The following is a 57464-nucleotide window of genomic DNA, read 5'->3' on the forward strand; positions in this document are numbered from 1 at the left end:
GAAAGGGTTCTCGTTCCTGCCTATGGAGTTCTCATTTATTCCAAAAGAGTTCTCGTTCCCGCCTATGGAGTTCTCATTTATTCCAAAAGAGTTCTCATTCTCACTCCGAATTTTCAGATTCATAGTCAATCACATAAAAAACCACACACCGTCAAGGTGCATGGTCGATTTCATCAATTATCTCAATCACGATTCTTCGGAACGAGCCAAGTTCCGGCGCCATCCTCTTCTTTCCTGACATTTCGCAGGTCAATGATGATCTGATCCTTCGATTCGTCAGTGTCTCCTAAATAAACTCCTTGCATCAAATTCTGTTTTTCAGTCTCCTCATCAAAACCTACCGTTTCCGCCATCGCATCTTGACGGTCCATTTGGCTTTCCATGAAGTTGCGCGGATCGGGGGTGACGTCCGGGCGTCTTTCATCTGCATTGTCTAACTCCCTCTTCCGACGGGCTGCTCGGTGCAAATGACTGCGTTCTTCGGACGGTGTTCCGCGGATTTGCGAAGGTGGGGGAGGGTTGGCCGAGTTCGGTTCATATTCGGAACGGTCGAATAGAGCTTCCGTACCCACTCTGCCAAATAAGAGGTCTTCACATGGGACCGTCCTGCCACCTTCATAGCTATCCGTCATCACGCTGTCCCGGTATTCATTCTTCGGCAAGCCGTCCTTTCCGATGCCGATGGGCGAATCATCTTGCTGATTCAACCGCTCCGCTTCAGATAGAGCATGATTGAATGGGTTCGATTCTTCACTATTCCGCTGCGCATTGATCTCATATGCGGATTTCTCGGGTTCGCCTTCAACATATAACAGCCACTTGCCTTGTTTGATCTCCGCTTCATATCGCCTTAAGTCCGCCTCGTCAAAACCGACTTCGACAAGCATACTGCGCACATGGTTTTCTCCGGAAATATAGCCGATGAAACGATCCAGCCAATTCGAAGGGGCCGATTGAATATCATCAGACGTATGACGTCGCAGCATCTCGACATCCTCTTCTTTTCTTGCAATGACATACATATCCTCCGGGTCAATCCCTTTTTCATCCAACTCCTCAATGGCGGCTAGCAACGCCTCTTCTGTATCGTACAACCCAACAAAGGTTTTTGGGGTCATATCCTCTCACTCCTTTTATCGATTACATACAATGACAATCTACCAATCTAATACCCGAATTTTCGAAATGGGAAACGATTGCAATAAATTCCACTTCCCGATTTTTAATGAATCCGAACCCGCTTTTGTTGTATGATAGAACGTATGGTTCATTTCGGAAAAGAATTAGAAAGGAGGTTGTCCTGATGAAAAATAGCGAAGTGATGAGCTGTCGCCTCGATATGACGCATCGAGCACGCAAGGAAATCGGGAACTGGGCGATTGACGAAAATGAACTTTTCTCCATGCAGGACCATTTTGACGTCTACATCGAAAAACTCCCCGCCAAACAGGACAACATGACATTCTCCTTCTACTTCGACCCACAAGCGAATGTCCGTCTCGCAACCCACCTGAAAGAACGGGTGGCGGTGATGGAATGCGTCTACAAAAACGAAGGGTTCCTGGCGACAAGCTTCCGGGTAAAAGGTCGGAAAGAGCCTGTTCGGACGAATCGCCGACTTGGCGTTCGCCTGGCATTCGCTGTCAACCGGCGTACGGGCAGTCCGATGCCGATCCAGCTATATACGAGCCTACGGGAGCTCCCTGTCGCAATCGAACGGTCGGCATACGTCGAAAAACGGATCGCGAGCTGGGAAGGATACTTGCGAATCGAGGAGAAAAATGCGGATGTCGCTGACATTACTGCCCATTTTTCGCAAGCGCATGTCAATGATTCATTCAGTCAGCTCACAATTACTTGCAGCGGCTTGGAGGCGAAAGATTGGAATGCCATTACCGGCTTCAGCGCCAAGCTGAAAGGTTCAGGCGATGATCTTGGAAATGTCGTCAATGTGAACCGCGGCAAGCGTACAGTGAAAATCGAATTGAGCCGGAAGTATCAAGCCGTTGCGCGGCGGGGTTCTTTATTGCCAAAAGACGCCCGTGAAATCGTCTTCAGCAATTTCGCTGAGTTAAGTCAAATCCGGCGATTGCGAAAAGGATTTAAGGACTTGCAGGACGGATTCGCGGCGAATGCCAATTTGGAGAAAATTTTATTCGAAGAACGGCCGGTCGTGCAAATTACGAACAAGCGGCTTGAGCTCGAATTCCACCATCCGCTTAACGAATTTCAACGGGAGGCGGTTACCGGCGCGATGTCCGCGAATGATCTGTATGTCATCCAAGGACCGCCGGGAACAGGGAAAACGACGGTTATCTCTGAACTTTGCCATCAGCTTATGAAAGCAGGGCAGCGGACACTAGTCGCTTCGCAATCGAATTTAGCGGTAGACAATGCGCTCGGACGGTTATTATCTGATCCGGGCATTCGGATTTTACGCTATGGACGGACGGAAAGCATCGAGGAGGAAGGCAAGCGGTTCATCGAAGAGAATGTCGCCCTTCACTGGCGTGATGAAACATTGGCGGCAGTGAATGAACAGCGGGAGAACCGCGCGGACCGGGAGCGTCAAATTAGTCTCGAGTTGGAGCAAATCCAAAGGGAAATGGATCGCTTAGAAGCAGAAATGGAAGCTGTTGAACAGCAAATCGTTGAGAAGAACGCGGCAGCAGTGGAAATACGGGAATTGACAGAGAAACTTGAGGTTTTGCAACAGCAGCAACAGGAAATTTCCGGGAAGCAGATTTCTTTAGAAGAACAACAAGCGACGTTAACAGAAATGGCGGAACAGCTTTCTTTCGCGATAAAAAAATCTGAGGAGCAGCTCGAAGCTCATTCATTTACTCCTGAATTACATGAAAAGCTGGCGGATGTTGAACAACGATTAGCAACTCACCAGAAAATGCTCCGGTATTTCCAGACGGTGGAAGCGATCGACTATGCAGAAATCGCCGTTCGGAGACTGGAAGAGGAGACTGGAGTTAAGCGAGCGAAACGAGGACCGCTGACACGATTCGTAGAAGAACTGACTCCTGTCCGGAAGCTGCAAGACGTAGAAGGGCTATTCGCCACGCATCAACTAAAGCCCTCACTTTCGACGAGCCTTGAAATGAATGCACTTCGCCGTTTGCGTGTTGAAATCGTGAACGGAACGTATCCGTATGCTCTCCTCGAATGGAATGAAGTGGCGGAGCGGCTGTCGAACGGGATCGGATATGCGGAGAAACTGCTGAAAAAGTATTTATATCCTGTTGAAAAAGTGCGCAGTAAACAGAATGACAAATACAATACGCCCGAAGAGATGCATGAAATGCTTGATAAAATTAGTCGATTCTTCGTTCTGCCGGCAACGAAAGAACTATTGGCGATGCCGGCAAATCCTAAGAAATCAGCGCTATTGCATCGTCTTGCTGAAAATCTCGCCTATTTATATGGGAAAGCGGAGGAAGTTCAAAAGCATGCATCGCATATAAAGACGTCTTCGGATCGTGAGGCGTCTGGCCGTTTTACTGCATTAAAAGATGAAATTATGGATGAAATGAGAGCAGAACTTCGTGAGCTCGAGAATGAAGAACAGCGAAGTGAGCAGGCGATTAATGAACATGTCGAACAGCTACGGAAGTTGAAAGAGGAGAGTTCAGCACTTGCGCAATTCGTCGATGAGCAAGTCAATTTGCCGGATGTCGAAAACGCGATTGAGGAACTTGAAAAAGAGCTTGCCGAGTTTGAAAAGCGGAAAGGTTTATTCCAACAGGCTGAAAACATTCTGGAGGAAAATACCCGGAAAGCTGACGACACAGCGAAACAGTTACTTGCTGTACAGGAAGAATTGGCATCGTTGCTGAACGAAAAGTCTGAGTTGGCGAGTGACATACAGACCGTCGAAAATCGTGTGCATGGCCTGCAGAAAATCGTCCAATTAGAACCGGAAAATCGCAGGAAAGAAATCGTTGCAGAAACGGGTGAGAAGGAAAAGAAAGCTGCAAGTTTACAAAAAGAGCTTGCACAGTTGCCGATCGCTCGGGCATTACAGGATGAATGGAGCGAGTTGCTGGCTAATGCTAGTGACTTTGACTTGGATGAAATCCGGAAATTATATGTGAAGCATGCGAATGTGATTGGGACGACTTGCGTTGCCTCTGCGCGGAAGGACTTCATGGAGGATTACCCAACTTTCGACGTTGTCATCATCGATGAAGTGTCGAAAGCAACGCCGCCTGAGTTGTTGCTTCCGATGTTGAAAGGGAAGAAAATTGTCCTCGTCGGGGATCATCATCAGTTGCCTCCGCTAGTCGGACGGGAGACGATGGAGGAATTCATCGAGGAAATCAAGGATGCCGACGAGAAGAAGGAACTGCGTGGAATGCTGAAAGAATCGTTGTTCGAACGGCTTTTCAGAAGCTTGCCGAAGCAGAACAAGACGATGCTCGGTATTCAGTATCGGATGCATGAGAAAATTATGGAGACGATCGCGCCGTTTTACGTGGATGGCAAGTATCGCCTGCAATGCGGATTGGATGATTCGGACGCGGCGCGAGACCATGGGCTGACGTCACGATATTTGAGACGCGATGACCATCTGCTTTGGTTTGACATGCCAAATGAGCCTGCCTATTTCGAGGCGCAAGTAAAAGGCGGCACGAGCTTATACAATGATGCTGAATTGCAGAAGGTTAAGGAGCTGCTTTTTGATATCGAGGAAGCGACGGGTCTTGCGAAGCGCGAAGGAAGAATGCCGGCGGATGCGAAAAAGAGTGTTGGCGTCATCAGTTTTTACGGCGAACAGGTGAAGCGGATTGACCGGCTCATTGAACAGGAGATTATGCCGAAACATTTGCATTGTCGGACAGGTTCTGTCGATAAATTCCAAGGGATGGAAATGGATATTATCATTTTAAGTTTCGTTCGGAATCATCAGCAACCGAGCGGGACGATTGGATTTGCGGAAGACTATCGCCGCTTGAACGTCGCATTGTCGCGCGCAAAGGAATTGTTGATTGTCGTCGGAAGCGCGGATATGTTCACAAACCGACCGAAAAAAGCGGAGACGAAAGCGATGTACGGCAGGTTGGTGGATCAAGTGAAACAACTGGGCGGATTTAAGGAATTGGTTTTGGAGAACTCGGAAAGGAATGGATAAATGGACGGTTTAGAAAAAAAACTGCACCATGAATTGCTGCGAGATCCGAATGTGAAATTGCTAGACTCGTCCAAATGGTCATTGCCTATCCAAACGTTTGATGTTGAGTTTGAAACGGTGAAGCGCAATCAGATGGATATTTTGATGAAAATGCTGCTTATCGCTTTTAAGACTTCGGGATTCGGATCTGCGGAAGAAGTGAGCAGCATGCTAGTTGTCGAACCGTTATTCATAGAAGACATGATCAATCGGATGAGCAGGGCAGGTATGATTGTGAAGAGTGACGGTGTTTACTCATTGACTGCGTCTGGCCATCAACAATTAGACACCGGTATTTACGTACAGCCACCTGAACAGGAAGAGGCGACTGTCTATTATAGCCCAACGCATGAGACCTTTTTAACAGGTGAAACGGCTGAGGGCGAAGGGGAGAGCTACCGGTATGCGAAGGATGTTCGCAAGACGGTTACATTTAGTGATGGCGAATGGCGGCAAGCGCTTGAACCGCTAGGAGTTGCAAATGCGGAAGGCAGTGTGCAGAAGGTCATCGAGAAAATTACAGCTGTCAATGAACTGGAAAAGGCTTCAGTCACCTGCTATGAGTACCGTCTTCATCAGCCTGCTGACGACCGGTTGTATGCGCGTGTATGGAATACGATGACGGGCGAGTGGGATGAAACGCTGGAAGCGCAAATTATAGAACGTGAAATTGCGGAGTGGCGAAAGAATTATTTGAAGAAATAAGCAAACACCCATGGAAATGATTCGTTCCATGGGTGTTTTCCGTTCCAGCTCTGGGCGCCCTGCGCTTTTGTTTAGTTATCTAGCCCAACTTCCGATTCATCCAAGGGAATTGGCTCGTAGCCGTCGTACCGTTTTTCTTCCGCTTGCAGATCAGCATTGCGGGTGTTTTCATACTTTCCGTTCACGTAAAGCAACAAGGCGCCTTCCTGAACGGCATGGAAATATGTTTTAGCTTCTACGTCTGTAAATCCTGAATCATGCAGCATGTGGCGTACATTTTCTTCACCTACTAAAAATTGCATGGGCCGATCGAATAGGAAAAAGGGAGAGTTGTCCCTGTCTTTTTCGGCTTTATCTCTCAACTCTGCAATTGCTTTATCATCCTTCATAACGATTATCATATCTTGTTCATCCACTCCATCGTTCTTCAGCTCTAGAATTTTAGAAACCAATCGCTCTTGAGTTGGGAAACTGCCGATAAACGTTTTTTTCATCGTACTACCTCCTCAAACGTCCTTGCAATGGAAAATACCCTTGTTGAGGAGAATGAAACCATATTTTAAAGGCGGCCATTTTTATTCGGCTTCAAAAAAAGCTCGCAAGCCTTTGTAAACACCGGTTTCAAATCAAGCCGATTAGCCAAGGCGCTGCATAGAGAATCATGAACATGACGCCGTAGTTGACGCCGTGGCGATGAAGGAAACCAGCAACTAATGCGACAAGCATAACACCAAAAATATTCGCCCATCCGGCATCCATGAACGCAAGCATGACGACGAGTCCGGCAAATAATCCGATTAGCGCTTCATGCGGTACCCATTTGAAAACGAATGCACAAATCTCATTTGAAAATTTGATTGTTACGTAGAATGTAAGAATGAGTGCGACAGTAGCGCCGATTAACGTAGCAACGACAATTTCCCCCATCGACATGATATGGTGGATGTTATGTTCCGGTGTGAAAACCGGCGGTGCATTGAACAAAGCGCTCGCGGGGCCGATTGCCATGGGCGACAGTGGTAATCCGATCGCGATTAACGGAATCAAGGTCCCTGAAATATAGGAGGCGTTTGTCAGTCCGTCCATCGTCGAGATGGCGCGTGATGCCCGTTGGACTGGGTCTTTAATATGTCTTGTCAGGAATTCACCGAGGAAAATCGTCATACCGACAGGCGTCAGGAAGAATGTCAATGTTCCAAGCGAGCTGCCGAGTGCGGATGTGGCGACTTCCTTCTTCGTCAGGATCGTGAATGGGTTCGGAAATCCTTTTATGCTTTTTTGGTTTTTGAATGAAATTTCTTTTTCCCCGATGATTTTTTCGCGTTCTCGGTAGTCTTTATTCATTAACTCAAAGAGCTTGTAGACGATTGGTCCAATCGTAATTCCGAGGAAGAAGGAGACGAAAACGGTTGTCCCTTCAGGCACGATACCGATGTCCCAATAGAGGTGCCGAAGTCCTTGGATGAGCAACGCGAATGGCACGATCATAAGTAGCGATAGTAATTTATTTGCAGATAAGAATGCTAAGAAAACCGCACCAAGGAAGAAGATAAGCCCGGCGTGTTTGCTGATTGATGATGCATAGGGCATGATCAGACTTGCGACGAGCAAACTTAACGGGATTGAGACGATTGTCCCGATGACCGAGCCAGATGCCATTTTGCGTATACTGACGTCAGGCATCCCGTGTTCTTTCAGCACCATCGCGTGTTCCACCATTGGGGCGGCCATGACTCCACCCGGGATTCCGGCGATTGCGACGGGAATCGAATCGGTCAGCTTTTTCGCGACAATGGCGGAAATGAAGAATGCTAAGACGACATACGGGGACACGTTCAGTAAGATGAGTGCCAATGTAATCGGTGCAAGAACGGCCGTCTCGTCTGTGCCAGGAGCGATTCCGATGATTGTGTAAAGGACGGAACCGCCGATGCTGGCAAGAACCATCAGTAAGATGATCGTTAAGTCCATTACTCAATCTCCTCTGTATCTGTAATGATTTTGCGTTTTGGCTTAATGATGATGCTTGAAATGATAAAGGCGAGCAATCCGCCGGACAGTCCTAATACTAATGGCCAAGGCTGTTCGCCTGGTGCAAGTAAATAGCCGCCGAGTGTAAGGGCGATGGAAAGCACGATTGAAATGAGCAAATCCCTCAAATTTACGTTATCCCCCCAAATATCATAAAACGTATTATTTCTCTTCTCCATAACCATCCTCCTTCCTCAAAAGTATAGATGTTTTCCCTGGTGCCTGCCACCGAAACAATTCGGAATTGAATGGGTGGCAGGCACCTTGAAGGTTTCATAGTATACGGAAAGGAAGTTTGCGTGGAGGAGTTTGGAAATTGGGGAAATCGAAGGTTCATTTAAATGGATGGATGGATGATTTTCTGACGAATCAAAACCGGTTCGTTTGGAATCCGTATATGGCTTTCATGAAAGAACAGCGGGAGACGAATGAGCATCTTGTCATAACGGTCAATCGGTTGGAACAGCTTTGTGGGAGGCTTCTGGAGATTGTGAGCCGCCAGCAAAGTGTCCAAAAGAACCGTTATTTACATTTAAGGGATAGGATTTGGGAAGTGCAGGAAAAGATACGATCCACTTCGGTACGGCAAGATTCCATACGAGAGGAGCTCGGAAAGCAAGGGGAGGCTGTGTTTCGTCTTCGAAAGAGCTTTCGGAATCATCGGATGTCCATGCACGAATTCACGGTGAATCAGTATGATGACTTGCATGAAATTCTGAGTCTTCTCGATCGAATCAGTGCGGATCATATAAAATTCGGGGAGATGCAGGAAAGAGTGATTGGGAAGTTGGACGCGCAAAACATAAGTCGGAAGCATGACGTAGAAACGGTGGAGACGTCGATTGAAAGGATTTTAGAAGCAAAAAAAAGCATCGGCAAGCTTCTTTCCACATTGCCTTCAACCTACCCAATCCAACAAATCATCGTAGAGGGCGCAATGATTCCTGTTATTAATCTATTGAATGTAGATGAAAAGAAAGGGATTGCCTATTTCACCTCTGCTTCAGGTGTAGTGACGGTCGCAATTGATAAATTGGACGCCATTCATTGGTGAAAGGTCATGCCATTCTTGAGAAAAGCGGGCTTGTGTAATGGCTTGCTTTTTTCTTTTGCATTAATGAATGGACAACCGAGTGTCCGTCCTAACTGCTCCGGAATCGCTGTAATACAGTATAAGGACCCCTCAAATTTAGAAGGGGTTTCTTTAAGGGAAGGGGGTGAACAAGCTATGAGTAACACAACTAGACCAGGAAGAAATGACGCTCCCATTTGCGAGTTGCTAATGAATTTGCCACCATTAACAGCACTCACTGAAGTTGTTGTCGATGGAATTCCATTTGCAGTAACTTCATTTATCAATATCAATTCGGACACCAATCTCGCATACTTCCTATCTACGGTAGGGACAACACTTATCGTAGACTGCGATAGCCTCTCGCAAGTGAGTTTCTAAGCCTGCCCATCCTTTGGACGAACCATGGACAGGCTACTCAGTTGCTTTCTAGCCACAGCTTCATCGGAAGGGAGGTGAATCGACATGGCAAATAACGCAATTTGTGATCTGTTGGAATCTTATCCGATCAGCTTCGCTTTAGCGAGTATTGTAGTGGATGGGTATCAGCAGCCAGTCACATCGTTTACAACTATCGACCACGACAGATCCCTAGCTTATTTTAACTTTGGTGGCACTACTGTTGTCGCAGATTGTAACAAGATTTCTCTCATCGAGATTTAACATCTGCCGGCAATGAAAATCGGGCAGAGGCAGCATCCTTACCATTCAACTCCTTCACTACCCAGCCGAAAAACTCACCCCAATTCGGTTAACTAAATAGAAGCATCCATCTCAACTCAAAAAGTGTCTCACCCCAAAATAGACACTAAAAATGCCCGCAAAGCGCATGCTTTGCGGGTACTCTCTGTTTCGTTTAGTTACAGGCGCTTTTGTTTTCTTTAATCAAAAAGATTCCTCATCCTTTTTATTTCGGAAAGTCGGTTCGTCAATGAATTCATCTTGGACATCGACTTCACCGGATTTTTCAAAGCGGGCTTCTTCATGTCGTACGGTTTCATTCACAGTTTCAGTGTCTGCCACTTTACGTTTTCCGACGACAATTTCTTCAGATACATATGGTTTCTTCGTCACTTCAAGACGTTCTTCGGTAATCGGAACGCGGATTGTTTCATCATCCTGCTGCATTTTGAATTCAGTTGTATCCGTTTCATATTCATTCACAGGTCGACGCTCCACATACACTTCTTCACGCATGACAGGGACATCAAGGGATTGTTCTTCCTCAACGACATCCTTGTGAAGCGTGACTTCACCACGTTCGACTTCTTCCTTGTCTACGCTGAGCCGCTCTTCACGTAGACGCATCTTTTCTTCAGTCAAGTTTTCGTCAAATCGATCGGTCTCATTGAAGCGGGCCGAGTTTTCATTTCGAAGCGCCTCGCCGCCTACTCTTCCGAAGCTTTCTTCATTCCCCTCATACATATGAGAATCCTGAAATGCGCCTGTTGAAGATGCCTTTTCATAATTCGGTTGAGATAATTCGTTCGCCTCAAAATCAGTGACTTGGTTCCCACCTAGGTTAGGATCCGTCCAAGCGCCACCGGCTTCAAGTGTGCTGAAGCTGCCATCCGTTTTCGTATGAAGCCTGTTCACTTCGCCTTCATCGACATACAGAAGCTTTCCACCGTTTTGTATTTGCGTATAATAGTTATCCATATCATTGTCCGCAACCCCGACATCGTGAAGCATGCTGCGCACGTGATTCTCGCCGGTTAGGAAATTCATAAAGCGGTCGAACCAAGATTCCGGCTTTGTTTGCACATCGCCATACTTCATGCCTTGGAACATAACTACATCTGATTCATCTTGCGCAATGACGTAAATATTTTCACCATCGATGCCTTGTGCTTTCAGATCATCTATCTTCGTCATCAATTCCGAGTCGTTATGATACATACCGATAAATTTTTTATCATTCATGTAAGATCTCTCCTTCTCTTTGATTGATGGTACTGTTTTATAGATACCCAATCTTGGAGGATAAAAACTTCTAGAAATGAAAGATTCGCTTTGCAATAAATTAGGAATATACTAAAATTGATAGAATAGGAGGGAGAACATACATGCAAAAGAAAATCGTACTTATAGTAATGATATTTTGCTTATTCATTCCGTTTAGTAATAAATCTGCAGTTTTGGCATCCGTCAAACCGCCAGCGAAAGCTGAAAAAGTTCACTATGCAATCAGTGTTCCCGTAACAAACGTATGGCGTGCGCCGAATAAGACACGCAAAATCGACGCGGTTTCTATCAGTGCGAACCCCGATATGGCGAAATGGACGAAAAGCTTAACGGTTGCCGAGAAGAATGGCCTAATCGGCAGGACTGATACCCAAGCATTGTACGGGGACCGAGTGGAAGTGTTGAAGACGAGCGGGAACTGGCTCTATATTGCTATCGCTGACCAGTTGAATAAAGGACAGGAAAAAGGATACGAGGGATGGGTGCCGAAATCGCATGTGAAAGCATATACGCCCGGCGCTGAAAGTACCGAAATTGCGGTCGTTACTGCGAAAATCGCTTCCTTATACAACGAACCGAAACTCCATGACAAATATAAGTTCATCGACATTAGCTATACTTCAATCCTCGAAGTTTTGAAAGAAGAGAAGGATTGGCTGCAAGTGCAGACGAAAACGGATGGCTTGAAATATGTCCGAAAGAAGGATGTTTCTGTCTATGCCGATTTCGAATCAATTCCAAAGCCGACACAAAAAGAACTTGTCGACAGCACTAAACAGTTTGTCGGCCTTCCTTATCTGTGGGCAGGTGCATCGGCGTATGGATTTGATTGCTCAGGATTAATGTATGCTGTCTATAAAAATCATGGCATCCTCATTCCACGTGACTCTTCTGTCCAAGCGACATATGGGACAGCGGTGAAACGGAAGGATTTACAGCCCGGGGACTTGATGTTTTTCGCGCATAATAAAGGAAAGGGAAACGTGTATCACGTGTCGATGTATATCGGTGACGGGAAAATGGTACATGCCCCCAATTCATCAAAGAAAATTGAAATCGTCAACATTGATAGAGGCACTTATAAAACCAACTACGCAGGTGCCAGGAGATATTTGAAATGAAATGAGAGTTCTACAATCCTTCCTAGAAGATTATAGTATAACAACGCCATGGGAGGGATGCTGTGTTCATTGATGGGGTGTTTGCAGGTGGCGGTTTGAAGGGGTTTGCATTGGTCGGTGCGTACCAAGTGTTGGAAGAGAAGGGATATCGGTTCAAACGGGTGGCAGGCACGAGTGCTGGAGCGATTCTTGCTTGTTTCATTGCCGCAGGGTATACGGGCAAGGAAATTGAGCAGATGATGGTGGAGGAGGATCTGCAGTCGCTGCTCGATACGAGGAAGACGATTGTTCCGATTCCTTTCCTGAAATGGCTGACATTGTATTGGCGCATGGGTCTTTATCAAGGGAAAGCTTTAGAGGACTGGTTTTTCGAAAAATTGTCTGTGAAGGGGCTTTATACGTTTTCAGATTTGCCGCCAGGGTCGCTTAAATTGGTGGCGTCCGATCTCACGCATGGGAAGATGATCGTTCTGCCAGATGATCTTGTCCATTATGGCATCGAGCCGGGAATGTTTCCGATTGCCCGCGCGCTTCGGATGAGCTGCAATATCCCATTCTTTTTTGAACCCGTCCGATTCAAAGCGCCGACTGGGGAAACGATCGTCGTAGATGGCGGAGTTTTAAGCAATTTCCCGATGTGGATTTTTGACGACGAAAACGGAAGACGGGAAAGGCCACTCATTGGTATGAAGTTAAGCCACCGGAAGGATGATATGGGCGGCAGGGAAATAACGAATGCGCTCAACTTATTCGAAGCATTATTTTCCACAATGAAAAACGCCCATGACGAACGGTATATCTCCCGGAAACACGAAAAGGACATCATATTCATTCCCGTCGAGCAATATAGCGCGACCCAGTTCAATATGGAAGATGAACAGAAAGATGAGCTCATTGAAATCGGTCGGTTGCGCGCGAGGCAGTTTCTACGGACTTGGCCGTATTCGAATGAAAGAACAAATCAGAACTACAGAATCATTGTATGAAAAAACGCCAGTACATTTTCACACGTACTGGCGTTTTTTATGTTTTATATCCTTTTAAAGCTATGGAATTTCGACTTCCAGTAGCTATTATTTAAGCTGACGACTTGAGATTGTTTTCCGCCCGCGTGGACGAATTTATTATTTCCGATATAAATGCCGACATGTGAGATCCCTTTGCGATATGTGTTTTTGAAAAATACGAGATCTCCTGGTTGTGGTTCAGAAACTTTTTTTGATTGCGCATACTGCCCTAGTGTATCACGAGCGACAGTTTTTCCGGATTTCTTGTAGACGTACTGTACAAATCCACTGCAGTCAAACCCATTTATCGTTGTCCCGCCAAAACGATAAGGAATTCCAGTCAACCCTTTTGCTTTTTTCGCGACACTATTGGCTAAGGCTACATTAGTAGAACTCTTCCCGACCGTCTTCTCAGTCAATAAAGTGCTGAGCGCCCAGCCTGTCTTGCCATTGACCTTAACTTTGTACCATATTTCTTTGCCGACTTTTTTCTCGTCGATCACTGAAACTTTTGTTCCTTTTTTCGCTAATAGAACTATTTTATGATTCGTTCCAGCTCCGGAACGGATATTTACATTATAGGCTGTTGAATATGTACCATTGTTTACTGATGCAGACTGTGATGTGTTAGCGCTCGCCTCGGCATTTCCTGTTGCGATTCCAAAGGCCAATGACCCGGCTACGAGTAATGATAAAGCGACTTTCTTCATTCATTTCCCCTATCTACCATTGATCTGATGGTTGTTTTATTTTTATATTAGGTATTGATCACTTTTCCTATTCTAAAGATTAAACATTACAAGAGAGGGTCAATTAAATTACAGAAAGATTACAGACACGTAATATTAGGTTTAAACGCGGTAAATAAAGGGAATTAAGGTAACTGTTTCATTTGAATAGTGAGTGATTTCTGAAGAATAATATATTTTCTCGATGTGTATCCTTTCTGTTTTCGTTACATACTATATAAAAGAAGAACGAAATGGAGGGATCAGTATGGTGCAACTCATCTATCTGATGGCAGCTGCTGAAAATCATAAAAGGATGACAGAAACAAAGCGTGTCACGAGCGGAACATTACGAACAAAAGCGTTACAGAAAGAAGATAAACGGCTGAAAGGGCAATAAGTCCATCCAGCCGTTTTTTTTGTCTGCCAGCCTAAGAATTGGAAAAGGGCTGCTCCCATGATGAGGAGCAACCCTTTGATTTGTATAGTAACTTTTATTGTTGAAGTTTATGTCCATCTAAAGATCCGTGATCCGGATTCTATTGAAAATGATCAATGCCGCGGTCATTTTCCACTGGGTGTCTTCTATCCTTAAGCAACGCAAGCCCTACCTACTCTCGCGTCCTTGCGACCCTTTAGCCGCGCCAGTGTGAATAAGTGTCCTCAAAAACAGTACGTAGAATGCCATGTCAAATTAAAAGTTACTATGGCGTTAACTAATTAAATATAACATAGATGGATGAGAAGGGCAAGTGTATTATGTTTGTTTCGTTGGCAAAAGGAGATTTTATTGCAAAATCTATACTGTTTTTATTTTTCACTTTGTAAAATCCTCCAAGTAAGCCAGTTAGCGCAACGTATTTGTCATTAATTCCCCATCTTTCTTCCTGTTCAATCGTCTGTGTATATTATATAATAATAGTATCTTTCATAAGGAGTTGGGGATGGCTTGAAGCCGAGTTCAAAGTTTGTAACTAAGATTGTCGTCCTGGTCGCATTAGTCGTAGGAATTGCAGCTGTAAGTGTCGGATGGTATGTCTCGGGTGCAAATAAAGGAATGGATATGTCGTTTTCAGAGTTTGAGAAGGCGATACAGGCTCAAGATGGCGAGCGGCTGTCTCTGAAAGAAAAGGCTGACGGCACGTTGTACTTGCAGACGAAAGATGCGCTCTATGTGACGCAAGTCCGTCCGCAAAGCCAGTTGGCAGAACAATTAGTAGAAAAATATAACCTTTCATATACATTTGCCGATAATGGCCAATTTAGTGGTTTGATTATCGGTGGCTTGATTATTGCGGCGTTCTTCACGCTGTTGATTCTTCATAAAAAAGGGAAGTTAGGGGCAGGCATATCTTCAATGAAGAATGGCGCCTCGAAAGCGACTCCGCTTCCAACGATTACGTTGGATGATATCGGCGGGCTGCCTGAAGAAATGAAGGATGAGATCCACCAGACGTTATCGATTATTAAAGATCCTGTCCGTGCCACTCAATTAGGGATCCAGGCGCCAAAAGGGCTTTTGTTATACGGACCTCCTGGGACTGGGAAAACGTTGCTTGCCCAAGCAATTGCTCATGAAATCGGAGCAACGTTTTACTCTTCAAGCGGTTCAGCATTTACGGAGTTGTTTGTAGGAGTCGGGGCTTCTCGTGTTCGGACATTATTCCAAAACGCGCGGAAGCAACGCCCGGCTGTCATTTTCATAGACGAGGTCGATGCACTTGCCGGCAAACGGAAAGAGCATGGCGGAGAAGAGTCTGAGAAAACATTGACGGAGCTGCTTGTCCAGTTGGATGGCGGCAATGATAATGAAGGGATTCTTTTCATCGCAGCGACAAACCGTAAAGATATGTTGGATGAGGCGTTTCTTCGTCCAGGACGTATCGATTATACATTCAATGTGCCGCTGCCGGATACGAGCGGTCGTCGGGAAATTATCGACATCCATACGAAAGGCCGCCTGCTTGCAGATGAGGTGTATGCATCGCTCGATGTGTTAGCGGAAAGTACATCCGGGTTCTCGGGTGCGGAGCTGAGTTCATTGTTTGAAACTGCAAGCAAACGCGCTGTCCGTGATGGCCGTCAGCAGATTGATAAAGGTGATCTTGACTTTGCGATTGATCGGACGATCCTTGGCAGTACGTCACGTGCTTTGAATGATATAGAAACGAAAAGAAGAGTCGCAATCCATGAATCTGGCCACGCACTCATAGCGGCATTAACGAAACCGGGTTCTGTCCGGAAAGCGACAATCATTCCACGTGGACAAGCGCTTGGCTATGTAGCGCCGATTCAAAAGGAACTTCATTTGCAGACTGCAAGCGAATTGATGGACCAAGTGAGCATGATTCTTGCGGGGGGAGTGGCCGAACGGCTTTACCTCGGAGAGCATAGCATCGGCGTCAGCGGTGATGTGCAGCAAGCGAAGGATATTATCGAGCGTATGGTCGATACGGGCTTATACCAAGATAGCTTTACGTTGACGTTCAATAAAGGCGAGAAAGAAATGAAAATGCAGGACATCTTCGGCGAGGCATTGCGAAAAACCGAACGGCTTATTCAGGAAAATTCCGCGCAGTTCGAAGAGTTGGTTGAAGTTTTATTCCACAAAGAAACGTTGGACGGCGCTGAAGTTCAGGAAATCGTCGACCGCAAAGCTGTTGTAGTCGAAGAATTAGTTGTTGTAGGATAATTTAAACTAAAGCTCTCTAGTCTACTTAAGACTAGGGAGTTTTTTTGTGCTACTATCCTCACCTAACTAATCAGAAAAAACATGTCAAAAGCAATATGTGAAAGTCGCGAAATATTACAAAAGGTCGCATGGTCAATTGAACCAATGCAATGTTAGGATGGAGATGCAATCTGTAATTCTATGAATCTAGTGGGAAAGGGAGCGGTTTTCATACTATCTGTGAAGCGCAGTACCATGTTTTCAATGATGAGAGGAGAATGGTTCGATGCGAAGTAAGAGATGGAGAAAGCGTTTGAATAGTTTTTTGGCAGTTGGGTTGGTCGCGAGTTTACTTGTGCCATCAGTTCCTGCAGTTGTGAAGGCGGAGACGACGGCAACGGATTTGTTCATTTCAGAATATGTGGAGGGCAGTAGTTTTAATAAGGCGATTGAGCTATATAACGGAACGGGGCAAGCTGTCGACTTAAGTAAGTATTCAGTGGAGCTATACGCAAATGGTGCGGCTGCGGCATCAGCAAAGTTAGCGTTATCGGGAATGTTAGGACATGATGAGACATTTGTTTTGTACCATCGCGACGCAGCTTCGGGAATTAAAGATCGTGGCGACCTCGAAAATATGAGTGTCATTAATTTCAATGGGGATGATGCGCTCGTTCTTAAAAATGGTGACACCGTGATTGATTCATTCGGACAAGTCGGTGAGCGCAGCAATTGGGGGACGGATGTGACACTCATACGAAAGCCTTCAATAAAAAGTGGGGATTCAATACCGGATGACACGTTTAATCGTGAGGATGAATGGATTGTGCACCCGAAGGATACATTCGATTTTTTAGGTGCACATGAAATGGAAGGCACGTCACCGGAAGAACCTGAAATCCCGGAAGAGCCTGGTGATGTTAGTCCAATCGCGGACGCGCGTTCCATGACGCTAGGGGAAACCGTAACCGTCAAAGGGATTGTCGCTGCCAATTTGAAAAATACGATTTCAGTCCAGGATGAAACGGGTGGAATCGCAGTCCGGCCGACGAGCTTGCCTGCGTCAATCGGCGATGAAGTAACGCTAACTGGTACGCTAGCGGATTATCGCGGCTTACTGCAGTTGGATGGGGCTACCTTAGTTGAAATTAATAAGAACGTTGGGGCTCCGCAGCCAATTACCGTTACTGGAGCAGAGGTCGGAGAAGCAACAGAATCAGAGCTCGTCACTGTGCATAATGTCATCTTGTCAGATGTACAAGCGGGCAGCGGCTGGGCAAATTACTTGGCGACTGATGGCAATGAATTCATCGTTCGTGATGAAACAGGTTCACTCGGGTTAACGGTAGGAACCGCGTATGATTCGATTACCGGAATTGTGCAGCAGTTCGACAATGATTATCAAATCATCCCGCGTTCGACGATGGATATTATCGTTGATAGTTCAATCATTCAGCCGGTCGTTGCAAGTCCAGGCAGCGGCACGTTCGTTGGCAGTGTGGATGTTTCATTAACGACGGGCACACCGAACGCCGAAATTTTGTACACATTAAACGGCATGGATCCTATTAAAAACGGAGCAACATATGCAGCGCCGATCGATATCAAGGAAGACACGACCATCAAAGCTGTCGTAAAAACAGAGGATGGCGGTTACAGCGATGTGTCTACGTTTACGTATACGATCACGGAAAGCTTACAAATCCATGACATCCAAGGAGAAGGCCATATATCTCCGTTCGACGGTCAAGTCGTGGAAGGCGTTGAAGGAATCGTCACATATAAATATGAACTGAACGGCTCGACGTATTATCATATCCAAGCACCGGACGAAAAACGCGATGGCAATTTGAATACGTCAGAAGCAATCGTCCTATACAGCGGAAGGGATGCATGGAATCTATCGATTGGTGATTATGTTTCCGTTACCGGCCAAGTGAGTGAATATGCGATTGATGGCTATGCAGAGCGTCAGGAAACGGATTTGAAAACGACACAGATCAATGTGCGGGACGATCGTGGCGGCGAAGTGAAAGTTTTGGAAAGGGATGTGCCACTCCCGGCCCCTTTCATTATCAATGAAGAGAATTTGCCGAAAGAGAAAATCGCAAGCACTAATTTTGCGGAATTCGATCCTGCGACATATGCAGCAGACTTCTGGGAAAGCCGTGAAGCAATGCTCGTTCAGGTCGGTGACGTAAAAGCGGTTGGTCCTCAGGAGCATGGCGATCTCGTTACAGTATTTGAAGATGTTGCAACAGATACGTTGAACGGCGGAATCTTATTGAAGGAAAATGATGAGAATGCAAATCGGGTGCAATTCCGATTGGAGCCGAACGGTCCTGCGCGCGAGTTCGAAGTTGCGACAGGCGACCGTTTTACTGGCCCGATTACAGGAGTTGTCGGTTATTCATTCCAAAACTATAAGATCTACACGTCTTTGAATGAAATGCAGCAGGCACATTCTAAAGGGAATGCGGTTCCTGAGAAGACGACAATTGTGAAACAGGATGACAAGCTGACGATTGCATCCTATAACTTGGAGAACTTCTCGAACAATAAGAAGACGACGACAGATGATAAAGCAAGGAAGCTGGCAAGGGCATTTGCAGTCGATATGCAAAGCCCCGATATTATCGGCGTGACGGAAGTGCAGGATAATAATGGCCCGGATGCAGGGGATTCCAAGGCGAATGAAAGCTACGAACGTCTTATCCAAGCCATTGTCGTGGCTGGTGGCGTTCAGTATGAATACGTCAATATCGACCCTGTGAATAATGAGGACGGCGGACAGCCGAACGCGAATATCCGTGTCGGATTCCTTTACAACCCAACTCGTGTTTCATTGACTGGAGGCATTCCGCATGGCGATGCAACGACAGCGGCAGGATATGAAAACGGCAAACTGACACACAATCCAGGACGAATCGTTCCCAATGATCCGGCATTCAACAGCAGCCGTAAACCGCTTGCAGCGCAATTCGATTTCCAAGGAGAATCGGTCATCGCCATCGTGAACCATTGGAATTCCAAAAATGGGGATACGCCGTTATTCGGTTCACAGCAGCCGCCTTTCTATGGCAGTGAAGTGCAGCGCAAGCAGATTGCAAAGCTCGTTTATGATTTCGTTACAGAAATCAAAACAGATAACCCGGAAGCGAATATTGTTTCGCTCGGTGATTTCAACGACTTCCAGTTTGCGGATGCATTAAAGATCCATGAAGGCGACTTAATGACGAATATGATCAATCATGTGGACCTGGCAGACCGTTATTCATACGTGTTCCAAGGGAATTCACAAGTGCTTGACCATATTTTAGTGTCGAATAACTTGGTTGAACAAACAGAAATCGACATTTTACACATTAACGCAGATTTCACGGATATGGCAGGACGCGCTAGCGACCACGATCCGGTCATGGTGCAAATCGGATTTGAAGCTCCAGTCATTTGGGAGCCAGTTCCGATTCAAAAAGAGTATAACTTAGTTAATTATCATAAAAAGCAAGTGATGATTGCAGAACCTAGCGTTGCGGTCTATATGGATGCACAATCGTCATTGAAGGAAGGTATGTACCTAAAAGGGGACTACGCTGAATTGACTGGCGAAGGGTTCAAATCGAATAGGGTCATTTTGCAGCCGAAGAAAAAGGGCTTAATTGTCGACATGAAAGGTACGGAAATGGGCCACGTCATCGTGGAAGGTGCACACCCGCTTGAAATTAGAGGCGCAGAAAATATTAAACGAATCGATTTCATCAAAGGGGCAGAAGCTTCGAAAGTCATTTTCTACAATTCGAAAGGCAAGCGGATCACTGTTCCTGTCATTAACAATGCGCCAGTTGTGAAAAAGACGATTCCAAGTAAAGAAGCAAAAGTCGGGGAGACGATTTCAATCGTCCTATCCGAGCATTTCAGTGATCCTGACGGGGACCAGCTGACGTTTTCAGCAACGAAAGGGACTGTTGATCTGACGAAGGGCATTCTCCTTTTAAAACTTGAAAAAGGCAGCCATATCGTCGGTGTCACCGCAACAGACGGGGATAAGTCCGTTACGACCAGCTTCACGGTGACCGTCACCGAGGCGGAAGTTGAAGTGCCTAACGACGGCTATTACAAAGATGCAATCGGCAAGGAAGGGCAGGCGTTAAAAGCCGCGCTTCACACGATCATTTCAGATCATCGCCAATTGTCGTATTCGGAAGTGTGGGATGCTTTAAAGGAAACTGATCAGGACCCGAATAATCCGAACAATGTCATCCTATTGTATTCCGGCGAATCCCGTTCAAAAGATCGTAACGGAGGCAATGTCGGCGACTGGAACAGGGAGCATGTCTGGGCAAAATCACATGGCAACTTTGGCACAAGCAAAGGTCCTGGAACCGATATCCATCATTTGCGTCCGACTGATGTCCAAGTGAACAGCGCACGCGGCAACTTGGATTTCGACTATGGCGGCAGCACAGTGAAAGGTTGTGACGGTTGTTTAAAAACGTCGAACTCCTGGGAGCCACCCAATCATGTGAAAGGCGACGTGGCGCGGATGCTCTTTTACATGGCGACCCGTTACGAAGCGGGGGATCGCGTAGATTTGGAGTTGAATGAACTGCTGAACAACGGCAGTAATCCATATCATGGAAAGCTTTCAGTTCTATTGGAATGGCATGCAATGGATCCAGTCGATGAGTTTGAGATGAATCGAAATAATGTGATTGAACAATGGCAAGGCAACCGCAATCCGTTCATCGACCATCCTGAATGGGTAGAATCGATTTGGAAAAATGCCGGATCAAGTGAGTTGAAAAAAGCTTCATAATGAAAAAGAGACTAGAGGAGCAACTATCCTCTAGTCTTTTTAATTGTTTGTAAGTACTTCGTATTCTATTCGTTCAAATACATCAATTCATAATACGACAATCTATACAAAAATAACAATTTTTATACACCTAACATATGAAAAGCAATCAAGCAGCATTACGATAGTCTTGATGTCAACCATCTTTTTCACTTTAAGTTAATGTGAATACTCCCTATTCAAGAAATTATTAGCACTGATTAAGAGTGATTCGGAACTACTAGTTTGAAAGTATTAAAAGGTTAGTAAATTATTTATATTCTAAAAACATATTGTGTTTCTATCTAACTTCATTTATTATTATTTATAATTATTCACTAAAGGTGAATTAATAGTTAATTAGGGGGGCATGTAATGAAAAAGAGAAATCTACTAGTCTTTGTAGGATTACTTGTGATGATGTTGTCACTAGCAGCATGTAGTGTCGGAAGTAAAAGTGAAACCGGTAGTGAAAATGAAAGTTCATCTTCTGGCAATAAAGATGATAATCGTACATTAACGATTGCAATGGGGTCAGATATTGTAAGCTTTGATATTCATAATCATAATAATACGTCGACTGAAGCGGTCCACGACAATATGTTCAACTATCTTTTCAAAAGGGATGACAATAACGTTATTCAACCGGAACTAGTCGATACATTTGAACAGTTGGATGATTTGACTGTGCAAATGAAATTGAAAGAGGGAGTTAAGTTCCATAATGGTGATCCGCTCACTTCTGAAGACGTCAAGTTCACTCTTGAGCGTGTTGCAACAGACGATACATTGAAGGAATATCCTAACTATAAACAAATCAAACAAGTCGATATTGTTGATGAATTGACGTTCAATGTTGTGACGCATGCTCCTGAGCCATCTTTGTTCCATAGATTATCAAGATTAGGCTCCGGAATGCTTCCGAAGAATTATATCGAGGAAAATGGCTGGGATCACTTCCTCTCTAATCCGGTTGGGACAGGTCCTTATAAATTCAAAGAGTGGATTAGGGATGACCGGATCGTAATGGTACCTTTTGAGGACTACTACGAAGGAAAAGAGGATGAGTGGGACGAAGTTGTCTTCCGCGTTATCCCGGAAAACTCCACAAGGGTTTCCGAGCTGTTAACAGGGGGAGTAGATATCGCTGTTAACGTTCCGCCGAGTGATTGGGACCGTGTAGATAAAAACGATGGTACTTCAATGAAGAAACAAACTTCGAACCGTACGATTATGTTGATCCTACGTGCGACAGAGGGCTATCCAACTGCCGATGTCCGAGTCCGTCAGGCGATTGACTACGCCATCGACGACGGTTCACTTGCTGAGCATGCATTGAAGGGCGGCGGAATTCCGACACGTACAAGGGTTGGTCCTGGTAACTTCGGACATAATCCTAGCCTCTATGACACGTATAATTATGATCTAGACAAAGCAAAATCACTTCTTGCAGAGGCTGGTTATCCGGAAGGCTTTGAAATGACTTTGCATTCCCCGCGTGGACGCTATTTGCAAGATGCTGAAGTAACGGAAATGATCGCAGGTATGCTGTCGCAAGCAGGTATTAAAGTAAATATCGAATTCATGGAATGGAGTAATTTCGTTGAAATGCGAACTGCTAAGAAGAATAAAGATGCATATCTTCTTGGTCTAGGTAATTCTATGTTCGACGGAGCTTATTCAGTTGACTGGTATCGTGCTGAACGTTTCGAAGGTGAAACAGATTATAAAAATGATGAAATTGAGGAATTGCTAAGCGCGTCTGCAACAAATATGAATTCAGATGAACGTGAAGCACAAATCCAAAAAATTGAAGAAATAGCAGCTGAGGATGTCCCGCATGTACAACTCTATCAAGAAACGATTAACACTGGAGTTAGCGATCGTATTGAATTCAATCCTCCTCAGGATGAGATGATTTACGTTCCAAAAATCAAACGGAAATAGAACCTGATTGCAGGGCCAGGGAGAAATTTCCTGGCCCGTGTATTTTTAATAAGGAGTCACTTCGTTAAATCAATTAAAAGGAGGAGGCCACTATGATTAAATTTCTTCTGAAGAGAGTCCTTGAATTCATACCCGTTCTGCTCATTATTTCATTCATTGTTTTTTCGCTTGTTTTCGTAGCAGGAAATCCCGTGGCCTTAATGCTGCCTGAGGATGCTAGCCAGGAGGATATTGAACGATTGACGGTAGCGTTGGGGCTTGACCAGCCATTTATCGTCCAATATGGAAAATACATGTTGGATCTTGTCCAAGGGGATTTTGGAAAATCATTCAGATACAATACGGATGCATTACCTTTAGTGCTTGAACGATTGCCGGCAACACTGGAACTGGCGGCGGCTTCCATGATCATTGCTATTATTATTGCGATACCACTTGGCGTATGGTCCGCAACTAGGAAGAATTCCTCATTGGATTTACTTGCAACAGGGGGAGCAGTAATTGGGAAAGCGATGCCGAACTTTTGGCTTGGAATTATGCTAATACTATTGTTCTCAGTCACTCTTGGATGGTTTCCTGTATCGGGCAGAGGAACAATCGCCCATTTAATATTGCCTGCGATAACGTTAGGCACGGGAGTTGCAGCAGAGATGACAAGACTTATCCGTTCTAGCATGGTGGAAATCTTAAGCCAGGATTATGTAAGAACAGCAAAAAGTAAAGGGCTTCGTAATTTCTTTGTTGTCTATAAACATGCCTTCCGGAACTCGCTCATTCCAGTTGTCACGATTACGGCTTTGCAAACGTCAACACTAGTTGGTGGAGCTTTAATAACTGAGACGGTCTTTTCTTGGCCGGGTCTTGGACAGCTTCTTATTCAAGCAGTGAATACGAGAGACATGGCAATCGTGCAGGCGAGCGTTTTCACAATCGCGATATTAGTTATCTTTATGAATCTTTTAGCAGATGTTGTCTATCGAATTTTGGATCCACGAATCAAGTACAGTTAAGGGGGTTATCAAATGTCTGCAAATCTACAATCACATGCTGCTGCGGAAAGCGATGCCGGTGTAATAAAAAGCAGAAAAAAGACAAACGCTCTATCTCGTTGGACGAAACTGCTATTAAAAAGTAAGACAGGTACAGTAGGTTTTATTATTGTCTTATTAGTATGTCTTGTGGCAGCTTTTGCTAATTTTTTGGCACCGCATGATCCCGCAGCCATCAATCCAGCCAAAATGTTGAAACCCCCTTCCTGGTTGGAGGGTGGAGAGAAGGCGTATCTTCTTGGTACGGATAATCTTGGTAGGGATATTTTAAGCAGGATCATTTATGGATCGAGGGTTTCCTTGCTTGTCGGTGTTGCTTCGGTCATTCTTGCGGGAATCATCGGCATTATCGTGGGCCTGGCTTCAGGCTATTATGGTGGCTGGTTAGACTCAATCCTAATGAGAATAGTAGATTCCTTCTTATCCATTCCTAATATTTTGTTTGCATTAGTTTTCTTGGCAGTATTCGGGCCAAGCGTACCGACACTCATCATCGTTCTTGGTGTGACGAACTGGGTCGCATACGCCAGGATTGTGAGGGGAGAAACGCTTTCCATTAAGGAAAGGGAATTTGTAAGAGCGGCACGTTCAATTGGAGTACGAAACGTCAAGATTATTAGTCGCCATGTCCTTCCTAACGTAATATCCTCGTTTATTGTCATATCGACATTGAGTATCGCAACCACAATTATTTTGGAAGCTTCTTTAAGTTTTCTGGGGCTGGGCGTTCAACCTCCGACCGTTTCCTGGGGAGGAATTTTGAGCGATGGACGTGATTATCTTGCAACGAGCTGGTGGTTGGCAACATTTCCTGGGGTTGCCATTACGATTACTGTGTTGGGAATTATTTTCTTAGGCGATTGGCTCCGGGATGTCTTGGATCCGCGTTCGCAAAGCAGAAGTTAAGGAGGTGCAGTGAAATGAAGACAGGAACAGCAATATTGGATGTGGATGATCTACATACTTATTTCAGGACGGAACACGGTGTCATCCCTTCGGTAAATGGGGTGTCCTTCGAAGTAAGGGAAGGTGAAACGCTTGCTATCGTAGGCGAATCCGGATCGGGCAAGAGTGTTACTTCGCTTTCCATTATGGGATTGATTGATTCTCCCGGAAAAGTGGAGAAAGGGAATATTCTTTTTGAAGGCAAGAATTTAACGACTCTTGGAAAAAAAGATTATCGGAAGTTGAGAGGCAACGAGATAGCGATGATATTCCAAGAGCCTTTATCTTCGTTGAATCCTTTATTCACAATAGGGAACCAATTATCCGAGTCTATTAAATTGCATCAGAAAGTAGATAAAAAAACAGCGAGAGTAAAAAGTATCGAAATGCTTCGTCATGTCGGCATACCACGTGCGGAAAAAGTCTTCAGTTCATTTCCACATGTATTAAGTGGGGGCATGAGGCAGCGTGTGATGATTGCAATGGCTCTATCGTGCAACCCGAAACTGCTCATTGCAGATGAACCGACAACAGCGCTGGATGTTACGATTCAAGCACAAATATTGGAGTTAATGAAGAAACTGGCGAAAGAAAACAGTACGGCTATCCTCTTGATCACCCATGATTTAGGTGTTGTTGCTGAAATGGCGGATAAAGTCGTTGTCATGTATGCCGGCCAAGTTGTCGAGCATACCGACGTGTATACGTTGTTCAGCAATCCAAAACACCCTTATACAAAAGGGTTGCTCAACAGTACACCGAAGTTTCATGAAACAGAAGAGGTACTTGCCTCCATCACCGGAACTGTCCCGACTCCTTCGAAAATGCCGAAAGGATGCAAGTTTAACCCGCGTTGTCCGTTTGCGACTGAGGTCTGTACGACGCAGGAGCCGGTATTGCGAGAAGTTGCCGATGGTCATAAAGTGAGATGCTGGTTGTATGAAGAGAAGGAGGATGCGATTTAATATGGTTACAAATCAAGAACATCCGCCTTTATTGACAGTAGAAGGGTTGAAAAAGCATTTTGAGCTAACTGAGGGCTTCGGCAAAAAGAAGCTGCTGAAAGCTGTCGATGGGATCGATTTTACCGTTCTGGCAGGAGAAACGTTAGGAATTGTTGGTGAGTCGGGTTGTGGAAAATCGACAACTGGAAACTTACTGATCAATTTGCTGGAAAAGACAGAGGGCAAGATTATCTTCAACGGCAAAGATATGGATTCTTTAACAAAAGAAGAGGTCAGAAAATCACGTGCTGACATTCAAATGATCTTCCAAGATCCTTTTTCCTCATTGAATCCGCGTATGAGGGTTGTGGATATTATCGCAGAACCGCTACGAACTCACACGAAGATGAAGAGAAACGAAATCCGTGAAGAGGTTTTCAAGCTGATGGATGCGGTTGGACTAGACAGGACGTATGGAAAGCGCTTCCCGCATGAATTCAGTGGCGGCCAACGGCAACGTATCGGTATTGCCCGAGCGATTGCACTGCGCCCGAAGCTGATCATTTGTGATGAGCCGGTTTCCGCTTTAGATGTCTCCATCCAGGCACAGATCTTAAATCTTTTGATCAAACTGCAAAAGGAATATAAGCTGACTTTCATCTTTATCGCACACGGATTGCCAGCCGTCAAATATATAAGTGATCGGATTGCCGTCATGTATTTAGGGAAGATTGTGGAAATAACGACGAAAGCACAGCTCTTTGATAAACCGATGCATCCTTACACGGTAAGCCTTGTTTCTGCAGTGCCGCTTCCTGACCCTTACATTAGAGATCGGGAAAGAGTAATTCTTGAAGGAGATATCCCAAGTAATGTGGATATCCCATCCGGTTGTAGATTCAGGACAAGATGCCCATATGCGGAAAAGAAATGTGAATTAGTTGAGCCTGAATTGGTGGAATTGGAAGCCGGACATTTTGCGGCTTGCCATTTCCCGTTGAACACTGATGCCTCTACTATGCTGTCAGGGGAAGAAGGGATGGAAAATCATGAAGGAATTTTTGCAAACGAAACAAACTGAAATGCTTTCCCTATTGGAGAAGCTTGTCAATATTGATTCCGGTTCCACTCATAAAAAAGGAATTGATGAAGTGGGAGGGATTTTAAAAGGGATTTATGAAGAAATCGGCTTCACTGTCGAAGTGATCGATGAGCCTGAAAACGGCAATAATATGGTGATCACCTATCCGGGAAGTGAAAATCCTACAATGATAGCTGTTGCGCATATGGATACGGTTTTCCGTGTTGGGACAGCAAGCGAAAGACCGTTTTCAATTGAAGGTAATCGAGCGTACGGTCCCGGAGTCATTGATATGAAAGCAAGTCAAGTGACACTTATATATGCACTTAAAGCATTGAAAGAAAACAGTCCGGGTGCACTTGAAAAAATACAAATCGTTTTAAATGGTGATGAAGAGATCGGCTCTCCAACATCCAGGCGTGTCATTGAAAAATACGCTGAAGGAAAAACGCATGCACTGATTATGGAACCAGCAAGAAAAGACGGTTCACTCGTCACTGCAAGGCGTGGCGGAGGCCGCTATTCCATTTATGTCACAGGGAAGGGCGCTCACTCAGGTATTGAACCGCAAAACGGCATCAGTGCAATCGAAGAGCTTGCCCATAAAATCATCAAGTTGCATGCACTGACCAATCACGCTGAAGGGATAAGCGTAAGTGTCGGACTCATCGACGGAGGGGAATCAGTCAATACGATCGCCCCATCTGCCGCAGCCCATGTGGATGTACGAATCACTTATGCCGAACAAGCTGAAGCAATTGATCGACAGGTGAAAGAAATATGTGCATCATCGGACGTCGCTGGTACAACAATCAAACTGGAAGGCGGCATTAATCGTCCCCCGATGGTGAAAAATGAGCAAACAATTCAGTTCTTGGAACTTATTAAGGAGACAGGAGACAAGTTAGGAATCAAAGTTACTGACGTTGCAACGGGTGGAGGATCAGATGCATCTTTCACTTCAGCGATGGGAGTTTCAACAATAGACGGATTAGGTCCTGTTGGTGGAAATGCACATAGTGTAGACGAGTATTTGGAACTCCCTACTTTAGTGGGAAGAACAAATTTACTGGCAGAAGTGATTCGTAAACTTGCAAATAAATAATGAAAAGTAAGAGGTTCCCGACATCATGGTCTGGGAATCTCTTCATCTTTCTAGTATATTCCTTCAACTACATAAATAATGTTTTCATTGGACGTGAGCAATTGCAATTCGGGATCGTCAACACTGTTTTCGGTCTCGTAAATGTGCAAGTGTCCATTTTTCAGTAAGAAGTGGAACTCAGTATCGCCACGAAATTTCACTTCCTTGGCTTTTCATTCGAACATGCTGAAACAAGTAGAATTCAGTTCGCTTATTAAACAATACTATAATAGTAACCAGACAACATCATCGAAACCGTAGCAAAGTTATTCCAATCCCAAATGCTTCCTCAGCTCTGTCTTCACTTCCTCAAGCTCCGCGGGATCTGTAATATAATACCAGATGCCATTCATCCGCGTTCCTTCACCTTTTTCAAATCTAATCTGTTCAACGGATTTAGCTGCATCGCGATAGTTTTTCTGCACTTCCACCATTTCATCAAACGTCATATTCGTCCGCACGTTTTTCCCGATTGCCTCGAAAATCCCTTTATAGTTCAACAGACTTGTAATGGAGGCACCTTCCCGCAAAATTGCATGAACGACTTGCTTTTGCCGATCTTGCCGCCCAAAATCGCCACGAGGGTCATCGTAGCGCATCCTGACAAAGGCGAGGGCCTCTTCGCCTTTCAATTTAATTTCCCCTTCAGGAAAGGAAAAGTTGTCAACGGTGAAATCGAGTGAATTATGTACGGCCACTCCTCCGACCGCATCAATAATATCCTTGAAACTTTCCATATTCACTTGCACGACATAATCAATCGGTATATCAAGAAAATGTTCAACCGTTGCGAGTGACATTTCTATCCCGCCGAAAGCATATGCATGATTCAATTTATCCTTTATTCCAAGGTCGATTATATCTACATACGTATCACGAGGGATGCTCATCATTTTAGTCGACTGCAGTGTTGGGTTTACTGCAAGCACAATCATCGTGTCAGATCTTCCTTTATCGCCTTCTCTTTCATCGACACCTAACACAAGAACGGAGAAGGGTTCTTTCTCTTGAAAAACAATCGGCTCTTCTCTTTTTTCTGAAACGATGCGCTCGATCGGCTCATGCATGACCTTCGCCGTTTCAGTCAGTTCCTTCACGAAAAAGAGACTATAAATAATAACAGCTATGACGAAGATGCCAACTAAAATGCCTAGCCAAATCAATATTCTTTTATATGAACCTTTTTCCGCTGCTTCCATAGTTCTCTCCACTCTTTGCGCAACTATTTTCAATGAATTGTTGGTAGCAGTTTACGCAAAAAGCTTATGGAATAGACGTATGACGTTCAAGAATCTTTCAGGCTACTAGTAACTGAAAATTAACTATTTAACTTGTAATCAGAAATATCAGTTGATAATATAAAGATAGATTGATTTATGACGAGGAGGAAAGTGTATGTTCATGACAGACGTGTTGGAAAAATACGCAACCGAGCAACCGGCTAAAGTTTTTACTTCTTTCAACGGAAGGGAATGGTCGTATAAGGAGTTTTTTGAGAAGGCGAAAAAAGTGGCAGCACACTTTCAGAAGGAAGGCTATAAAAAAGATGACATTATCGCTCTTTATTGCTTAAACTCAGATTCATTCCTCGTCTGTTATTTCGGCATTCAATTAGGCGGTTTCACTGTTATGCCCATCAACACGAAGCTAGCTCCTCCTGAAGTGGAATATATTTTCAATCATTCAGAAGCAAAAACGATTATTTTCGATAAACGATTGGAAGAGGTCGTTGCTCAATCGAAACATCCGTTTCAAGAGAAACTTTCTATCGGTGACGGAGGAGACCTCGATCAATTGTTGCAGGATGAAACGTTGGTATACAGTCCTGTTGAATTGCATGGAGAGGATACAGCTGTCGTTATGTATACATCTGGTACGACAGGCAAGCCGAAAGGAGTGATGTTGACGCATCAAAATATTGTGTCGACAGCGGATATTTGGTCGGAGGCAATGGATATGACCGATGCCGACCGGATGCTCATTTCGACGCCGCTATTCCATTGTGCAGCATGCCATGTTTTCATGATCCCGATTACGTACAAAGGCGGAACTGTCATTATTGAGGAAGCTTTCTCGCCAAAGGGAACAGTGGAATTGATAGAGCAAGCGAAGCCGACGATCTTTTTCGGGGTTCCTGCTATGTACACGATCCTACTTAATTTGCCGTATATAAAGGAAGTCGACTTGTCATCATTACGACTGTTCTGTTATGGAGCTGCACCGATGCCGTACGAAATGGTAAAGAAGCTGAAAGAAACCTTCCCGAATGTGAAAGTGCAAAATCTATACGGACAGACAGAAAATTCTCCTGCCGCTTCAACACTGAAAGACCATCTGGCACTAGAGAAAATCGGTTCTGTCGGTGAGGCCCTGCCACAGACGGAAGTTCAAGTCGTCGATGAATTCGGAGATCCACTTCCAACGGGGCAAGTCGGCGAAATCGTTATGCGCGGACCGCAAGTGATGAAAGGGTATTTGAAGAATGAAGAGGAAACGAGAAGGACCATCAAAAATGGATGGCTCTATTCAGGAGATTTAGGTACGATGGATGGAGACGGGCTGCTTTATATCGTCGACCGGAAAAAAGATATGATTATCCGCGGCGGCGAAAACGTCTACCCCGTGGAAGTCGAAGAAGTGCTCTATCAAATCCCTGAATTATTGGAGGCAGCAGTTGTCGGCATCCCTCACGAAGTGCTAGGGGAAGTTCCAAAGGCATATGCAGTGCTAAAGGAAGGGAAGTCATTGTCCGAAACGGAAATACTGAGCTACTGCGCAAGCAATCTAGCGAAGTACAAAGTGCCAATCGAAGTCGAATTCTTAGATGAACTCCCAAGGAATGCCTCCGGGAAAGTGTTAAAGCATACATTACGGTCGGGACTTCACTCTACAATATAATAAAAGCAGGCCCCCTACAGTGGAGGCCTGCTTTTAAACTCCTTCGTCTTCCATAAATTAAATGCTACATGCCATTCAATTTATCCGCAAAATCCTTCAAACTCATACTCGAGTGAACGCGTTGCCGATTCAATTCATAAATCGAATCGCCGCGATGCACATTGCCCTCTTCAATCGTGAAAGCAATCGTAATACCCGCGTCCTTGAGCGCCTGAATCGCTTGAGGGCTTCTTTTCCCATAAGGGTAGGCATGCGCAGTCACTCGGTACCCGTTGTCGAGAATTTCCTTAATTGACTCATTCGCTTCATTTAAGTCAGCGCCAATCGAATACCTTGATTCCGATTGCAAATAACTTAAACCGGTCATTGAATTGAACATATGAAAAGCATGTGTGTGGCTTTCATAGGAATAGACATCACTCGTCAATCGTATCGATTCAGCAGACACCATTCCAGGCTTGTCAATCCTGCTCGTAATCAAAAATGACGTCGCCTTGAACCCGTGGCGCTTCAAAATCGGATAGCCGAGTTCAACAGTGGAATCATACCCGTCATCGAACGTAATGAGCACAGATTTCTTTTGAAGCTCAATTTTTCCTTTCATCCAAAGTTCAAGCTGACGCGGTGTGATCGTTGTCCAGTTGTTCTTTTTTAAATAGTTCATCTGCTCCTCGAAATTTTTCAATTCAAGGACGGAGACATTGTCGCTCATCTTCACACGGACGAGATCATGATACATCAGCACAGGAATTCCTGGATCCACAACAATATCTTTTTTGTCGATATACGCAGTCTTCCCACCGAAGTTGATCGGGTAATAATCGCCCCTTGCACGCTGAAGCTGGATGGTCAAGTTCGGTTGAAGCTGTCCAATCGATTTCGCATTCTTCTTAGGTGCATTCAAAATGGGGACATGCTTTTTTGTCTGTGCACGAACAGGATACGCGCCCTTCAAAGAACCAAAGCTATCTTTCGCGACTTTCGCACGGGATTTCGAGAATTTCACTTCTTCGCCGCCAATAACTGTGTGATAGTAGCGGTCCGATTCCTTTGCGATTGAAGTGGAAGTGCCTTTTAAGAAAACAGCAACTTTCTGCGAATCTTTAAAAACTGGTGTCGTTTCTGTGATGTTGACGGTTTGAACACTTGCCGCTTCTGGCATAATTGGAAACGCCAAAGCAAAAATAAGCGCCAACCATAAAACTCTCTTCAATTTTTAATCACCTTTCATTTCCCCTCGAAAAGACGGCATAAGAAAACCTTTGTGGACAAGTTGTGAACTCCACAAAGGCTCACGTACAAATCATTTCGGTTTAAAATATGTATAGTTCCAACGCTTCGATTTGATAAGCGTGCACATATCTAGTATATCGGTCGCATCGGTCGTGATGTTAGAAAAAATGCTGCACCCAACTAGATGAATATTTAATAGACCAATATGGATGTTAATAGATATAATAGTAGAAACTCTAAAGAGAAACGGGGATTACAACTTGTTCAAAAAACAAATGCAGCCTTTCTTGGCGCTACTTGCCATTCTTTTTGTCATGATGCCGTTCACACCATCCGCTGCTGCAGAGCCGATAGACGAAATACGGCAATTGGTAACGGAGTACTATGTGGATGAAGTGCCAGAACATGTCCTGTCGAAAAAGACGGGCAAAGAAATCGCGGATAGCCTCGATGCGCATTCTGTCTATATGTCTAAAGGTGAATACGAGGATTTCATCAACGGTATCGAGCAACGGATTGTAGGAATTGGTGTCGTATTAGAGGAACATGAAAACGGGGTAAAGATCATTTCTGTCATTCCTGATGGACCTGCGTTCAAATCAGGCCTACTCCCAGGTGATGTCATTATAGAAGTGGAAGGCAAAGCGTTGAAAGGGAAATCTGTTCAAGCAGCGATTCCTTTAATTAGTGGGAAGGAAAACACGAAAGTCACGTTAACGATCGAAAGGGAAAAAGCGAGTGGTCCTTTGAAGAAGACGCTTCAACGGGCAGAAATCCATTTACCAACAGTCGAATCGGAAATGCTCGGAGGGAATATCGGCTACATCAGACTAAATAGTTTTGCCACCGATTCAGGAAAAGAGGTAGCGAACGCCATTAAAGCGCTTGACGGTGCGAATGGCTTTATCATGGATATTCGTAATAACGGAGGGGGCTATATTACAGCTGCGCAAGATATTGCCGGATTCTTCCCGGACGTCTCGCAAGCGTTCCAATTACGTGAAAAAAATAAAAAGCCCGAAGTCTATCCTTCTACGAGTCAAAAAAGAAAGATGGAAGGCCCTGTATCCTTACTTGTCAATGAATATAGCGCGAGCGCATCCGAAATGCTAGCCGTCAATTTGAAAGAGCGACAAGCCGCCACTTTATACGGGCGAAATACGTACGGTAAAGGTACGATGCAATCGATGTTTGCATTTCAAGATGGCAGTGTATTGAAATTGACGACAGCCCGTTTTTATTCACCGAACGGCATACCTGTGGATAAAGTCGGTGTGTCCCCGGACGTAAAGACACCGGAAAATGAAGAATTGACGACTGCGCATTATGATCAGTTGGCAGCACGATTAAAAGGGTACACGGCATTTCCTTCATTGAAAAATGTAAAGACGACAAAGACGTTTACGGTTAACATGACGAAGGAAATGGATTGGCGTCAACTTGGCAACGAATCGGTCCAATTAATTGAAATCGGTGGAAAAGAGAGCAGTGTCCGCATAGAAGTAAAGGATGGAAAAACAATTGAAGTGATACCTGCAGCGCCATTGGTTTCAGGGAAGAAATACATGTTGATCATCCACCCGGTTTGGAAAGACAAGGTGGGAAATGTAATAAAGAAAGGAATTTACCTGGAAGTAACAGTAAAATAAATGAGAGTGAGAGCTTGTCCGTCAATGAATGGATTGGCTCTCATTTTCATTATAAGAGGTCTGTGATCCGCAACTTTTGAGATGGATAGAACGTCGTTTGATCTCTTTCTCCAACAGATTGATGAATTGAGGGCAAAGGTTTAGCGCAATTGCTTTTTCATACGAATCTACTAATAAGTCATCCGGCATACTCAACAATTTGTTCTCCTCCTTGTCATAAAAACGTTTCCGGTTGCATAACGTGAAGTTGGACTATTTTTACCTTACCAAATTTTATTTGGTAGAACAACCGTTCCGATATCCACAGTGAACCGTGGATAAGTTGTGCCTAACTTGTTCGTAAGCCGTTCACACCCCGTAGAGCAACGTGGACAACGTGGACAAGGTTATCCACAGATGAGGATAGTGCGAAAAATGTCGAAAGATTTTTCTCAGGTGCCTGCCACTGAAACAATTTAGAATTGTTTCGGTGGCAGGCACTGTACGTTACACGGAATGAATTCAGTATGACGGCGTATGCGAACCCTTAATAGTTCATACGTTAAAGTATTAGCTAGTCAGGGGGTTGCATGTTGAAAAAGAGGATAATGAACATAGTGGCAATCGCTTTACTATTACTTATGACAGCGGCTTGCGGCGGAAAACCACCATCAAGTCAAGCCGCCCTTACACCGAAGGAAGCCGTCGAACTGGCAACCGCATGGACTGGAGCAGCAGCGATGATTCAGGCAGGCGGATTATACAAGGAAGGCGAATATAAAACATTCGCCCATAAAGGATTGGAATACCGCTATTTGGCAGCACACTTGGACTCCAAGAAGAAATTGAGGGCGGAACTGCAGAAGTACGTGACGAAGAAGAAAGCGAAACGGTTCATGAAAGACAATGGCATTTTGAAACATAAAGGGAAGTTAGCCTCGCCAGAAACAGAAGCACCACCGGACTCACTGCTGCAATGGGATACAGCAACCGCACGAACAATGAAAACGAAAAAGAACAAGATGACATTCGAACTCACCGTCCCGATCGGCGACACCCGAACCGCTGAGACAATCATAGTAAGCTACATTCACGTGAAAAAATCCGGCTGGCGAATTGATAAATTTAATGAATAACTGGCTAGGCTCATTAAACCTCGCAAGGGCTCATTAATTTGCAAAAGGGCTCATTAAATCTCGTAAGGGCTCATTAATTTGCAGAAGGGCTCATTAAATCTCGCAAGGGCTCATTAATTTGCAATTGGGCTAATAAACGCCCCCAATAAAAACTCCACCAGCGCTTTTGCGATTCTGCGAAAGCGTTTTCTAATTTACTCATTCCTATTTAAAATAAAAATATTTTTTTATTATCATATATTCCTCAATATGCAATATATCGCGGATGTAAGCGGATACAAAATAAAACGCAATTCATAATTGATGAATTATTTAAAAAAGATGGTTGACTCTAGTGAATATCCGATATATGATAGCAACAATCTATTTAGATATGTGATTCATTTCACATAATTCATTCAGTTCAAAAGCTCTTGGATGATTCGATTAGGAGAGATTGCAATGAGAAGTGACATGATTAAAAAAGGTATTGATCGCGCACCGCATAGAAGTTTGCTCTACGCGACTGGCATTAAAACAAAAGATTTGGAGAAACCTTTCATCGGCGTCTGTAATTCATATATTGATATTATTCCAGGCCATAAACATTTGAATAAATTTGCTGAAATTGTAAAAGAAGCAATCTGGGAAGCAGGCGGGGTTCCATTTGAATTCAACACGATTGGTGTAGATGATGGAATCGCGATGGGGCATATCGGAATGCGTTACTCGCTGCCAAGCCGCGAATTGATTGCGGATAGTGCCGAAACGGTTATCAATGCCCACTGGTTCGATGGCGTATTCTACATTCCAAACTGTGACAAGATCACGCCAGGCATGCTTATGGCAGCAGTCCGGACGAATGTCCCTTCTGTATTCGTTTCAGGCGGACCGATGGAAGCAGGTGTATCGTCATCTGGTGCTCCACTTTCCCTCACATCTGTTTTCGAAGGAGTCGGAGCATACAAATCGGGCAAAATGACGGCGGAAGAGCTTCTCGACATTGAAAACAACGCGTGCCCGACTTGCGGATCGTGCTCTGGGATGTTCACAGCCAACTCCATGAACTGTCTGATGGAAATGCTAGGATTGGCATTACCGGGCAATGGAACGATCGTCGCCACTTCCGATGAACGTCATAAACTGATCAAAGACGCGGCGAAGCATTTGGTCCGCATGGTGAAAGAGGGAGTGAAACCACGCGATATCGTTACGAAAGAAGCAATCGATGATGCGTTCGCTCTCGATATGGCGATGGGTGGCTCGACCAATACAGTGCTACATACATTGGCGATAGCCCATGAAGCGGAAATCGAATATAGCGTCCAAGATATTAACACGGTAGCTGAAAGAGTCCCGTATTTAGCGAAAATTATGCCGGCTTCCGATATTTCCATGGATGATATTTTTAAAGCAGGCGGCGTTAGTGCCATCATCAATGAACTGACAAAAATACCTGGAGCCATCCACCCGGATCGCATCACGATTACAGGAAAATCGATGAGGGAAGACGTCCAAGATTACAAGATTACGAACGATCAAGTAATCCGCACGAAAGATAATCCATACAGTCCGGTAGGCGGCTTGTCCGTCCTATTCGGAAACATTGCTCCAGACGGCGGAGTCATCAAAGTTGGAGCGGTAGATCCTTCCATTAAGCAGTTCACCGGTGAAGCAATCGTCTTTGATTCACAGGAAGCTGCTCAGGAGAACATCGACAACGGCACAGTCCGTGAAGGGCATGTCGTCGTCATCCGCTACGAAGGTCCAAAAGGCGGCCCGGGAATGCCGGAAATGCTCGCCCCTACGTCAGCCATTCAAGGCAGAGGCTTAGGAACGAAAGTGGCGCTCATTACAGACGGCCGTTTCTCCGGAGCATCCCGAGGTATTTCCATTGGTCATATTTCACCGGAAGCAGCTGAAGGCGGACCGATTGCCTTAGTCGAAGATGGAGATATGATTGACATCAATTTGACGAACCGAACAATAGAGCTGAAAGTTTCTGAAGAAATATTGGCGGAGCGCAGAGCAAAACTGCAACCATTCGAACCAAAGATTAAAAAAGGCTATTTAGCAAGATATTCAAAACTCGTTACGTCGGCAAGCACAGGCGGCGTCATGAAAATATAACAAATCGATGATGGGGCAAAAGGGGATAGATCCTTGCATTCACAGAGAGCCGGTCGTGCTGGAAGCCGGCAATGCAACTATCCGCGATATCACTCCGGAGTGGACTGCTGAAAGTATTACTGAGTAGGCAATCCCGGGCTCAATTGAATGGGCCCGTTAGCAGCGAATGGATAATGTTTTTATATCCATTCATGAGGCGGCGTTTGCCGTGAACAAGGGTGGTACCATGAAAAGCTTTTTCATCCCTTACATGAAGAATAAGATTTCTTTGTGTGGGGAGAAAAGGCTTTTTCTTTTTATATAAACTAACGAAATAGAACAGTAAGGAGGAGTTTGTAGATGAGTGCGGAAGTTCAAACGAAGCAAGCAGTAATGGAAATGGCGCAAGAGCCTATGGAACAACAAAAACAGATTCAACCGATGGATGGTTCTGCCGTCTTGATTCAAGGGTTGAAAGACCAAGGTGTCGAAGTCATTTTCGGATACCCTGGAGGTGCTGTCCTGCCGATTTACGACGCATTATACAAGGATCCGATTCCCCATGTGCTTGCCCGTCATGAACAGGGAGCCATCCATGCAGCGGAAGGCTATGCGCGAGTATCCGGCAAACCGGGCGTTGTCCTTGCGACATCTGGTCCGGGTGCGACAAATCTGGTGACAGGAATAACGGATGCAATGATGGATTCCTTGCCGCTAGTCGTTTTCACAGGGCAGGTGGCAAGTACAGTCATCGGGACAGATGCATTCCAAGAGGCCGATGTGATCGGCATTACACAGCCAATCACAAAGCATAATTACCAAGTGCGTGATGTTGCGGATCTTCCGAGGATCATCAAAGAGGCATTCCACATCGCTTCAACAGGAAGACGCGGTCCGGTTGTTGTAGACATCCCGAAAAACGTAGCTACGGAAATCTTCGTCACCGAAGAAGAACGCACTGCCGAGGTGAATTTGCCGGGTTACCAGCCGACTACTACTCCGAATTACTTGCAAATACAAAAGGCGGTCGAAGCGATCCGATTCGCACGGAAGCCGCTCATCTTGGCTGGTGCAGGCGTGTTGCACGGTCAGGCAATGGCAGAACTGAAAACCGTAGTGGAAACAAAACGGATTCCAGTTACGAATACGTTGCTTGGACTAGGAAGCATTGAAGGAACCCATGAATTATTCCTCGGCATGGCAGGCATGCATGGGACGTATACGGCAAATATGGCGATTAGCGAGTGCGATGTTTTGATTAATATCGGTGCTCGATTCGATGACAGGCTGACAGGCAATCTGGGAACATTCGCACCGCATGCAAGAGTTATCCATATCGATATTGATCCCGCGGAAATCGGAAAGAACGTCCCGACAGAAATCCCGATCGTATCGGATTCGAAGGAAGCATTGAAAGCATTGCTTAATCAGGAATTTGAAGCACCCGATACGGCAGACTGGCTCACTTACTTAAATGGTTTACAAGAAGAGTCGCCGCTATGGTACAACACCGACGAGCACGAAATCCTGCCGCAGGAAGCAATCCAAATGATCCACCGCATTACCGAGGGGGATGCAATTGTCACAACGGATGTCGGACAGCATCAAATGTGGGCTGCCCAATATTATTCATTGAACAATCCCGATCATTGGGTGACGTCAGGCGGTCTCGGAACGATGGGCTTCGGTTTCCCTGCCGCTATTGGCGCACAAATCGCCAAGCCGAATGAAAGGGTCGTCGCAATCGTCGGCGATGGCGGTTTCCAAATGACTTCACAAGAATTGTCTCTCTTGCAGGAAATGAGAATTCCGGTGAAAGTCGTCATCTTGAACAACGGAGCACTCGGAATGGTGCGCCAATGGCAGGAAACGTTTTACGATGAACGATATTCACAGTCGTTGATTCCAGTCCAGCCGGATTTCGTGAAATTGGCAGAAGCGTACGACCTGAAAGGGTACCGTATCACGAAAAAAGAGGATGCTGAACAGATATTCAGGGAGGCCCTTCTGTCAGATGAACCGGTGCTTATCGATTGCCGGGTGAAAATGCTGGAAAACGTCTATCCGATGGTCGCTCCAGGAAAAGGACTACAAGACATGATCGGGGTGAAAAGCAAATGAAAAGAGTCATTACGGTCACCGTCATCAATCAAAGCGGCGTATTGAACCGGGTCACGGGATTGCTCATGAAAAGGCAATTCAACATCGAAAGTATCACAGTCGGGCATTCCGAACAGACTGGCATGTCGAAAATGACATTTATCGTCCACGTGGAGGATGAACAGAAAATCGAACAGCTCGTCAAGCAGCTGCAAAAGCAGATCGACGTTATCAAAGTGAATGACATTACTGATAAAGCAATCGTCATGCGGGAGCTTGCATTGGTGAAAGTCGTTTCACCGCCACATGCGCGCAGTGAAATTAACAGCATCATCGAACCGTTCCGTGCAACGGTCATCGACTCCGGGAAAAACGTCGTCACGTACCAAGTGACAGGCGCCCCTGAAAAAATCGAGGCATTCATCGATCTCGTCAAGCCTTATGGCATCAAGGAATTATCAAGAACCGGAGCAACGGCATTCACCCGTGAGATTCAAAAGGTCAACACACCACAGTTATCCATTTTAAAATAAAAATAAAACCCAAATTCGAGGAGGAACTAATAATGGCTAAAATGTATTACAACCAGGATATCAATGAAGGACTACTACAAGGAAAAACGATCGCGGTCATCGGCTACGGCTCACAAGGCCATGCGCACGCACAAAACTTGAAAGAATCAGGACATAACGTAGTCGTCGGCGTACGCCCAGGAAAATCATTTGATCAAGCAAAAGAAGACGGCCTTGATGTAAAAACGGTTGCCGAAGCGGCTGAGCAAGCGGATATCATCATGATCCTCCTTCCGGATGAAAGACAGAAGAAAGTGTATGACGAAGAAATCCAACCGGCACTAAAAGCAGGCAAATCACTTGTATTCGCACACGGATTCAACGTCCACTTCGGACAAATCAAGCCGCCTGCAGACGTCGATGTATTCCTAGTAGCACCGAAAGGCCCTGGACACCTCGTACGCAGAACATATGAGGCAGGTGCTGGCGTACCGGCATTGTTCGCAGTATTCCAAGACGTTTCTGGCCAAGCGAAAGATGTAGCACTTGCATATGCGAAAGGAATCGGTGCAGCACGTGCCGGTGTACTTGAAACTTCATTCAAAGAGGAAACGGAGACGGATCTATTCGGGGAGCAAGCGGTACTTTGCGGCGGGTTAACTTCACTCGTCAAAGCAGGCTTTGAAACGTTGGTAGAAGCGGGATATCAGCCTGAACTTGCCTATTTCGAAACGATGCATGAATTGAAACTGATTGTCGATCTCATGTACGAAGGGGGCATGTCCGGAATGCGCTATTCGATTTCCGACACTGCTGAATGGGGCGATTACGTATCAGGACCGCGTGTCGTTGACGCAGACACGAAAGCACGCATGAAAGACATTTTGACTGAAATCCAAGAAGGTAAATTCGCGGAAGGTTGGATTGCGGAAAACGAAAACAACCGTCCTGACTACAATGCGTATAAGGAATCGGAAGCGAAGCACCAAATCGAAGTAGTGGGGGAAAAGCTTCGTGCCATGATGCCATTCGTGAATGAAGGCAAGAAAACAAAACAGGAGGAAGTGGTGGGCAGTGCGACAAATTGACATTTTTGATACGACGCTTCGCGATGGTGAACAATCAGCCGGCATCAATTTGAATACAGCTGAAAAGATGGAAATTGCCCGCCAACTAGAACGTTTTGGCGCAACGGTGATTGAAGCAGGATTCCCTGCTTCCTCACCTGGTGATTTTGAAGCGGTACAACGAATCGCGAATACAGTAAAGAACTCGACGGTGACCGGTCTTGCCCGCGCTATGAAAAGCGATATCGATACATCATGGGAAGCGTTAAAAGGCGGGCAGCAACCCCATCTTCACGTGTTTCTCGCAACTTCTTCAATCCATATGGAACATAAATTAATGAAATCACCTGACCAAGTCGTGGATATAGCAGTTGAAGCCGTGAAATATGCAAAAAAATTCTTTCCTCTCGTTCAATGGTCAGCTGAAGACGCATTCCGTTCGGATCCTGCATTCCTCGTCAGGATTATCAATCAAGTGATCAAGGCAGGGGCAACTACGATCAATATCCCTGACACAGTCGGTTATGCTACGCCACAGGAATACGGTGCTTTATTCAAATTCTTGAAGGAGAATGTGACAGGTATTGAGCGTGTGAAGCTATCCGCACATTGTCATAACGACTTAGGAATGGCTGTTGCAAACTCTATTGCAGCGATTGAAAATGGTGCCGATCAAGTCGAAGGTACGATTAACGGGATCGGTGAACGGGCTGGAAATGCAGCGCTCGAAGAAATCGCAGTTGCGCTCCATATCCGCAAAGACATTTATGGTTTGGAAACAGGCGTTAATTTACAGGAAATCAAGCGCACAAGCCAATTAGTGAGCCAGCTGACTGGCGTCGTCATTCAGCCGAATAAGGCGGTTGTCGGGAAGAATGCATTCGCTCATGAATCCGGCATCCATCAGGACGGCATGCTAAAAAATCGGGAGACGTATGAAATCATCACTCCGGAACTGATCGGGGAAACGACAGCTCCGCTAGCGCTTGGTAAGCATTCAGGCCGTCATGCATTTAAGGATCGAGCTGTATCGATGGGCTTCGAACTAAGCGACGCACAATTGAATGAAGCATTTGCTGAGTTCAAAAAGCTGGCAGATCGGAAAAAGGAAATTACAGAGGACGATCTTTTTGTTCTATTTACTGGAAAGCAAATTAAGCATTCAGAAGCTGACATATATGAATTAACGAATGTGCAAGTTCAATACGGCACTTCCAATGTCCCGACAGCAACAGTTGCGGCAAACGTGCCATCCGGGGAAAATATCGTCGTTGCAACAACGGGGGCGGGCTCAGTGGAGGCAATCTTCAATGCATTGGAATTGCTCGTCAAAGGGCAGGTTAACATATTGGATTATCGGGTAACTTCCATCGGCAAAGGTCGCGATGCATTAGGGGAAGCGGTCGTCAATTTACGTTTCAATGGCGAAACCTTTACAGGCCGCGACATTTCGCAAGACGTTCTTGAAGCATCGGCCAAAGCCTATTTGAACGCTATTAATCGCAAGTTAGTGAAGGATCAAGTGAAAGTGTTGGAAACGGTTAGTCAATGATGATTTATACATTCGTAGGTCGGAATATTTAGTAATCCGTAAGATGACAACAAGGAGGAGAAGGAAAATGGAAAAAAGAGTAGCTGTATTACAAGGCGATGGAATCGGACCAGAAGTGACGGCGGCGGCAGTAAAAGTTCTTGAAGTGGTTGCAAGACGGTTCAACCACATATTCCATTTCAACTACGGTTCAATCGGAGGGGAAGCAATCGATCAATTCAACAACCCGCTTCCAGAGGAAACAATTGCTCTCTGCGAATCAAGTGATGCAGTACTCTTAGGGGCGGTCGGCGGTCCGAAATGGGATCAGAACCCTTCTGAGCTGCGGCCGGAAAAAGGGCTGCTTGCCATTCGGAAGCATTTTGATTTATTTGCAAACCTAAGACCTGTAAAGGCTGTCCCATCCTTGCTCCAAGCTTCTCCTTTAAAAGAGGACATAGTTCAAGAAGTCGATATGATGATCGTCCGTGAATTGACGGGTGGCATTTATTTCGGGCAACCGAGCAGGAAAACCGAGGCATCCGCTGTCGACACACTCGTCTATACACGGGAAGAAATCGAACGGATCGTTGATAAGGCTTTTGAACTTGCCCGGTTGCGGAAAGGGAAAGTGACATCCGTCGACAAGGCAAATGTACTTGAATCCAGTAAACTTTGGCGTGAAGTTGTGGAAGAGAAGCGGAAAGGTTATCCGGATATCGAAGTGGAGCATCAGCTTGTCGATTCCGCGGCAATGAAATTGATCACGAACCCAGCTGCTTTCGATGTCATCGTCACTGAAAATATGTTCGGCGATATTTTAAGCGATGAGGCATCCGTCATTACAGGATCTCTCGGTCTACTGCCATCCGCTAGTGTCCGCTCTGACGGTTTCGGTCTGTACGAACCTGTGCATGGCTCTGCCCCCGACGTGGCTGGAAAAGGTCTTGCAAATCCAGCGGCGGCAATCTTATCAGCTGCGATGATGCTCCGCTATTCATTCGACATGGAAACGGAGGCTGCTGCAATCGAAGAAGCGGTCAATACAGTGTTTGAAGACGGATATTTCACAACAGATTTAGCAGGCAGAACGGATCGGGCCCATTCGACAAAAGAATGGACGGATAAAGTGATCGATGAGCTGGACCTACAGTTCGTTTCAAATAGCATCATGTTTTCATATGCCTGATGAATGAAAATTGAAAGGAGAAGCGCTAATGGCCAAAACGATCATTGAAAAGATTTGGGAGCAGCATATTGTGTACGAAGAACAGGGGAAGCCGGATTTATTGTACGTCGACCTTCATTTATTGCATGAAGTGACTTCTCCACAAGCATTCGAAGGTTTGCGGCTGGCGGGGCGGAAAGTAAGGCGCCCCGACCTCTGTTTCGCAACGATGGACCATAACGTGCCGACCCGTAATTTACCGACAATCAATGACCCGATCGCTAAAAAACAAATCACGACGTTGGAAAAGAATTGCGATGAATTCGGCATTCAGCTTGCAGATATGCAGCATCCAGACCAAGGGATCGTCCATATTATCGGCCCGGAGCTCGGATTGACGCAGCCCGGAAAGACGATTGTGTGCGGAGATAGCCATACTTCGACACATGGCGCATTTGGCGCAATTGCATTCGGCATTGGCACGAGTGAAGTCGAGCATGTCCTGTCGACGCAGACATTATGGCAATCAAAACCGAAAACGATGGAAATTCGCATTAACGGAAAAATTGGATTCGGCGTGACAGCGAAGGACATCATCCTTGCAATCATCGCAAAATTTGGCATTGATATCGGCACTGGCCATATCGTCGAATATACAGGTGACGCGATTCGCGCTTTGACAATGGAAGAGCGGATGACGATTTGCAATATGTCGATCGAGGCGGGTGCGAAAGCTGGTTTGATCAGCCCTGATGAGACGACTGTCGCCTATTTGAAAGGCCGTCGCTATGTGCCTGAAGGTGATTCTTTTGAGGAGGCAGCGGAAAAGTGGCTTGCATTGGCAACGGATGAAGGCGCCGTATACGATACTACACTCGAAATCGATGCAGACGAAATCGAGCCGTTCGTCACATGGGGCACGAATCCTTCGATGGGGTCGGGCATTAGCGCACTTGTCCCTTCTGCTAACGATTTCACGAATGAATCCGATAAAGAGGCTTTAAAAAACGCACTCGCTTATATGGATTTAGAAGAAGGGATGCCGCTAAGTTCAATTGCCATCCAACATGTATTCATCGGATCATGTACAAATGCACGGCTAAGTGATTTACGAAGTGCGGCGGAAGTGATTGCGGGCCAGAAAGTGCATCCGGAAGTGACGGCGATCGTTGTCCCAGGCTCTCGAACGGTGAAACGACAGGCGGAAGAGGAAGGCCTGGACAAAGTATTCCTAGACGCTGGCTTTGAATGGCGTGAATCGGGCTGCAGCATGTGCCTCGCGATGAACGATGACGTCGTTCCGGCAGGAGAAAGATGTGCCTCGACATCGAACCGAAACTTCGAAGGCAGGCAAGGAGCAGGATCACGCACACATTTGATGAGTCCAGCAATGGCAGCTGCCGCAGCAATTACTGGCCATTTCACAGACGTCAGAGAAATGAAAATGGCCCACGTATAGGGCGCCCGGAGCTAGAGGAATACAAAAGCGTAGGGCGCTTGCCCAGCTGCGACCGGCATAAGGAAAGGATGCGAAGTGGCGCTTTTTGCCACATAGCGTCATTGACTTATGACCCGAGCAGCTAGCGCCCGGAACTAGAGGAAGAAAGGATGATTCCATGAAACCGATCAATGAAGTGCAAAGCGTCATGACCCCTTTGAATCGTAAAAATGTAGACACCGACCAAATCATTTCAAAAGAATTTCTCAAGCGGATCGAACGGACCGGCTTCGGAAAATACCTATTCTACCATTGGAGATATCAGGCGGATGGAGTTGTGAATAAAGATTTCGTATTGAATGACGAGCGTTTTAAGGAATCTAAAATTCTCGTAGCCCACGAAAACTTCGGCTGCGGTTCCTCCAGGGAGCATGCACCGTGGGCGATTCTAGACTATGGCTTCCAAGTCGTCATCGCTCCATCGTTTGCAGATATCTTCCATAATAACTGTTTTAAAAACGGCATCTTGCCCATCCGTCTCAATGTGAATGAAATCGAAGAGCTTTTATCAAAAGGACAATCTTCACCATATTCATTGACAATCAACCTTGAACAGCAGACCGTGAAAGGCGACGAGGGTAAGACCTATTCATTCGACATTGACCCCTATTATAAGCAAATGCTATTGAACGGCTGGGACGAAATCTCGTTAACATTCCAGTACGAAGAGCATATTGCCAATTTCGAAAAACAGCATGCATGATGATTCTCCACCTCCCTTTCATATTGAGCGGGAAGTGGAGTTTTTTGATGGAGTTCTCAATCTTACGTAAAGAGTTCTCTTTTCCAGGCAGGGAGTTCTCGTTCTCAGTAATGTAGTTCTCATTCTCCTGCAAAGAGTTCTCGATCTCAGTAATGAAGTTCTCGTTCTCCTGCAAAGAGTTCTCGTTCACGATAATAAAGTTCCCATTCCCGCGCAAAGAGTTCTCATTTAAGAAATATCCCGCTGGAATCTATCAAATTCCGTGTCTACTACTGTCGAAATAGTGTACAATAGATAAAAACGTACAGAAACTTGTCTGTGACATAGATACTATTAAAACAAGGGGTGGGCACGTGTTTGTTTCCGTATTAAATGATCGACAATCCTTTTCCATGCAAGTCCAGGATCCGAAAAGCACATCCGGTGACGGCTGGCGGAAAGTATGGGGTAAGGAAGCAGCCGCTGTTAATCCGCTTGCAGCAGTGAACCAAGGTAGAAACTCTCTGATTCTCGAAGCGGTCCGGACGAATGATTGGTCGGACTACCACCAGTTCCAAGCAAAACAACATCCCGCATGGTACGACAAGGTCGACGGGGAAATGAAGCAAAACAAACTCTATTACGGCAATCTGATCGATGTGCAAAACCGTTCCTTAAAAGAAGCCATCCAATCGGGAGATCAAGCTGAAATCACGAATCGGAAAGCACGTTTAGATGAACTCATCACTGATTTCAAAAATGCGCCTGGAGAAGTCCCACATGTCATCGCTTTTGCAACCGACCCGGCATTGGCAGAATCGCATGGCATTCCGAAGCCATCGAGCGACTGGTTCAATTCACCATATAATAATGCGCTCGCCGCATCACAAGGTCGTTTTGAAGACCAATATTGGTATGAGAATCCTTACTTTGCAGATCATCCGAATGAAATGACATTTGCCATGGAAGCCGTGAAAGAATATAGACCCGACATTGCAAAAATTGCTGCCTCCATTAATAAAGGTGCCTATGAAAATAATGTCGCATCCTCTTCATTCAACTCAAAAGCAACACAAGAAATAGCAACACCGCATACTCCGGTCGAAAGCAATCATGTCGCCGATCAGGCAACGGCAGCAATTGCCGAAGCAACGACCATGAAGGTAGAACAATTCGCAAGGCAACTCAATACAGCAAATCTTGTCACGGACTTATTTGTAAAAAAACAAGAAGTCGAAACGAAAACATCGTATGATTATTTGCTGGAGCGCCTTACTCAAAAAGCTGAAGAACGAAAGTATAATATTGTCTAAACACCACGAACCTCCTAATATCTAGGGGGTTTTTGTGTCGAGTTTTGTGGTATGATAGGAAAAAGTTTAAATAAGGGCAACAGGAGGAAATCAAGAATGTCGAAAAAAAGAGTAACAACCGTCCTACTGGCGAGCCTGCTATCCATCATGTTAGTACTAGTCGGATGCAGTTCAACAGATGCAAACTCAATTGCGATCGATCAAAGCTTTGCTGATATACATAATCAGTTTTGGGCAAAAGACGAAGTGACGCAGCTTGTCGATATGGGCATCATCAACGGTTACCCGGACAAGCAATTCAGACCGACACTTGAAGTATCACGTGGACAAGCGGCGAATCTCCTTTCAAGTGCACTTCAATTACCGGATGCTCCGTATAAACCGATCTTCAAGGACGTCAGCAGCAAATCCTCCCATTTAAAAGGGGCGATGGCGACGTATGAAGCGGGAATTTTTTTAGGGAAAGAGGACGGAACTTTCGGCGTGGGCGATTCTTTGACGCGTGAACAAATGGCGACAGTTATCGTCCGCGCATTCGATTTACAAGATACAGGTGAAGAAATCCAATTTAAAGATGAAAACAGGATTAGTGAATCGCATCGCGTAGGTGTGAAAATCCTAGCGCAACATGGAATAACGACTGGTAAGGAAGACGGTACATTTGATCCGAAAACAGCGGTGAACCGTGCAACCTACGTCGTCTTCCTTCATCGGGCAATGGTTCAAACTGGTAAAATTGAAAAAGGACCTGAAATCGTATTCAATGAACCTGCCACTCTCGGTAAGTATGAGACAGTCCGCTATGAGCAGAATTTCGTGGAAGTGCCGATCTCCGGAACAGATAAAACATACTTGCGTTCCAACAATTACTTGCAGTATGCAGGTGAAAAAACAACGAGCCATGCGCATTCAAAAGACACGGTCTACACGTATAATGTCGGCGGGTTATCTCCTGCAGTTGTCAATGTAACAAAACGACTGCTGGAAAATGGCGATTACTTCATTTTCACAGAACTTAAAAACCCTCAACGGATGCCGATCAAAATCGATGTCATCCAAACGGAAAGCAATCTATCCAAAGGAATCTTACGGGAGTACAGCCGATACCCGATTAAAAAGGATAACGATGACACATTCGGTTTCGATTTAACGACGTATCCGACAGGCGTGTTTGAAAAGACAACAATCGATGGAAATAAAGCACAGAAAATGATCGGTAAAGCATATCGTTCAAAAGAACTTACACTAACGTATCCGAATGGGGAAAGCAGCCATACGCGTGAATTGGATGATGAAAGTGAAGCATTCAGCGGCATCTTTTTAGGGGACACGCAGCTATCGGTCTACTCATTAAGCTCAAGAGGATTCGATATCGTCGATCAATGGCTCCTCGTTTCTGACGAACTATTATTCTCAAGCCATCAGGTTATGGATAATTGGATGCTCGAATCAGCGACATATTACAAAAAACGAAATAAGTGGTACACAGCGAATGGTCCATACAATAAAATGGCGACAACAATCGAACCAATGCCTAAATCGGGCAGGGGGTATGGCCGGAATCTTCTTCTCGTAAAAGAGGATCGAACGATGGCGATGTACAATGAAACAAAGGAACGTTATTTCGAAAGCTTGCTTTATAATTCATTCGCAAATCTTGATATTTTCAGAGGGAATAAAACGTATTGGGAAACTGAAGTGACGAGCACTTATTTGAAAGGGCTATTCGGCATTACAGCTCCATTCGTCGATACGCGTTTCAATGAACAGATTGCCTTATTCCTTTACAATGGAGGAAAAGCATTCGGACATGATGATTATAATCTTGGTCTGAAAAACTATGCGGATCTTTTAGTTTCCCAAAAAGGTAAAGGAAATATTATTAAAGTGAATGCATCTGCTTATTATATTCAGGATTATTTCCCTAGCAAGCAAAATGTAAAAACGCACACTTCGATGAATCACCTGCTTGGAGGCATGAATATTCTGTTGCTCGCCTACAAGGAAATGGGTGATCCGGTTTACCTTGAAACAGCGGAAAGTTTGCTGGCAGCTATCGAAGTCGATGCGAATAAATGGATCCGACCGGACGGGGATATTTGGTACAAAGTCTCTCCAGACCACACGTTTGTCGGAAGGGACTACGTTCATCTGACATTAGAGGATTTGATCCATTCTTATGAAATGTGGTATGAAATTGACCCTTCAACAACTGCGGTATTTGAAAAGTTAATCCGTTCAAAAGCAGGATATATGGATAAGAATGGTTTAGGCTACACAACGAAAATCAAGGCCGGCCTTGACCGAATCGGTATGCCTGAATTATTACCAACAGGTCCGGAACATACGGACGCATTATAAAGCAGAGGGCGCCTGCCTAGAGCTGACAGGCATAAGGCGGAGATGCGGAGTGGCGTTTTTTGCCATAGAGCAGCTTCGACTTATGCCCCCAAGGCTTTGGCGCCCGCAGCTGGATTGACTATATTTATAAAAAAACCCGTACGAAGCAAAATGCCTCGTACGGGTTTTTTTAATTGATTTTATTCACAAGATCAGACCGGATCCAGCCATAATCGGATGGCGGGTTGATATCCGCAAGGACCTTATACCATACATAACCATCACTGCCTGTCGTCTCTTCGACAATTACAACCGGATAGCCGAAAGAGGCTTCATAACCCGGATTCTTCTGCTTATATGAGAAGAGTTTGTTGTCGTTTCGAACTTCAGGACTCGTTCTGACATTGACGCCTGAAGGGCCAGTGTAATTGATGATCCCCAATTGTGCTCGCTTCGTATCACGGTTGCCGAGAAATTTATCAATCCGCCACATATGCCCCGCGATTTTACTTCCCCAGTTCGGATCAGACGCGTATTTCACATTGATGCCGACCACTTTATTGCCGGGAACTGCGCCGTTTGTATGTGCGCCTAGCGGATTTGCATAGTTCAGATTCATATAGCGTTGAATGAACGCATTAATGCTATTTTCAGGGGTAACATACACTTCTCCTGTTTCAGGAGTCGAATCAAAGACTTTAATTCCGAAAAGATTATTTTTCGTCTGTGCATTGGCACTCATTCCATAATCACTTTCATGGATAGCAGTCGCAAGGATGAACATAGCGTTTACATGATACGTCTCTTCAACTGATTTCAAATATTCACCAAGGCCGATTAATTTAGATTTAGCCGATGCACCTTGGTAACGTGCAATCCCCGTACTTTCACGATCCTGTAAAGCCCATTGAACATACGAATCGAGTTCGGCCGCTGAATAGGTAGATGGCTGTCGGACGGATTGGAATTGGAAATACGGGTAGTATTTGATAACGTTTTTCGTGCCGACTTCTGTGAAGTAAACACCGTCTAAGCTTGTATATTTCTTGCCGGACTGCATTGCAGGTGATGCCTGTCCGATTGAATAAACGCCTTTTGTTCTAGTAAGATTATCATAGGTTGAATGTGTCAAAATTCCGTCATGCGTAACTTCATAAAAGTCGTAGCCGGTCACAAGCTCGGAAGGGACTAGGTCGACTTCATTATGTTTTGCATAATACGTTATCCCGCCAATTTCAGTTATTACATAATCCTTGCCACTTCCGACATATTTCATTTCGCGGCCTTTTGTTATGTAAGTCACTTCGTTTCGCAATGATGAATCACTGTAAAGGGACGTGTATTGTTTTGGATTTTGTGCACCGAATGCGCGGCCCGTTTTTATTTTAATAATGTCACTGCCTTTTTGAATGGCCTTAACGGATGAAGATGCATTGTAGACTGCCAATGCATCTTCATAATTTTTATAGATTGCCGGTGTTGGATTGACTTGTCCATTTGAAATCGAGCTGACTTTATAGATTTCAGGATCTACATCGGGTGTTTCAGGAGTTCCCGGTTCCTCTGGAGTCGTAGGCTCTTTCGGCTTCAACAGCTCGGCTGCAGCATCCATTCGGAATAAAAATGCGGCTGCATGGGCGATTGTTGCGCTATCTTGGGGTTTGAAATAAACCCCGTTTTTCTGATGATCTCCACGGATGATGCCGAGGTATACAGAAGCTGACACAGCATCTCTGAAATTCGGTGAAATCTTATGGGAATCTTTGAAAGTAAAATTTGTTTTCTCGATTGGAAGATCCATATAGCGGAACGCTTTGAAAATCATTCCTGCCATCTGTTGGCGTGTAATTTTCTCATTCGGTTTAAAGTTGCCATCTGGATAGCCTGAAAGAAGACCTGCTCCAGCGGCATTTTGAATTTCCTGCGTTGCGCTTGAATTTGCTTTCAAATCTTTGAACGTATACTTCGTGGAAGTTGGCAAATCCAATGCACGAGCAAGATAGGAAGCAAATTCGCCTCTCGTAACCGCTTTATTCGGATTGAACTTGCTATCTACTCGGATAACGTTCTTCTGAATCCAATAATTCAACTCTGTTTCCATTTGATGGCCCGAGACTGTACTAGCTTCCGCCTGATTCTGGAACAGAGGAGTAAACATAAGCAGCATGACTAAGGCAAAAGTTATTATTTTTTTCACCGATAAACCTCCTTTTGTATATCTTCTATCATAATATCAGATACTTTATAAAATAATAAGGTGCAATTTTATATTCTTTACAAGTTTAGTTGAAACTTTTTTTGCAAAAGAAACTAAACTATAAACCGCAACGTCCTATTAGATGCTATAATGACAAAAGGTCTTGTTCTTTTTGCACGTCTAGCTTCGGGTGGCAGCTGCTCGGGTCATAAGTCAGCTCTGCTGCACGGCAAAAAGCGCCGTTTCGCAGATCCGCCTTATGCCTGTCGCAGCTAAACGCCACCCTCCGCTTTTGTAACTTATAACGGAAAGGGATTTATTTTTAATGACTACACTTACAAACAAACTGAAGGAAAAAGATACAATATACTTTTTGGCCGCATTAGCGGTAATTGGTGTGGCGTTATTCCTGCCAACATCCATAACACTTGTCGCGACATCATTGTTTTTTGTCATCTATGCTTTTTTCAGACCACAACAAAGCTTGTTGTTTTTGGTCGTCTATGTCAGCATCCGTCCCTTGCTCGTAGAAGTGAACTCGGGATTAAAGTTGATCGGGGATCTGATTACACTTATTGCGTTTGCTAAAATCGTCATATCAAGTGGCCGTAATTGGAAGACATTGTTTTCATTCAAATGGTTTGAATGGGCGTTTTTCGTACTTCTCATTGCGGGGTCCATCAGTGGGTTGTACCACGGCGTATTGCCGGCAGCTATCATTTTCCAAGTGCGGACATTCGTCATCATGTACTTGCTTTATTACATCATTTCAAGGATGTTCCTGCCTGATGACTGGTTGAAAAGACTTGCGTGGGTAACTGTTGGGACAAGCTTTATCGCCTCAATCCACGGCCTGATCGAAAAGCTATCGATGAGACAGCTATTGCTTCCGGATGTCTGGAAATACAAAACACTTAGCGCAACGAATGCCGTGCGAATCTACGGCTTGCCTGGCAACCCGAACTCGCTTGCCTTGCTGCTCCTATTCGGAATTATGTCCTTGCTTTTCTTACAAAGTATCTATAAAGGCGAGAAGCATAAATGGTTCTTGAACATTAATCTTGTTCTGTTCATTGGCGTATTTGTTTTGACCTATTCACGCGGGACGTGGATATCTGCTTTCGTTTTAGGGGCCATCTTTGTTCTTCTTACAAAAAACTGGCATTTATTAAAAAGACTCGTCATTGCAGGTGTCGCTTCAATCATCCTCATTTACTATCCGGTGAACTGGGGAGTCGAACTCTTGGCTAAGTTCGGAGTTGAACCTCCTGAAGATCTTGCAATCGGCAGCATCGGAAACCGTTTCGGTGAGACGTTCGATGAGAAGAACTTGGCCCTTATGACGGAAAGTGGACGCTTCTTCTACATTAATAAAGGTTTTGAAATCTTTAAAGAGTATCCAATTACGGGTACTGGATTCGGCTCCTTCGGCGGTTCGGCAACATTATCCTACGGTTCGCCGTATTACGATCATTACGGAATCCGTTCGGATATTTACGGAGGCAAGTATTTCTATTCTGATAATCAATACATTCAAATCATCACGGAGACAGGGATTATCGGCGTTATCCTATTTGCAGCTTTCCTTCTCGGCATGCTTTATCTGTTCTGGAAGGAACGAAAAACAACAATGGGCAAATTCATGATTGCACTCTGGTTCGCTACAGGTTTCTCCGGCTTTTACTACAATATATGGGAATTGAAACTATATACGATGTTCTACTTCATCCTATTCGGCACATTCGCATCAATGGCGAACCAGTCAGTGAAATTTAAAGTAAAAGATCTTTAATCTTCAAACCATCCGGTATTTCGCACCGGATGGTTTTTCATTTCCATCTATGCCATCTATCTCTGGCAAATAACTACAATTCCCAACAAATGATGACAATGAATCTACTTGTGGCGGCACTTCACAATCTATTTCCTTCTTATGGATTATAGTATTTTGTCGAATCTTCTGGTAAGCTTTACATTGATTCATAGAAGGGAAGGTGTCGACTTATCATTAAGCAGGTAGATTCATTGAAAGTTTTTGGTAAAAAAGTTGCGATGACAGCAGCTGCTGTTTCACTTATATTAGCGGTTCCAGCAGGTGCTTCGGCAAATACTCAGACAGTGGACAGTTACCCGGTTTCTTCGGGTGTGACGTATTCACATTACACTCACGCGGGTACAAATCATATTAATCATGTAAGTGTCGATTTAAACGATCCGTATACGAAATTGGACGTCGGAATTCCGTCCCCGCTTGCGAAAAGGGATGCGACAACGACTCTTGCAAATCGTGATACACGTGACGGAAACCGCGTCGTCGGTGCAGTGAATGCCTCTTTCTTCGACATGAAGTCAGGGCTGCCGATGTATTTGATTTCCCAAGGCAATGAAATCGTCAATGGCGGCGTAATTTCCAGTTCACGGGAGTATTACGTCAGCAAGCCAATCGCTTTCGGTGTTATGAATGACGGCCGTGCGGAAATTGATGAATTCAATTTTGACGTACGTATAAACCATCAAGGGACAAACTATAAAATGACAGGTTTGAACCGTGAAAGACAGTCGGATGAAACAATCGTTTTTACGCCGCAACATATTTCATCCACGACCGGGTCGAATGAATTCGGCATCGAAATCGTTGTGGATACCGGAGAACCAATTACATCTACATACTATGGACAACAATTGACAGGGAAAGTTGTAAAAGTGCGGGATTATGGTTCAAAAGAGAAAGTGACAATCCCGAAAACCGGCTTTGTCATTTCCGCACATGGTGGGAAGCCGTTGGAACGATTGAAAGGGATCAAAGTCGGGGAAAGCGTGTCTCTTGATCTATCAATTGATTCGAAATGGATGGATTCTTCTTTCATGCTAGCGAGCGGACCGATGCTTTTGAAAGACGGAAAACCATATATTACGATGGATACGTCGAATTGGCGCGCGAAAGCGATGACTGCGCGTACGGCAATTGCGATTAGTAAAGATAAGAAGAAAGTAGATCTTGTAACAGTCGATAATAAAAGCGGGTACAGCAACGGTATGACACTCACTCAATTCGCGAATTATTTGGCGTCAAAAGGATACGACCGTGCGATTAACTTCGATGGCGGCGGTTCCACAGCAATGGGCGTCCGTAAACACGGCAGCAATACAGTCGTTTTGGCGAACCGGACGACTGATTCAAGCCAACGGAAAGTGTCTGCGATCATTGAGGCGATCAGTACCGCGCCACTAAGCGATCCTGCACATATTAGCGTCTCTCGTGGACAAGTTGGTGAAATGCTTGTCGGGTCAAGCGTTCCGTTAACGATTAACTATGTCTTGGACACGTACTACAATCCACTTAAAGTCGATGCTTCCCAATTGGAGATTTCGGCTGAAAATGGGAAAGCGTCTGTTTCAGGCACAACGTTCACAGCAACGGCGGCAGGAAGTGACCGTATTAATGTGCGTTATGGCACGGCGACACAATCATTCCCGATTACAGTTGTTGAAGCACCTGCCAAGTTGACGATTCAACCAAGTACGACGAATGTTAAACCGGGTGCAACTGTGACATACAAAGCTGTAGCAACAGATGCTCAAGGAAAACCAGTCATATATTCTCCTGAACAGGTGAAGTGGGGCGTTACAGGCAATGTTGGAGCCATCACGGAAACTGGTGTTTTCAAAGCATCGAAAGTTCCTGGCAAAGGGTCTGTCACGGTAACACTAGGTACGAAAACTGCTACTTTGCCAATTGAATTGGCAGACGGAACGCCAGCATTCACGGATATCCCGGCAGATTATGCTTATTACAATGAAATCCGTTTCTTGAAAGATCTCGGATACATTAAAGGGGATATCGATGGCAAATTCAATCCTGGACAAACATTATCGAGGGAGCATGCAGCTGTTATCCTCAGCCGCGTATTCAATTTAGATACATCTGTTGCAGGTACCGAGAAGTTCACGGATGTACCGACAACTCATCGTTACTTCAAGGAAATTAATGCAATTGCGGAAGCGAATCTTGTCGGTGGTAAGGGCGATGGTACATTCGACCCTGCCGGACAATTGACACGCGCGCAAATGGCTGCGATTCTCGTAAAAGCTTACGAGTTGCAAGGCGAATCGGCGAATAAATTCAAAGACGTCCCTGCGAATCACTGGGCTTATAAGCAAGTTCACATTCTTGCGAACCACAAAATTACGACTGGTAATGAAAAAGGGAATTTCGAACCGAATAAGCCGGTAAACCGTGCACAATTCAGCGCATTCCTTTACCGTGCCATTAATAAATAAGTGAAATGCCGCAGATTCGAGCGATCGATTTCTGCGGCATTTTTTTCATCATGCTATAATAGGAGTTACTATTTTATAAAAGGAAGTTGGATTATGAGAATAGGAATTGTAGGGAACTATGGAAACGATAATAACGGGGACGAGGCGATTTTGCTAAGTCTGGTGAAACAAGTGACATCGACATTCAATATTAGTACACAGCAACTAACCATCTTCAGTAATAACCCACAGCAAACTTCAGAACGTTATGGGGTGGACAGCTTCCCGCTTTATTACAAAAAAGGGAATGCAGCAAAGACGTTTTTTGAAACATTCCGTCAGAATAAACGAATCGTCAAACAAATGGACTTGCTCATTATTGGCGGCGGCGGAATTCTCATGGATCTGTATGGACGGGAAGCTCCGCTGTACGGGTCATATGCCATGATGGCGAAACAGTCGAAAACCCCCTATGTCATTTATGGATGCGGGGCGGGACCACTTACGTCCGGCCTTGGAAAGTGGTTTATCCGCTATATGTGCAAATATGCGGAAAGTGTATCCGTCCGTGACCCGGAATCCGCGGCTTTATTACAGTCGATTGGTGTGAATAAAAGAGTGAAAGTGATCGGGGATCCCGCATTCTCGTTGCATGAAGAGAACGCAGCTGTGAAATCAGCCGCACCTACAAAAATCGGTGTGACAGCAGTACCCTATTACAATGCTGATTATTGGCCGGAAGGGAACCCGGCCATTTACGAGAAATACGTAGAAGGCATGGCGAAAAATTTGGATGAGCTCGCTGCGGGACGTGATGTAGAAATCACATTTTTCGCAACGAAGTTCCCGCAAGACGCCAATGTGACGAAAGATATCCAAGCGTTGATGAATGAGAAGGCGAAGACATCTATCATAGACGACAACTTGCTCCCTAGCAAGATTCTTGAAGTAACGGAGCAACAGGACATCGTCATCGGCACCCGTTTGCATTCGCTGATCTTGGCGACTTGCACACAAACGCCGGTCATCGCAATCGCCTACCATCATAAAGTAAAAGACTTCATGAGCTTGGCAAATTTAGACCGTTTTTCATTCCCCATCGACGAACTCCACGACAACGATGGATGGTTCTTGCAGGCGTTCAATGAAATGAATGCCGATTGGGATGGCACGTTGAAACAGACCGAACAGCTTTCGAAGAGGTTGTATGAAGAAGCGATGAATGGAACAGTACAGTTTACCGATGCCTTGAAGAAATGAAGAGAACCGCCGGGCTGAGTTATAGGCCCGGCGGTTTTTCGCGCTCAAGAAATCCGTTTCCGCGCTCAAGAAATCCGTTTCCGCGCTCAAGGAATTGCGATTCGCGCTCAAGGAATTGCATTTCGCGCTC

The 57464-nt window shown here is 45.1% G+C and carries 42 protein-coding genes; 32 read left to right on the top strand and 10 right to left on the bottom strand.

What is annotated here, in order from left to right:
* Positions 1-182: 182 nt before the first annotated feature.
* A complete protein-coding gene (locus tag SLU01_RS03840; RefSeq protein ID WP_147055541.1) occupies positions 183-1118 on the bottom strand; it encodes a YflT domain-containing protein in 936 nt (311 codons plus the stop codon).
* Positions 1119-1303: 185 nt separating this feature from the next.
* Between SLU01_RS03840 and SLU01_RS03845 the strand changes: the two genes are divergently transcribed.
* On the top strand, positions 1304-5140 hold the full coding sequence (locus tag SLU01_RS03845) for an AAA domain-containing protein (RefSeq protein ID WP_170232578.1): 3837 nt from the start codon (positions 1304-1306) through the stop codon (positions 5138-5140).
* Positions 5141-5884: a hypothetical protein gene (locus SLU01_RS03850; protein ID WP_147055545.1), complete on the top strand. Its 744-nt coding sequence runs from the start codon at positions 5141-5143 to the stop codon at positions 5882-5884. It begins immediately after the preceding gene.
* A gap of 71 nt (positions 5885-5955) precedes the next feature.
* Here SLU01_RS03850 and SLU01_RS03855 read toward each other — a convergent pair whose 3' ends face one another.
* From SLU01_RS03855 to SLU01_RS03865, 3 genes are all read right to left on the bottom strand, one after another.
* The gene (locus SLU01_RS03855; protein WP_147055548.1) at positions 5956-6378 is read right to left on the bottom strand and encodes a general stress protein; all 423 of its coding nucleotides are present in this window, start codon (positions 6376-6378) and stop codon (positions 5956-5958) included.
* A gap of 127 nt (positions 6379-6505) precedes the next feature.
* Positions 6506-7855: a tripartite tricarboxylate transporter permease gene (locus tag SLU01_RS03860; protein ID WP_147055550.1), complete on the bottom strand. Its 1350-nt coding sequence runs from the start codon at positions 7853-7855 to the stop codon at positions 6506-6508.
* Positions 7855-8094 carry a hypothetical protein gene (locus SLU01_RS03865; RefSeq protein WP_147055552.1) on the bottom strand — a complete coding sequence of 80 codons (240 nt, stop codon included), beginning with the start codon at positions 8092-8094 and terminating at the stop codon, positions 7855-7857. Before SLU01_RS03865 ends, SLU01_RS03860 begins: the two co-directional genes overlap by 1 nt.
* Positions 8095-8231: 137 nt before the next feature.
* On the opposite strand from SLU01_RS03865, the gene SLU01_RS03870 reads away from it, so the two are divergent.
* The 3 genes from SLU01_RS03870 (at position 8232) to SLU01_RS03880 (ending at position 9650) form a co-directional block, all read left to right on the top strand.
* The gene (locus tag SLU01_RS03870) at positions 8232-8969 is read left to right on the top strand and encodes a hypothetical protein (RefSeq protein ID WP_147055554.1); all 738 of its coding nucleotides are present in this window, start codon (positions 8232-8234) and stop codon (positions 8967-8969) included.
* Positions 8970-9143: 174 nt separating this feature from the next.
* Entirely contained in the window at positions 9144-9368 is a 225-nt protein-coding gene (locus SLU01_RS03875; RefSeq protein WP_147055556.1) for a hypothetical protein, read from the top strand.
* Between the two features lie 84 nt (positions 9369-9452).
* Positions 9453-9650: a hypothetical protein gene (locus SLU01_RS03880; RefSeq protein WP_147055558.1), complete on the top strand. Its 198-nt coding sequence runs from the start codon at positions 9453-9455 to the stop codon at positions 9648-9650.
* A 222-nt stretch (positions 9651-9872) separates the two neighbouring features.
* Here the strand turns inward: SLU01_RS03880 and SLU01_RS03885 are convergent, their stop codons facing one another.
* On the bottom strand, positions 9873-10910 hold the full coding sequence (locus tag SLU01_RS03885; protein WP_147055560.1) for a YsnF/AvaK domain-containing protein: 1038 nt from the start codon (positions 10908-10910) through the stop codon (positions 9873-9875).
* A 143-nt stretch (positions 10911-11053) separates the two neighbouring features.
* On the opposite strand from SLU01_RS03885, the gene SLU01_RS03890 reads away from it, so the two are divergent.
* Together SLU01_RS03890 and SLU01_RS03895 are read left to right on the top strand one after the other, a co-directional pair.
* On the top strand, positions 11054-12073 hold the full coding sequence (locus tag SLU01_RS03890; protein ID WP_147055562.1) for a C40 family peptidase: 1020 nt from the start codon (positions 11054-11056) through the stop codon (positions 12071-12073).
* A 62-nt stretch (positions 12074-12135) separates the two neighbouring features.
* Entirely contained in the window at positions 12136-13059 is a 924-nt protein-coding gene (locus SLU01_RS03895; RefSeq protein WP_147055564.1) for a patatin-like phospholipase family protein, read from the top strand.
* A gap of 44 nt (positions 13060-13103) precedes the next feature.
* Here SLU01_RS03895 and SLU01_RS03900 read toward each other — a convergent pair whose 3' ends face one another.
* On the bottom strand, positions 13104-13790 hold the full coding sequence (locus SLU01_RS03900) for a C40 family peptidase (RefSeq protein ID WP_147055566.1): 687 nt from the start codon (positions 13788-13790) through the stop codon (positions 13104-13106).
* Positions 13791-14076: 286 nt separating this feature from the next.
* On the opposite strand from SLU01_RS03900, the gene SLU01_RS18320 reads away from it, so the two are divergent.
* The 9 genes from SLU01_RS18320 (at position 14077) to SLU01_RS03940 (ending at position 28384) form a co-directional block, all read left to right on the top strand.
* Positions 14077-14208, top strand: a complete 132-nt coding sequence (locus SLU01_RS18320; RefSeq protein ID WP_281288361.1) for a hypothetical protein — start codon at positions 14077-14079, stop codon at positions 14206-14208.
* Between the two features lie 549 nt (positions 14209-14757).
* Positions 14758-16500 (top strand): AAA family ATPase, encoded by a 1743-nt coding sequence (locus SLU01_RS03905; protein ID WP_147055567.1) that lies wholly within the window; start codon positions 14758-14760, stop codon positions 16498-16500.
* Between the two features lie 265 nt (positions 16501-16765).
* Positions 16766-21295, top strand: coding sequence for an endonuclease (locus SLU01_RS03910; protein WP_147055569.1), 4530 nt, complete (start codon positions 16766-16768; stop codon positions 21293-21295).
* 393 nt (positions 21296-21688) lie between these two features.
* The gene (locus SLU01_RS03915; protein ID WP_147055571.1) at positions 21689-23260 is read left to right on the top strand and encodes an ABC transporter substrate-binding protein; all 1572 of its coding nucleotides are present in this window, start codon (positions 21689-21691) and stop codon (positions 23258-23260) included.
* A gap of 92 nt (positions 23261-23352) precedes the next feature.
* Positions 23353-24270 carry an ABC transporter permease gene (locus SLU01_RS03920; RefSeq protein ID WP_147055573.1) on the top strand — a complete coding sequence of 306 codons (918 nt, stop codon included), beginning with the start codon at positions 23353-23355 and terminating at the stop codon, positions 24268-24270.
* 12 nt (positions 24271-24282) lie between these two features.
* Positions 24283-25215 carry an ABC transporter permease gene (locus tag SLU01_RS03925; RefSeq protein WP_147055575.1) on the top strand — a complete coding sequence of 311 codons (933 nt, stop codon included), beginning with the start codon at positions 24283-24285 and terminating at the stop codon, positions 25213-25215.
* Between the two features lie 14 nt (positions 25216-25229).
* Positions 25230-26219 (top strand): ABC transporter ATP-binding protein, encoded by a 990-nt coding sequence (locus SLU01_RS03930; RefSeq protein WP_147055577.1) that lies wholly within the window; start codon positions 25230-25232, stop codon positions 26217-26219.
* Between the two features lies 1 nt (position 26220).
* A complete protein-coding gene (locus tag SLU01_RS03935; protein ID WP_147055579.1) occupies positions 26221-27279 on the top strand; it encodes an ABC transporter ATP-binding protein in 1059 nt (352 codons plus the stop codon).
* Complete coding sequence (locus tag SLU01_RS03940) at positions 27248-28384, top strand: M20 family metallopeptidase (RefSeq protein WP_147055581.1); 1137 nt, start codon at positions 27248-27250, stop codon at positions 28382-28384. Before SLU01_RS03935 ends, SLU01_RS03940 begins: the two co-directional genes overlap by 32 nt.
* A 305-nt stretch (positions 28385-28689) precedes the next feature.
* Here the strand turns inward: SLU01_RS03940 and SLU01_RS03945 are convergent, their stop codons facing one another.
* On the bottom strand, positions 28690-29622 hold the full coding sequence (locus SLU01_RS03945) for an LCP family glycopolymer transferase (RefSeq protein WP_147055582.1): 933 nt from the start codon (positions 29620-29622) through the stop codon (positions 28690-28692).
* Between the two features lie 196 nt (positions 29623-29818).
* Between SLU01_RS03945 and SLU01_RS03950 the strand changes: the two genes are divergently transcribed.
* Positions 29819-31321 (top strand): class I adenylate-forming enzyme family protein, encoded by a 1503-nt coding sequence (locus SLU01_RS03950; RefSeq protein ID WP_147055584.1) that lies wholly within the window; start codon positions 29819-29821, stop codon positions 31319-31321.
* Between the two features lie 64 nt (positions 31322-31385).
* Here the strand turns inward: SLU01_RS03950 and SLU01_RS03955 are convergent, their stop codons facing one another.
* Complete coding sequence (locus SLU01_RS03955) at positions 31386-32534, bottom strand: polysaccharide deacetylase family protein (protein ID WP_147055586.1); 1149 nt, start codon at positions 32532-32534, stop codon at positions 31386-31388.
* Positions 32535-32814: 280 nt separating this feature from the next.
* Here SLU01_RS03955 and SLU01_RS03960 point away from each other — a divergent pair, with 280 nt between their 5' ends.
* Entirely contained in the window at positions 32815-34203 is a 1389-nt protein-coding gene (locus SLU01_RS03960) for a S41 family peptidase (protein WP_246110864.1), read from the top strand.
* A 21-nt stretch (positions 34204-34224) separates the two neighbouring features.
* On the opposite strand, the gene SLU01_RS03965 is transcribed toward SLU01_RS03960, so the two are convergent.
* Complete coding sequence (locus tag SLU01_RS03965; RefSeq protein ID WP_218029690.1) at positions 34225-34392, bottom strand: sporulation histidine kinase inhibitor Sda; 168 nt, start codon at positions 34390-34392, stop codon at positions 34225-34227.
* 383 nt (positions 34393-34775) lie between these two features.
* Between SLU01_RS03965 and SLU01_RS03970 the strand changes: the two genes are divergently transcribed.
* From SLU01_RS03970 to SLU01_RS04020, 11 genes are all read left to right on the top strand, one after another.
* Entirely contained in the window at positions 34776-35318 is a 543-nt protein-coding gene (locus SLU01_RS03970) for a DL-endopeptidase inhibitor IseA family protein (protein ID WP_170232579.1), read from the top strand.
* Between the two features lie 441 nt (positions 35319-35759).
* A complete protein-coding gene (gene ilvD / locus SLU01_RS03975; protein WP_147055593.1) occupies positions 35760-37427 on the top strand; it encodes a dihydroxy-acid dehydratase in 1668 nt (555 codons plus the stop codon).
* Between the two features lie 339 nt (positions 37428-37766).
* Entirely contained in the window at positions 37767-39527 is a 1761-nt protein-coding gene (ilvB, locus tag SLU01_RS03980) for an acetolactate synthase large subunit (protein ID WP_147055596.1), read from the top strand.
* Positions 39524-40039: an acetolactate synthase small subunit gene (gene ilvN / locus SLU01_RS03985; RefSeq protein WP_147055598.1), complete on the top strand. Its 516-nt coding sequence runs from the start codon at positions 39524-39526 to the stop codon at positions 40037-40039. Before ilvB ends, ilvN begins: the two co-directional genes overlap by 4 nt.
* Positions 40040-40071: 32 nt before the next feature.
* Entirely contained in the window at positions 40072-41106 is a 1035-nt protein-coding gene (gene ilvC / locus SLU01_RS03990) for a ketol-acid reductoisomerase (protein ID WP_147055600.1), read from the top strand.
* Positions 41093-42637, top strand: coding sequence for a 2-isopropylmalate synthase (locus tag SLU01_RS03995; protein ID WP_147055614.1), 1545 nt, complete (start codon positions 41093-41095; stop codon positions 42635-42637). Before ilvC ends, SLU01_RS03995 begins: the two co-directional genes overlap by 14 nt.
* A gap of 67 nt (positions 42638-42704) precedes the next feature.
* Complete coding sequence (leuB, locus tag SLU01_RS04000) at positions 42705-43805, top strand: 3-isopropylmalate dehydrogenase (protein ID WP_147055602.1); 1101 nt, start codon at positions 42705-42707, stop codon at positions 43803-43805.
* A 28-nt stretch (positions 43806-43833) separates the two neighbouring features.
* Complete coding sequence (gene leuC / locus SLU01_RS04005) at positions 43834-45243, top strand: 3-isopropylmalate dehydratase large subunit (protein WP_147055603.1); 1410 nt, start codon at positions 43834-43836, stop codon at positions 45241-45243.
* A gap of 157 nt (positions 45244-45400) precedes the next feature.
* Positions 45401-45985 (top strand): 3-isopropylmalate dehydratase small subunit, encoded by a 585-nt coding sequence (gene leuD / locus SLU01_RS04010; protein ID WP_147055605.1) that lies wholly within the window; start codon positions 45401-45403, stop codon positions 45983-45985.
* A 353-nt stretch (positions 45986-46338) separates the two neighbouring features.
* Positions 46339-47277, top strand: coding sequence for a hypothetical protein (locus SLU01_RS04015; protein ID WP_147055607.1), 939 nt, complete (start codon positions 46339-46341; stop codon positions 47275-47277).
* A gap of 96 nt (positions 47278-47373) precedes the next feature.
* Positions 47374-49638, top strand: coding sequence for an S-layer homology domain-containing protein (locus SLU01_RS04020; RefSeq protein ID WP_170232580.1), 2265 nt, complete (start codon positions 47374-47376; stop codon positions 49636-49638).
* Between the two features lie 169 nt (positions 49639-49807).
* Here SLU01_RS04020 and SLU01_RS04025 read toward each other — a convergent pair whose 3' ends face one another.
* Positions 49808-51814, bottom strand: coding sequence for an S-layer homology domain-containing protein (locus tag SLU01_RS04025; RefSeq protein WP_246110865.1), 2007 nt, complete (start codon positions 51812-51814; stop codon positions 49808-49810).
* 325 nt (positions 51815-52139) lie between these two features.
* On the opposite strand from SLU01_RS04025, the gene SLU01_RS04030 reads away from it, so the two are divergent.
* From SLU01_RS04030 to SLU01_RS04040, 3 genes are all read left to right on the top strand, one after another.
* Positions 52140-53606 (top strand): O-antigen ligase family protein, encoded by a 1467-nt coding sequence (locus tag SLU01_RS04030; protein WP_147055609.1) that lies wholly within the window; start codon positions 52140-52142, stop codon positions 53604-53606.
* 233 nt (positions 53607-53839) lie between these two features.
* On the top strand, positions 53840-56095 hold the full coding sequence (locus tag SLU01_RS04035; protein WP_147055611.1) for an S-layer homology domain-containing protein: 2256 nt from the start codon (positions 53840-53842) through the stop codon (positions 56093-56095).
* A 93-nt stretch (positions 56096-56188) separates the two neighbouring features.
* Positions 56189-57334, top strand: coding sequence for a polysaccharide pyruvyl transferase family protein (locus SLU01_RS04040; protein WP_147055612.1), 1146 nt, complete (start codon positions 56189-56191; stop codon positions 57332-57334).
* The last annotated feature ends 130 nt before the right edge of the window (positions 57335-57464 follow it).

This window comes from Sporosarcina luteola (assembly GCF_007991495.1).
GTDB classification, from domain to species: domain Bacteria; phylum Bacillota; class Bacilli; order Bacillales_A; family Planococcaceae; genus Sporosarcina; species Sporosarcina luteola.

Bases quoted from the DNA above. Each gene is read 5' to 3' on its own strand.
- leuB (WP_147055602.1), top strand. From the start codon at position 42,705: ATGGAAAAAAGAGTAGCTGTATTACAAGGCGATGGAATCGGACCAGAA.
- SLU01_RS03875 (WP_147055556.1), top strand. From the start codon at position 9,144: ATGAGTAACACAACTAGACCAGGAAGAAATGACGCTCCCATTTGCGAG.
- SLU01_RS03940 (WP_147055581.1), top strand. From the start codon at position 27,248: ATGAAGGAATTTTTGCAAACGAAACAAACTGAAATGCTTTCCCTATTG.
- SLU01_RS18320 (WP_281288361.1), top strand. From the start codon at position 14,077: ATGGTGCAACTCATCTATCTGATGGCAGCTGCTGAAAATCATAAAAGG.
- SLU01_RS03845 (WP_170232578.1), top strand. From the start codon at position 1,304: ATGAAAAATAGCGAAGTGATGAGCTGTCGCCTCGATATGACGCATCGA.
- SLU01_RS03910 (WP_147055569.1), top strand. From the start codon at position 16,766: ATGCGAAGTAAGAGATGGAGAAAGCGTTTGAATAGTTTTTTGGCAGTT.
- SLU01_RS03935 (WP_147055579.1), top strand. From the start codon at position 26,221: ATGGTTACAAATCAAGAACATCCGCCTTTATTGACAGTAGAAGGGTTG.
- SLU01_RS03865 (WP_147055552.1), bottom strand. From the start codon at position 8,094: ATGGAGAAGAGAAATAATACGTTTTATGATATTTGGGGGGATAACGTA.
- SLU01_RS03900 (WP_147055566.1), bottom strand. From the start codon at position 13,790: ATGAAGAAAGTCGCTTTATCATTACTCGTAGCCGGGTCATTGGCCTTT.
- SLU01_RS03885 (WP_147055560.1), bottom strand. From the start codon at position 10,910: ATGAATGATAAAAAATTTATCGGTATGTATCATAACGACTCGGAATTG.
- SLU01_RS03850 (WP_147055545.1), top strand. From the start codon at position 5,141: ATGGACGGTTTAGAAAAAAAACTGCACCATGAATTGCTGCGAGATCCG.
- SLU01_RS04030 (WP_147055609.1), top strand. From the start codon at position 52,140: ATGACTACACTTACAAACAAACTGAAGGAAAAAGATACAATATACTTT.
- leuC (WP_147055603.1), top strand. From the start codon at position 43,834: ATGGCCAAAACGATCATTGAAAAGATTTGGGAGCAGCATATTGTGTAC.
- SLU01_RS04040 (WP_147055612.1), top strand. From the start codon at position 56,189: ATGAGAATAGGAATTGTAGGGAACTATGGAAACGATAATAACGGGGAC.
- ilvB (WP_147055596.1), top strand. From the start codon at position 37,767: ATGAGTGCGGAAGTTCAAACGAAGCAAGCAGTAATGGAAATGGCGCAA.
- ilvD (WP_147055593.1), top strand. From the start codon at position 35,760: ATGAGAAGTGACATGATTAAAAAAGGTATTGATCGCGCACCGCATAGA.
- SLU01_RS03945 (WP_147055582.1), bottom strand. From the start codon at position 29,622: ATGGAAGCAGCGGAAAAAGGTTCATATAAAAGAATATTGATTTGGCTA.
- SLU01_RS03920 (WP_147055573.1), top strand. From the start codon at position 23,353: ATGATTAAATTTCTTCTGAAGAGAGTCCTTGAATTCATACCCGTTCTG.
- SLU01_RS03840 (WP_147055541.1), bottom strand. From the start codon at position 1,118: ATGACCCCAAAAACCTTTGTTGGGTTGTACGATACAGAAGAGGCGTTG.
- SLU01_RS03890 (WP_147055562.1), top strand. From the start codon at position 11,054: ATGCAAAAGAAAATCGTACTTATAGTAATGATATTTTGCTTATTCATT.
- SLU01_RS03880 (WP_147055558.1), top strand. From the start codon at position 9,453: ATGGCAAATAACGCAATTTGTGATCTGTTGGAATCTTATCCGATCAGC.
- SLU01_RS03925 (WP_147055575.1), top strand. From the start codon at position 24,283: ATGTCTGCAAATCTACAATCACATGCTGCTGCGGAAAGCGATGCCGGT.
- ilvN (WP_147055598.1), top strand. From the start codon at position 39,524: ATGAAAAGAGTCATTACGGTCACCGTCATCAATCAAAGCGGCGTATTG.
- SLU01_RS04020 (WP_170232580.1), top strand. From the start codon at position 47,374: ATGTCGAAAAAAAGAGTAACAACCGTCCTACTGGCGAGCCTGCTATCC.
- SLU01_RS03965 (WP_218029690.1), bottom strand. From the start codon at position 34,392: ATGCCGGATGACTTATTAGTAGATTCGTATGAAAAAGCAATTGCGCTA.
- SLU01_RS03915 (WP_147055571.1), top strand. From the start codon at position 21,689: ATGAAAAAGAGAAATCTACTAGTCTTTGTAGGATTACTTGTGATGATG.
- SLU01_RS03860 (WP_147055550.1), bottom strand. From the start codon at position 7,855: ATGGACTTAACGATCATCTTACTGATGGTTCTTGCCAGCATCGGCGGT.
- leuD (WP_147055605.1), top strand. From the start codon at position 45,401: ATGAAACCGATCAATGAAGTGCAAAGCGTCATGACCCCTTTGAATCGT.
- SLU01_RS03855 (WP_147055548.1), bottom strand. From the start codon at position 6,378: ATGAAAAAAACGTTTATCGGCAGTTTCCCAACTCAAGAGCGATTGGTT.
- SLU01_RS03950 (WP_147055584.1), top strand. From the start codon at position 29,819: ATGTTCATGACAGACGTGTTGGAAAAATACGCAACCGAGCAACCGGCT.
- ilvC (WP_147055600.1), top strand. From the start codon at position 40,072: ATGGCTAAAATGTATTACAACCAGGATATCAATGAAGGACTACTACAA.
- SLU01_RS03930 (WP_147055577.1), top strand. From the start codon at position 25,230: ATGAAGACAGGAACAGCAATATTGGATGTGGATGATCTACATACTTAT.